This is a genomic window from Pseudomonas cichorii (genome assembly GCF_003700275.1).
Classification (GTDB): Bacteria; Pseudomonadota; Gammaproteobacteria; order Pseudomonadales; family Pseudomonadaceae; genus Aquipseudomonas; species Aquipseudomonas cichorii_B.
Genome location: NZ_RBRE01000039.1, coordinates 1 through 56,135, shown reverse-complemented (window position 1 = coordinate 56,135; position 56,135 = coordinate 1). Strand labels below are relative to the sequence as shown.

At 58.5% G+C, this 56,135-nt stretch carries 56 protein-coding genes and 1 pseudogene (1 of these 57 running past the window's edge); 32 read left to right on the top strand and 25 right to left on the bottom strand.

All coding sequences use genetic code 11. The annotated features are described in order from the left end of the window. Positions 1-312: the 3' portion of a MaoC family dehydratase gene (locus ALQ04_RS09965; RefSeq protein WP_122315592.1), read on the top strand. The gene continues 159 nt to the left of window position 1, outside the view; only the last 312 of its 471 coding nucleotides appear in the window; its start codon lies beyond the left edge, outside the window; the stop codon is at positions 310-312. Positions 313-494: 182 nt separating this feature from the next. Here the strand turns inward: ALQ04_RS09965 and ccoM are convergent, their stop codons facing one another. The 3 genes from ccoM to ALQ04_RS09960 form a co-directional block, all read right to left on the bottom strand. Then, positions 495-605, bottom strand: a complete 111-nt coding sequence (gene ccoM, locus ALQ04_RS27485) for a cytochrome c oxidase subunit CcoM (RefSeq protein ID WP_025261439.1) — start codon at positions 603-605, stop codon at positions 495-497. 143 nt (positions 606-748) lie between these two features. Beyond that, on the bottom strand, positions 749-910 hold the full coding sequence (locus tag ALQ04_RS26925) for a hypothetical protein (RefSeq protein ID WP_183142148.1): 162 nt from the start codon (positions 908-910) through the stop codon (positions 749-751). Positions 911-993: 83 nt separating this feature from the next. Then, a complete protein-coding gene (locus ALQ04_RS09960; protein WP_122315591.1) occupies positions 994-1,329 on the bottom strand; it encodes an aspartate-semialdehyde dehydrogenase in 336 nt (111 codons plus the stop codon). A 216-nt stretch (positions 1,330-1,545) separates the two neighbouring features. Here ALQ04_RS09960 and rapA point away from each other — a divergent pair, with 216 nt between their 5' ends. Then, on the top strand, positions 1,546-4,392 hold the full coding sequence (gene rapA / locus ALQ04_RS09955) for an RNA polymerase-associated protein RapA (protein WP_122315590.1): 2,847 nt from the start codon (positions 1,546-1,548) through the stop codon (positions 4,390-4,392). Positions 4,393-4,419: 27 nt separating this feature from the next. On the opposite strand, the gene ALQ04_RS09950 is transcribed toward rapA, so the two are convergent. Then, on the bottom strand, positions 4,420-5,805 hold the full coding sequence (locus ALQ04_RS09950) for an MFS transporter (RefSeq protein WP_122315589.1): 1,386 nt from the start codon (positions 5,803-5,805) through the stop codon (positions 4,420-4,422). 390 nt (positions 5,806-6,195) lie between these two features. Here ALQ04_RS09950 and ALQ04_RS09945 point away from each other — a divergent pair, with 390 nt between their 5' ends. Beyond that, positions 6,196-8,508: a bifunctional diguanylate cyclase/phosphodiesterase gene (locus ALQ04_RS09945; RefSeq protein WP_183142147.1), complete on the top strand. Its 2,313-nt coding sequence runs from the start codon at positions 6,196-6,198 to the stop codon at positions 8,506-8,508. A gap of 104 nt (positions 8,509-8,612) precedes the next feature. On the opposite strand, the gene ALQ04_RS09940 is transcribed toward ALQ04_RS09945, so the two are convergent. Then, positions 8,613-8,918: a DUF2288 domain-containing protein gene (locus ALQ04_RS09940; protein ID WP_122315587.1), complete on the bottom strand. Its 306-nt coding sequence runs from the start codon at positions 8,916-8,918 to the stop codon at positions 8,613-8,615. 331 nt (positions 8,919-9,249) lie between these two features. On the opposite strand from ALQ04_RS09940, the gene ALQ04_RS09930 reads away from it, so the two are divergent. The 7 genes from ALQ04_RS09930 (at position 9,250) to ALQ04_RS09900 (ending at position 16,868) form a co-directional block, all read left to right on the top strand. Further along, positions 9,250-10,377 carry a branched-chain amino acid ABC transporter substrate-binding protein gene (locus tag ALQ04_RS09930; RefSeq protein ID WP_122315586.1) on the top strand — a complete coding sequence of 376 codons (1,128 nt, stop codon included), beginning with the start codon at positions 9,250-9,252 and terminating at the stop codon, positions 10,375-10,377. A gap of 265 nt (positions 10,378-10,642) precedes the next feature. Continuing rightward, complete coding sequence (gene livH, locus ALQ04_RS09925; protein WP_122315585.1) at positions 10,643-11,572, top strand: high-affinity branched-chain amino acid ABC transporter permease LivH; 930 nt, start codon at positions 10,643-10,645, stop codon at positions 11,570-11,572. Next, complete coding sequence (locus ALQ04_RS09920; RefSeq protein ID WP_122315584.1) at positions 11,569-12,825, top strand: high-affinity branched-chain amino acid ABC transporter permease LivM; 1,257 nt, start codon at positions 11,569-11,571, stop codon at positions 12,823-12,825. Before livH ends, ALQ04_RS09920 begins: the two co-directional genes overlap by 4 nt. Then, entirely contained in the window at positions 12,822-13,589 is a 768-nt protein-coding gene (gene livG / locus ALQ04_RS09915) for a high-affinity branched-chain amino acid ABC transporter ATP-binding protein LivG (RefSeq protein WP_122315583.1), read from the top strand. Before ALQ04_RS09920 ends, livG begins: the two co-directional genes overlap by 4 nt. After that, complete coding sequence (locus ALQ04_RS09910) at positions 13,590-14,291, top strand: ABC transporter ATP-binding protein (RefSeq protein WP_122315582.1); 702 nt, start codon at positions 13,590-13,592, stop codon at positions 14,289-14,291. It abuts the gene before it with no gap. Positions 14,292-14,449: 158 nt separating this feature from the next. Continuing rightward, on the top strand, positions 14,450-15,142 hold the full coding sequence (locus tag ALQ04_RS09905) for a COG3650 family protein (protein WP_122315581.1): 693 nt from the start codon (positions 14,450-14,452) through the stop codon (positions 15,140-15,142). Positions 15,143-15,251: 109 nt separating this feature from the next. Next, complete coding sequence (locus ALQ04_RS09900) at positions 15,252-16,868, top strand: NAD(P)/FAD-dependent oxidoreductase (RefSeq protein WP_122315580.1); 1,617 nt, start codon at positions 15,252-15,254, stop codon at positions 16,866-16,868. A gap of 68 nt (positions 16,869-16,936) precedes the next feature. Here ALQ04_RS09900 and ALQ04_RS09895 read toward each other — a convergent pair whose 3' ends face one another. After that, positions 16,937-18,031, bottom strand: coding sequence for a PLP-dependent cysteine synthase family protein (locus ALQ04_RS09895; protein WP_122315579.1), 1,095 nt, complete (start codon positions 18,029-18,031; stop codon positions 16,937-16,939). A gap of 244 nt (positions 18,032-18,275) precedes the next feature. Between ALQ04_RS09895 and nhaA the strand changes: the two genes are divergently transcribed. Further along, a complete protein-coding gene (gene nhaA, locus ALQ04_RS09890) occupies positions 18,276-19,448 on the top strand; it encodes a Na+/H+ antiporter NhaA (RefSeq protein WP_122315578.1) in 1,173 nt (390 codons plus the stop codon). Between the two features lie 61 nt (positions 19,449-19,509). Here the strand turns inward: nhaA and ALQ04_RS09885 are convergent, their stop codons facing one another. The 5 genes from ALQ04_RS09885 to dinG all read right to left on the bottom strand — a co-directional run bounded on the left by ALQ04_RS09885 (position 19,510) and on the right by dinG (position 25,439). Next, a complete protein-coding gene (locus ALQ04_RS09885) occupies positions 19,510-19,974 on the bottom strand; it encodes a glycine zipper 2TM domain-containing protein (RefSeq protein WP_122315577.1) in 465 nt (154 codons plus the stop codon). Positions 19,975-20,126: 152 nt separating this feature from the next. Further along, positions 20,127-20,774 carry a pyridoxamine 5'-phosphate oxidase gene (pdxH, locus tag ALQ04_RS09880; RefSeq protein ID WP_122315576.1) on the bottom strand — a complete coding sequence of 216 codons (648 nt, stop codon included), beginning with the start codon at positions 20,772-20,774 and terminating at the stop codon, positions 20,127-20,129. Positions 20,775-20,853: 79 nt separating this feature from the next. Next, the gene (locus tag ALQ04_RS09875) at positions 20,854-21,897 is read right to left on the bottom strand and encodes an OmpA family protein (protein WP_122315575.1); all 1,044 of its coding nucleotides are present in this window, start codon (positions 21,895-21,897) and stop codon (positions 20,854-20,856) included. Positions 21,898-22,055: 158 nt separating this feature from the next. Further along, entirely contained in the window at positions 22,056-23,204 is a 1,149-nt protein-coding gene (locus tag ALQ04_RS09870; RefSeq protein ID WP_122315574.1) for a serine hydrolase domain-containing protein, read from the bottom strand. 90 nt (positions 23,205-23,294) lie between these two features. Further along, a complete protein-coding gene (gene dinG / locus ALQ04_RS09865) occupies positions 23,295-25,439 on the bottom strand; it encodes an ATP-dependent DNA helicase DinG (RefSeq protein ID WP_122315573.1) in 2,145 nt (714 codons plus the stop codon). 107 nt (positions 25,440-25,546) lie between these two features. Between dinG and ALQ04_RS09860 the strand changes: the two genes are divergently transcribed. Beyond that, positions 25,547-26,011 carry a CopD family protein gene (locus tag ALQ04_RS09860; protein ID WP_122315572.1) on the top strand — a complete coding sequence of 155 codons (465 nt, stop codon included), beginning with the start codon at positions 25,547-25,549 and terminating at the stop codon, positions 26,009-26,011. Between the two features lie 68 nt (positions 26,012-26,079). Here the strand turns inward: ALQ04_RS09860 and ALQ04_RS09855 are convergent, their stop codons facing one another. From ALQ04_RS09855 to ALQ04_RS27230, 9 genes are all read right to left on the bottom strand, one after another. After that, positions 26,080-26,838 carry a collagen-like protein gene (locus ALQ04_RS09855; RefSeq protein ID WP_122315571.1) on the bottom strand — a complete coding sequence of 253 codons (759 nt, stop codon included), beginning with the start codon at positions 26,836-26,838 and terminating at the stop codon, positions 26,080-26,082. Beyond that, entirely contained in the window at positions 26,831-27,103 is a 273-nt protein-coding gene (locus tag ALQ04_RS09850) for a DUF1145 domain-containing protein (protein WP_122315570.1), read from the bottom strand. The genes ALQ04_RS09855 and ALQ04_RS09850 overlap by 8 nt, the downstream gene beginning before the upstream one ends. Positions 27,104-27,242: 139 nt before the next feature. Beyond that, positions 27,243-28,202: a DMT family transporter gene (locus tag ALQ04_RS09845; protein ID WP_122315569.1), complete on the bottom strand. Its 960-nt coding sequence runs from the start codon at positions 28,200-28,202 to the stop codon at positions 27,243-27,245. A 16-nt stretch (positions 28,203-28,218) separates the two neighbouring features. Continuing rightward, positions 28,219-29,316, bottom strand: coding sequence for an arginine deiminase family protein (locus tag ALQ04_RS09840; protein WP_122315568.1), 1,098 nt, complete (start codon positions 29,314-29,316; stop codon positions 28,219-28,221). Further along, a complete protein-coding gene (locus ALQ04_RS09835) occupies positions 29,316-30,497 on the bottom strand; it encodes an acetyl-CoA carboxylase biotin carboxylase subunit family protein (RefSeq protein WP_122315567.1) in 1,182 nt (393 codons plus the stop codon). The genes ALQ04_RS09840 and ALQ04_RS09835 overlap by 1 nt, the downstream gene beginning before the upstream one ends. Continuing rightward, the gene (locus ALQ04_RS09830; protein WP_122315566.1) at positions 30,494-31,705 is read right to left on the bottom strand and encodes an acetyl-CoA carboxylase biotin carboxylase subunit family protein; all 1,212 of its coding nucleotides are present in this window, start codon (positions 31,703-31,705) and stop codon (positions 30,494-30,496) included. Before ALQ04_RS09830 ends, ALQ04_RS09835 begins: the two co-directional genes overlap by 4 nt. 15 nt (positions 31,706-31,720) lie before the next feature. Then, positions 31,721-32,608: a 2Fe-2S iron-sulfur cluster-binding protein gene (locus tag ALQ04_RS09825; RefSeq protein WP_122315565.1), complete on the bottom strand. Its 888-nt coding sequence runs from the start codon at positions 32,606-32,608 to the stop codon at positions 31,721-31,723. Positions 32,609-32,632: 24 nt separating this feature from the next. After that, positions 32,633-33,310: a hypothetical protein gene (locus ALQ04_RS09820; protein ID WP_122315564.1), complete on the bottom strand. Its 678-nt coding sequence runs from the start codon at positions 33,308-33,310 to the stop codon at positions 32,633-32,635. Positions 33,311-33,717: 407 nt separating this feature from the next. Then, complete coding sequence (locus ALQ04_RS27230; protein ID WP_259644982.1) at positions 33,718-33,849, bottom strand: hypothetical protein; 132 nt, start codon at positions 33,847-33,849, stop codon at positions 33,718-33,720. Positions 33,850-34,059: 210 nt separating this feature from the next. Between ALQ04_RS27230 and ALQ04_RS09815 the strand changes: the two genes are divergently transcribed. Beyond that, a complete protein-coding gene (locus ALQ04_RS09815; RefSeq protein WP_122315563.1) occupies positions 34,060-34,557 on the top strand; it encodes a DUF6231 family protein in 498 nt (165 codons plus the stop codon). 3 nt (positions 34,558-34,560) lie between these two features. Then, positions 34,561-35,031, top strand: a complete 471-nt coding sequence (locus ALQ04_RS09810; RefSeq protein ID WP_122315562.1) for a YchJ family protein — start codon at positions 34,561-34,563, stop codon at positions 35,029-35,031. Positions 35,032-35,159: 128 nt separating this feature from the next. Here the strand turns inward: ALQ04_RS09810 and ALQ04_RS09805 are convergent, their stop codons facing one another. Continuing rightward, positions 35,160-35,690 carry a hypothetical protein gene (locus ALQ04_RS09805; protein WP_122315561.1) on the bottom strand — a complete coding sequence of 177 codons (531 nt, stop codon included), beginning with the start codon at positions 35,688-35,690 and terminating at the stop codon, positions 35,160-35,162. Positions 35,691-35,806: 116 nt separating this feature from the next. On the opposite strand from ALQ04_RS09805, the gene ALQ04_RS09800 reads away from it, so the two are divergent. From ALQ04_RS09800 to ALQ04_RS09760, 9 genes are all read left to right on the top strand, one after another. Further along, positions 35,807-36,304 carry an LEA type 2 family protein gene (locus ALQ04_RS09800; protein WP_122315560.1) on the top strand — a complete coding sequence of 166 codons (498 nt, stop codon included), beginning with the start codon at positions 35,807-35,809 and terminating at the stop codon, positions 36,302-36,304. Between the two features lie 63 nt (positions 36,305-36,367). Further along, complete coding sequence (locus ALQ04_RS09795; RefSeq protein ID WP_122315559.1) at positions 36,368-36,568, top strand: SEC-C metal-binding domain-containing protein; 201 nt, start codon at positions 36,368-36,370, stop codon at positions 36,566-36,568. A 108-nt stretch (positions 36,569-36,676) separates the two neighbouring features. After that, positions 36,677-37,321, top strand: coding sequence for a glutathione binding-like protein (locus ALQ04_RS09790; RefSeq protein ID WP_122315558.1), 645 nt, complete (start codon positions 36,677-36,679; stop codon positions 37,319-37,321). A gap of 165 nt (positions 37,322-37,486) precedes the next feature. Beyond that, the gene (locus ALQ04_RS09785) at positions 37,487-39,964 is read left to right on the top strand and encodes a penicillin acylase family protein (RefSeq protein ID WP_122315557.1); all 2,478 of its coding nucleotides are present in this window, start codon (positions 37,487-37,489) and stop codon (positions 39,962-39,964) included. Between the two features lie 298 nt (positions 39,965-40,262). Continuing rightward, positions 40,263-41,045 (top strand): transporter substrate-binding domain-containing protein, encoded by a 783-nt coding sequence (locus ALQ04_RS09780; protein WP_122315556.1) that lies wholly within the window; start codon positions 40,263-40,265, stop codon positions 41,043-41,045. 85 nt (positions 41,046-41,130) lie between these two features. Further along, on the top strand, positions 41,131-41,859 hold the full coding sequence (locus ALQ04_RS09775) for an ABC transporter permease (protein ID WP_122315555.1): 729 nt from the start codon (positions 41,131-41,133) through the stop codon (positions 41,857-41,859). Then, a complete protein-coding gene (locus tag ALQ04_RS09770; RefSeq protein WP_122315554.1) occupies positions 41,856-42,566 on the top strand; it encodes an ABC transporter permease in 711 nt (236 codons plus the stop codon). The genes ALQ04_RS09775 and ALQ04_RS09770 overlap by 4 nt, the downstream gene beginning before the upstream one ends. Positions 42,567-42,581: 15 nt before the next feature. Beyond that, entirely contained in the window at positions 42,582-43,700 is a 1,119-nt protein-coding gene (locus ALQ04_RS09765; protein ID WP_122315553.1) for a succinylglutamate desuccinylase/aspartoacylase family protein, read from the top strand. 9 nt (positions 43,701-43,709) lie between these two features. Further along, a complete protein-coding gene (locus ALQ04_RS09760) occupies positions 43,710-44,474 on the top strand; it encodes an ABC transporter ATP-binding protein (RefSeq protein WP_122315552.1) in 765 nt (254 codons plus the stop codon). Between the two features lie 47 nt (positions 44,475-44,521). Here ALQ04_RS09760 and ALQ04_RS09755 read toward each other — a convergent pair whose 3' ends face one another. Beyond that, entirely contained in the window at positions 44,522-44,737 is a 216-nt protein-coding gene (locus ALQ04_RS09755; protein ID WP_122315551.1) for a hypothetical protein, read from the bottom strand. 113 nt (positions 44,738-44,850) lie between these two features. Further along, the gene (gene dcd / locus ALQ04_RS09750; protein WP_025261480.1) at positions 44,851-45,417 is read right to left on the bottom strand and encodes a dCTP deaminase; all 567 of its coding nucleotides are present in this window, start codon (positions 45,415-45,417) and stop codon (positions 44,851-44,853) included. 319 nt (positions 45,418-45,736) lie between these two features. On the opposite strand from dcd, the gene ALQ04_RS09745 reads away from it, so the two are divergent. Then, a complete protein-coding gene (locus ALQ04_RS09745) occupies positions 45,737-45,946 on the top strand; it encodes a cold-shock protein (protein WP_002554837.1) in 210 nt (69 codons plus the stop codon). 108 nt (positions 45,947-46,054) lie between these two features. Here the strand turns inward: ALQ04_RS09745 and apbC are convergent, their stop codons facing one another. Then, positions 46,055-47,149 (bottom strand): iron-sulfur cluster carrier protein ApbC, encoded by a 1,095-nt coding sequence (apbC, locus tag ALQ04_RS09740; protein WP_122315550.1) that lies wholly within the window; start codon positions 47,147-47,149, stop codon positions 46,055-46,057. 164 nt (positions 47,150-47,313) lie between these two features. Between apbC and metG the strand changes: the two genes are divergently transcribed. From metG to ALQ04_RS09705, 8 genes and pseudogenes are all read left to right on the top strand, one after another. Beyond that, positions 47,314-49,356 (top strand): methionine--tRNA ligase, encoded by a 2,043-nt coding sequence (metG, locus tag ALQ04_RS09735; protein ID WP_122315549.1) that lies wholly within the window; start codon positions 47,314-47,316, stop codon positions 49,354-49,356. Positions 49,357-49,488: 132 nt separating this feature from the next. Beyond that, positions 49,489-50,070: an Rnf-Nqr domain containing protein gene (locus ALQ04_RS09730; protein ID WP_122315548.1), complete on the top strand. Its 582-nt coding sequence runs from the start codon at positions 49,489-49,491 to the stop codon at positions 50,068-50,070. Continuing rightward, positions 50,067-50,438 (top strand): annotated as a pseudogene (locus tag ALQ04_RS27650) (RnfABCDGE type electron transport complex subunit B); the annotation flags it as partial. The gene ALQ04_RS09730 and the pseudogene ALQ04_RS27650, both read left to right, overlap by 4 nt. Positions 50,439-51,038: 600 nt before the next feature. Beyond that, a complete protein-coding gene (locus ALQ04_RS27220; protein WP_259644985.1) occupies positions 51,039-52,025 on the top strand; it encodes an RnfABCDGE type electron transport complex subunit D in 987 nt (328 codons plus the stop codon). Next, positions 52,022-52,621, top strand: a complete 600-nt coding sequence (locus tag ALQ04_RS09720; protein ID WP_122315546.1) for an RnfABCDGE type electron transport complex subunit G — start codon at positions 52,022-52,024, stop codon at positions 52,619-52,621. Before ALQ04_RS27220 ends, ALQ04_RS09720 begins: the two co-directional genes overlap by 4 nt. Continuing rightward, on the top strand, positions 52,618-53,199 hold the full coding sequence (locus ALQ04_RS09715; protein ID WP_122315545.1) for an Rnf-Nqr domain containing protein: 582 nt from the start codon (positions 52,618-52,620) through the stop codon (positions 53,197-53,199). The genes ALQ04_RS09720 and ALQ04_RS09715 overlap by 4 nt, the downstream gene beginning before the upstream one ends. Next, positions 53,196-53,834, top strand: coding sequence for an endonuclease III (gene nth / locus ALQ04_RS09710; protein WP_122315544.1), 639 nt, complete (start codon positions 53,196-53,198; stop codon positions 53,832-53,834). Before ALQ04_RS09715 ends, nth begins: the two co-directional genes overlap by 4 nt. Positions 53,835-53,941: 107 nt before the next feature. Continuing rightward, entirely contained in the window at positions 53,942-54,124 is a 183-nt protein-coding gene (locus ALQ04_RS09705) for a PA3496 family putative envelope integrity protein (RefSeq protein WP_122315543.1), read from the top strand. A gap of 111 nt (positions 54,125-54,235) precedes the next feature. Here ALQ04_RS09705 and ALQ04_RS09700 read toward each other — a convergent pair whose 3' ends face one another. Then, complete coding sequence (locus tag ALQ04_RS09700) at positions 54,236-54,862, bottom strand: response regulator transcription factor (protein WP_025261490.1); 627 nt, start codon at positions 54,860-54,862, stop codon at positions 54,236-54,238. Positions 54,863-56,135: the final 1,273 nt, after the last annotated feature.

Below are 56,135 nucleotides of genomic sequence, written 5' to 3'. Positions count from 1 at the left end.
TTCAAGGAGCGTATCGCCCATGGCATGTTCAGCGGCGCGTTGATCAGTGCTGCCGTGGCCTGCGAGCTGCCTGGGCCGGGCACTATCTATATCGGTCAGCAGATGAGCTTCCAGAAGCCGGTGAAACTGGGCGACACCCTGACCGTACGCCTGGAAATCCTGGAAAAAATGCCGAAATTCCGCGTGCGCATCGCGACCCGCGTGTTCAACCAGAACGATGAACTGGTAGTCGATGGCGAAGCGGAAATCCTGGCACCTCGCAAGCAACAGACCGTTGACCTGACGGTGTTGCCGGAAATCACCTTCGGCTGATGCCGTTCGCTCCATTGATTTGTCGCTTGAATTGAAGTGCGGGCAAGCCCCCTCTCACAGATTGTATTTAGCTTGCGGGAAGGGGCTTGGCCGCGACTGAGGTATTCCAGCCAGGCAAAAAAAATGGGCGACCGAAGTCGCCCAAAATGCCTTGCGTGCTCTTGTTATGGAAGGCCTGAGCCTCACTTTCGCTTTTGCGAGTCCTTCCAGATAAATAGTCCGAAGCCTGCGAAGAAGACGAGCATCAGGCCAACGGTGACGACACCTGCGACCACAACATTGTCCAGAAACATAACCTCGCCTCCTGCTTCGCTCTGTTCAATGGAGCTAGATTAACCACAACGGCACAGAAAAAAATTGACCCAGATCAGTTGTCCATACGCTCGGCGAACGAGCGCATCGACAACTGATCCGGGTCAACTATTTTTTTGGGGTATCAGCGTTTCTTCGGTTTCTTGGCGGGCTTTTTCTTCTTGCCACCCAGTGGCATTGCCTGTTCAAAGGCATTGCGCACCTCATTGAGGCGTTTGTCGTTCAGGTCGTGAACGCGCCTGGCGCGCTCGGCGCTCAGATCGATCAGCTTTTCATCTTCGCTCATGACTCACTGCTCTCGGCCACTCGGTATCCGGGTCAATAATGCTCAATCGCAGCGGCGATGACCAGCGAGGAACGGGATCAGTTTCAAACCTCGACGTCGACCCACAACCCCTGGCGCGGCTCGTTGTCGATCAGCGGCACGACCGGCACGGTGTTGTCGGCATTCAGGGAAGTCCCCGGCACGGCAAGGTGCTCGATGTGCTCACCCTCTTCTTCATGATGCTGGCGTTGTTGCTGGCGCTGCTGGTCTTCACGCAACAGCAGGGCACTTCTCTCGTTATCTTCGTTGCGAAGATCGATAGTCGTTTCGCTGGAGCCCGGTTGCACAGGCGCGACCGGCGGTATGTCTGGCATACGCCTGGCCGGGTCGAGTTGCGACGTCACGGGTACCACACTCAGTGGAAGCGTCGGTTGCAGCATGATTTTTCATCTCCTGTTATCGGGCTGTCGGCTGCCGCTCCGTCGACTTGAACGCCTTTTTGCAAAACTTTTCGACTATGTTTCAGGCAATAAGTGCCGTCAGCGGCGCATTTGTCATGATTACGGCCAATAACAGGTGTTTTTTCACTACCGCCTTTGGCTTCAGGGCGTGTTCCGTTAACATAGTCGCCTTTTCAAAAGCGGGAGTCAGGCAGCATGGCGCAGCAGTATCAACCGGGGCAACGCTGGATTAGCGACAGCGAAGCCGAGCTGGGTTTAGGCACCGTTCTGGCACAGGATGGCCGCTTATTGACCGTGCTCTATCCGGCCACTGGCGACACACGCCAGTACGCACTGCGTAATGCCCCATTGACCCGGGTACGCTTTTCGCCGGGCGATGTGATCACGCACTTCGAGAACTGGAAGATGACCGTGCGCGAAGTCGACGACGTCGACGGGCTGCTGGTCTATCACGGTCTCAACGCGCAGAACGAAGCAGTTACCCTGCCGGAAACCCAGCTGTCGAACTTCATCCAGTTCCGTCTGGCCACCGACCGCCTGTTCGCCGGGCAAATCGACCCGCTGGCGTGGTTCTCGCTGCGTTACAACACCCTTGAGCACACCAGCCGCCAGTTGCAGTCGTCGCTGTGGGGCCTGGGTGGCGTACGTGCCCAGCCTATCGCGCACCAGTTGCACATTGCCCGTGAAGTCGCAGACCGCATCGCACCGCGGGTCTTGCTGGCTGACGAAGTGGGCCTGGGGAAAACCATCGAAGCCGGTCTGGTGATCCATCGCCAGTTGCTTTCCGGCCGTGCCAACCGTGTACTGATCCTGGTTCCGGAAAACCTTCAGCACCAGTGGCTGGTGGAAATGCGCCGCCGCTTCAACCTGCAGGTTGCGCTGTTCGACGCCGAGCGTTTCATCGAGAGCGATGCCGGCAACCCCTTCGAGGACACCCAGTTGGCGCTGGTCGCCCTGGAATGGCTGGTCGAGGATGAAAAGGCCCAGGACGCGCTGTTCGCCGCTGGCTGGGACCTGATGGTAGTCGACGAGGCTCACCATCTGGTCTGGCATGAGGAAAAGGCCAGTGCCGAATACTCGCTGGTCGAACAACTGGCCGAAGTCATTCCCGGCGTACTGCTGCTGACTGCGACCCCGGAACAACTGGGCCAGGACAGCCACTTCGCCCGTCTGCGCCTGCTGGACCCGAATCGTTTCCACGACCTGCAAGCCTTCCGCGCCGAAAGCGAGAACTATCGCCCGGTCGCCGAAGCCGTGCAGCAACTGCTGGACAAGGGCAAGCTGTCAGCCGACGCGCACAAGACCATTCATGGTTTCCTCGGTGCCGAAGGCGAAACCCTGCTGAGCGCAGTAAACGCTGGCGATGAAGAAGCCAAGGCGCGCCTGATCCGCGAACTGCTGGACCGTCATGGCACCGGCCGTGTCCTGTTCCGTAATACCCGCGCTGCCGTCCAGGGGTTTCCTGAGCGTCAGTTGCACCAGTATCCGCTGCCCTGCCCGGCCGAATACCTGGAATTGCCGCTGGGTGAACATGCCGACCTGTACCCGGAAGTCAGCTTCCAGGCGCAACCGGAAATCACCGAGGAAGAACGCTGGTGGCGTTTCGACCCACGGGTCGACTGGCTGATAGACACACTGAAGATGCTCAAGCGCGTCAAGGTGCTGGTCATCTGCGCCCATGCCGAAACCGCCATGGACCTGGAAGACGCCCTGCGCGTACGTTCCGGCATCCCGGCCACCGTCTTCCACGAAGGCATGAACATTCTGGAGCGCGACCGCGCCGCGGCCTATTTTGCCGATGAAGAGTTCGGTGCACAGGTGCTGATCTGTTCGGAAATCGGCAGTGAAGGCCGCAACTTCCAGTTCTCGCACCATCTGGTGCTGTTCGATCTGCCGTCGCACCCGGATCTGCTGGAACAGCGGATCGGTCGTCTGGACCGGATCGGCCAGAAGCACACTATCGAGCTGCATGTGCCGTTCCTGGAAACCAGCCCGCAGGCGCGCCTGTTCCAGTGGTATCACGAGGCGCTCAATGCCTTCCTCAATACCTGCCCGACCGGCAACGCCCTGCAGCACCAGTTCGGCCCGCGCCTGCTGCCGCTGCTGGAAAGTGGTGACGACGATGAATGGCAGAGCCTGATCGACGAAGCCCGCACCGAGCGCGAGCGCCTGGAAAGCGAGCTGCACACCGGCCGCGACCGCCTGCTGGAACTCAACTCCGGCGGCGCAGGCGAAGGCGAAGCGCTGGTGGAAGCGATTCTGGAGCAGGATGACCAGTTCTCGCTGCCGATCTACATGGAAACCCTGTTCGACGCTTTCGGCATCGACAGCGAAGACCATTCGGAAAACGCCCTGATCCTCAAGCCGAGCGAAAAAATGCTCGACGCCAGCTTCCCGCTGGGCGACGACGAAGGCGTGACCATCACTTACGACCGCAACCAGGCGCTGTCTCGCGAAGACATGCAGTTCATCACCTGGGAACACCCGATGGTTCAGGGCGGCATGGATCTGGTGCTGTCGGGCTCGATGGGCAACACCTCGGTGGCGCTGATCAAGAACAAGGCACTCAAGCCGGGCACCGTGCTGCTGGAACTGATCTACGTCAGTGAAGTGGTTGCGCCGCGCTCGCTGCAACTGGGCCGCTACCTGCCGCCTGCGGCATTGCGTTGCCTGCTGGATGCCAATGGCAACGATCTGTCCAGCCGGGTCTCGTTCAATACCCTGAACGACCAACTGGAAAGCGTGCCACGCGCCAGCGCCAACAAGTTCATCCAGGCGCAGCGCGATGTGCTGACGCCGAAGATCAATGCCGGTGAAGAAAAGATCGCCCCGAAACACGCCGAGCGCGTGGCCGAGGCACAACGTCGCCTGGCAGCCGATACCGAGGAAGAACTCGCACGCCTGACCGCACTGCAAGCGGTCAACCCGACCGTGCGCGACAGCGAACTGGTCGCCCTGCGCAGCCAGCGCGAGCAAGGCCTGGCCATGCTTGAAAAGGCTGCACTGCGCCTGGAAGCGATCCGGGTTCTGGTGGCTGGCTGACCTGTTCGCGGATGAACTCGCTCCTGCCTACCGCGCAGGAGCGGATTCATCCGCGAAGGCTGCACTCGATGCGCGCTCAGCAGTTCCCGCCATCCTCTCCATCATCCGCCTGGCATCCTTGCTGAAGCAGCGCGATGCCTGGAACAGAAACACCAGCGTCATACCCAGCGCCACCGGAATCAGGTACATGGCATCGTGCAAACCGATGGCCTTGAAGCTTTCATCCATCTGCAGCGCTCCCGCTGCCGTCATCGCCGCATGGGCGAAATGATCGGACAACAAGCCGACCACCACCGGGCCAAGCCCGCCACCCAACAGATATAGCCCGGCAAAGAACAATGCCATGGCCGTCGCCCGCAGACGCGGCTCCACCACGTCCTGAATGGCGGTGTAGACGCAGGTATAGAAGTTGTAGGAGAACAGCCAGCCAATGCTGAAGACCGCGACGAACACCCCGATCTCGATTCTCCCTGCATGCAAGGCATAGCCGGTAGCCAACGCGGCGACCAGCATGCTGAACGCCGCAAACCACAGGCGACCGTTAGGTGAACGCTGATGCAGTTTGTCAGCGATCAGGCCACCCAGGGTCAGGCCGATCAAGCCGGTAACGCCGACAATGATTCCGGTCGCCACAGCCGCTTCCTGCAAGGGCAGCAGAAAATAGCGCTGCAGCATCGGCACCATAAAGGCGTTGCAGGCATAGGTCGCGAAGTTGAAGGTCAGCCCGGCCAGCACCAGCCAGCGGAAGGTCGGGATCGACAGCACCCGGCGAATCGGCTTCTCGATCTTTTCTTCGGACATGCGCACGCTTTCGGCAGCGCCACGCTTGGGCTCACGAATCAGAAAAATGAACACGGCCAGCAACAGGCCGGGAACGGCGGCGATAAAGAACGGCGCACGCCAGCTATCGAACGCCTGGACCATCGCACCGATGGTAAAGAACGCCAGCAACAGTCCCAGAGGCAGACCCAGCATGAAAATGCCAATGGCGCGTGAGCGCCGATTGGCCGGAAACAGGTCACCGATCAATGAGTTGGCCGCAGGCGCATAGCTGGCTTCACCGATGCCGACGCCCATACGCACCAGCAGAAATGTCCAGAAGCTGGTCACCATGCCGTTGACCGCCGTCAGCCCGCTCCAGACCACCAGCCCCCAGCCCATCAGCTTCTTGCGTGAACCGTTATCGGCCATGCGCCCCAGAGGCAGACCGGCAATCGCATAGACCAGGGTAAAGGCGGTGCCCAGCAAGCCGAGCTGGAAATCGCTCAAATGCCATTCCTTGCGGATGGGCTCGGTAATGATCGCCGGAATCGTTCGGTCGAAGAAATTGAACAGATTGGCCAGAAACAGCAGAAACAGCACGCGCCAGGCATTGGAAGCCTGAATGGCGTTGTCGGTCGGGGAGTTATTCATGAGGCATCCATCCCTTTTTTCTGCTTACTCTAGAGCCCCTCCGCCAAACCCACTGTAAACATTCGTAAACGGACACAAATGAAGGAATGAGCTTTTTATAACGATTGGTTATTGAGGCGATTCCATTTTTTTGAGTGTTGACACTGGCAGGTTTTATTCAGCTTCTATACTCATCCCTATTCGCCAGGCTTGATGGGCTCTGTACGAAATGTTTCGAGCGAAGGTGAGGCAAGGCGAAAACAGGCCAGGAACGGTCGGAGTCGTGTTCGACTTTACGAACTGTAAATGAGCATTCCGAGCCTGTTTTCAACGCAGCATCACCGATTGCGCAGATGCATTTGCTACAGAGCCTAGCCTTGGTGACCCTGGCAGTGAACTATAGGGCTCGCTATGGAATGGCTCGGTTTGAATATGTTTGTCGGTTTCCCGGCAAATGGGCAATTACTGATCAACTGCAGTCATAACCTGTTTCTGGTAGCGCTGGCTTATGGAGTGGCCTGCGCAGCCTGTTTTGCCACGCTGGATATCACCGATCGGGTCATTCAGGTGGAGGCAACCAAGAGCCGTCGAGTGTGGAAGGCTCTGGCTGCGCTGTGCCTGGCGGGCGGCATCTGGGCGATGCACTTCATCAGCATGCTGGCTTTCCAGGCGCCGCTGAAAATCAGCTACGACCTGCCGATCACCGTTTCTTCCCTGTTGATCGTGCTGGCTGCTGCCCTGATTGCCATCAGGGCAATGAGCATGGCGACCCTGAGTCTGAAGCGCTGCCTGATCACGTCGCTGATCATGGGGCTGGCGATCAGCATCATGCATTACGTCGGCATGGCCGCCATGCGCTCCGATGCCATCCAGTATTACAAGCCGGGCATGTTCGCGCTGTCGATTCTGGTCGCCATCCTGGCGAGCGTGGCGTTGCTGACCCTGTCCAGGCATCTGCGCCAGCACAGCGGAATGTTCCATCAGATGTTCAGGTACGGTGTCAGCCTGCTGCTTGGAGCGGGCCTGCTGACCATGCATTTGATGGGGATGGAGGCGCTGCAACTGCTGCTGCCCACCGATACGCAATTGCAGATCCCCAACACCGAAAACAGCCAGCAACTGGGCCTGACAATCGCAATCATCACCTTGCTGATCATCGCTGGCAGCATCAGCGCGGCGATGGCCGACAAGAAGCTGCAAAGCAAGGAGCATGACCTGCAGCGGGTCAACGCCCTGCTCAGCCAGCTTGATCAGGCCCGGGTGTCCTTGCAGCAAGTGGCGCACTACGACCCGCTGACCAATCTGATCAACCGCCGCGGTTTCAACCAGATCTTCGCGGAAAAGCTGATGGAGCACAGCGTCAACAACGGCATGCTGGCGGTAATGTTCCTGGACATCGACCATTTCAAGCGAATCAACGATAGCCTGGGTCATGACGCCGGCGATGAACTGCTCAAGGTGATTGCCGAGCGTATCCGCAGCGCGACCCGAATCCAGGATGTGGTCGCGCGTTTCGGCGGCGACGAATTCTGCATCCTGCTCAGCATTCCCGACTACGAAGAGGCCCGGCATCTGGCTTATCGGGTCATGCAGAAGATGAAGGAAACCATCGCACTGTCTGGCCGCAGGATGGTGATGACCACCAGTATCGGGATTGCGGTCTTTCCACGCGACGGTTCAACCTGCGATGAACTGCTCAAGCATGCGGATCTGGCGCTTTATCAGTCCAAGGGCAATGGCCGTAACCGGGTCAATTTCTTTAGCCCGGCCTTGAAAACCAAAGCCAGCCTGGAACTGCATCTTGAGGAAGAGTTGCGCAATGCCCTGCGGGAAGAAACCGGCCTGCAGGTTTATTACCAACCCATCGTCGACCTGCGCACCGGGCATGTCGCCAAACTCGAAGCGCTGGTGCGCTGGCACCATCCTCAGCATGGGCTGCTGATTCCCGACCGTTTCATCGGAATTGCCGAAGCCAATGGCCTGATCGCCGAGCTGGACAACTGGGTGTTGCGCCGGGCCTGCAAGGACCTGGGCGCCCTGCGCCTGGACGGTTTCGACAAGATGATCATTGCCGTGAACTGTTCGGCACTCAATCTGGCCAGGGATGAACTGGCAGAGGAAGTCGAACAGGCATTGAGCGAGGCGAATGTCTCTCCCGGCCGCCTGGAGCTGGAAGTCACCGAAAACGCTCTAATGGGCAACATCAGCAACACAATCTTGATGCTCAAGCACATTCGCAGCCTGGGCGTATCGCTTTCCATCGACGACTTCGGCACCGGCTATTCTTCACTGGCCTATCTCAAGCGCCTGCCACTGGATACCTTGAAGATCGACCGCTCGTTCATCATGGACATCCCCAAATCGCCTCAGGACATGGAAATTGTCCAGGCGATCATCGTCATGGCCCATACCTTGCGCCTGAAAGTCGTTACCGAAGGGGTGGAAACGCCGGCGCAACTGGAATTTCTCAGTCAATACGGCTGCGACTATGTGCAAGGTTACCTGTTCAGCAAGCCGCAACCGCTGGAGCGCTTGCTGCCGCTGGTCAAACAGATGAACCAGCGCGAGCCCAGCAGCCTGTTGCCGACAGCACTCATGCTGGATAGACGGGACAGGGATAACGATACGCCCCGCTCACTCGACCTGTTCAGCGAACTGCCCGGCAGCGAAAACCTGTCGGTTCGCAACGACAGCCGAACCAAAAGGACCCGTTGGTCGGATTAAACCGCTTCAGGGCCAGATATCAGGGAAAAGGCCTTCCCGGATGAATCCGGTCCCAGCAGGGCTATGGTCACCGTATCGGCAAAGGCACCATTTCGGTGCGCGGATTAATCCTGCGCCTTGTTCTGGATCAGCACCCAAGGGGCAACCACTACCGCCCAGAGTAGCGGATCGGTCTCCACCAGTTCCATTGCCCTTGACTCAGACACCTTGCCGACCTGTCCGCTGGCCAGCCAGGCAGAAACCCTGCCAGCGTCATTTTCGGCCACGGCTTGGGCAACTTCGATCAGATCCAGAGGCTCCTCGACCCACAACAGGGCACCCTTGGCAAAGAATGGTTGCAATTCTTTCCAGGTAATCGAAGCGGTTTCGCCAAGCAGTTTGGCATAGAGGGTGCTAGGTTCTTGCGTCATGGGTTTCACCAAAAGAAAAATCGGCGCAATGATAGCGTCGGCTTTTCCGCAGGCAAGCCCGGATGCGCGTAGTCGTTGGTTACGAAGTTAATCGTGAGTCCATGATATGGGGGGCGAAATCATGGGCTCAAACGGTTGGATTCTATAACTTTCTTTCGATTAAGCGACATACACCGATTTCCTTCCCTGCACCCAGCTTTTCAAGCCATCGACCGGCACTCTAAACTGTTCCGGTACAGTTGGCGGAGTGGGGAGGCGATCGGCTATCGAGTCCGATCCTGCAGCTTCAGCCATCAGGATTATAAAAACTACAACGCAAGAGTGGAGCATCATGACTAAGGGTACCAAGAAGCTTTCCAAGCTGTTTGCCGCATTGGTTATGGCGGGAGTTGCCAGCCATTCGTTCGCAGCCGACACCATCAAGATCGGCATCGCGGGTCCCAAGACCGGCGCAGTCGCTCAGTACGGCGACATGCAGTTCAGCGGCGCGAAAATGGCCATTGAACAGATCAACGCCAAGGGCGGCGTTGATGGCAAGAAGCTTGAAGCCGTCGAATACGACGACGCATGCGACCCGAAACAAGCGGTTGCGGTGGCCAACAAGATCGTCAACGACGGCGTGAAGTTCGTCATCGGCCACCTGTGCTCCAGCTCCGCCCAACCGGCTTCGGACGTTTACGAAGACGAAGGCATCATCATGATGACTCCGGCAGCGACCAGCCCGGATATCACTTCCCGTGGCTACAAGCTGGTGTTCCGCACCATCGGCCTGGACAGCGCCCAGGGCCCGGCTGCTGGCAACTACATTGCCAAGCAGATCAAGCCGAAAGTCGTTGCCGTCATCCACGACAAGCAGCAGTACGGTGAAGGCATCGCCACTGCCGTCAAGCAGACCCTGGAAACAGACGGCGTGAAAGTCGCCCTGTTTGAAGGTATCAATGCTGGCGACAAGGACTTCTCCTCGCTGATCGCCAAGATGAAGCAAGCCAACGTCGACTTCGTCTACTACGGCGGCTACCACCCGGAACTGGGTCTGATCCTGCGTCAGGCACAGGAAAAAGGCCTGAAAGCCGGCTTCATGGGTCCTGAAGGCGTGGGCAACGCATCGATCTCGCAGATCGCCCAGGATGCATCCGAAGGCCTGCTGGTCACCTTGCCGGCTTCGTTCGACCAGGACCCGGCCAACAAGGCGCTGGTTGATGCATTCAAGGCCAAGAAGGAAGACCCGAGCGGCCCGTTCGTGTTCCCGTCCTATGCCGCGGTTGAAGTGATTGCCGAAGCAATCAAGATCGCCAAGAGCGAAGACACCGACAAGGTTGCTGCAGCCCTGCGTGCCAACACCTTCAAGACTCCGACCGGCAACCTGGCATTCGATGCCAAGGGTGACCTGAAAGACTTCAAGTTCGTGGTCTACACCTGGCACAAAGACGGCACCAAGACCGAAGCGCCTGTGAAGTAAACACGCGCCTTTGATCGACACCAGAGCCCACTGCTACCTCAGTGGGCTTTGTTTTGCGAGGCGCATGGCCCCACAGGGTCCTGACGTCCCCTGAATATCTTGAAACCGATACCCGTGATTCACGAGGGTCTGTTGCCGTTTCCGCACGACCCGTGCGGAAACGGCAACAGATCCAGCTGTAACAAACGTGGACTCAGAGCACGACGTGCAGCCGGTAAAGACTTCACCAGTGAAACACAGAGCAGGTTTTTAGGAGCGCGCTGTAATGCCCGAGATAGATCTCTATCACTTTTTCCAACAGCTGGTTAATGGCATGACCATTGGCAGCACTTATGCCTTGATTGCCATCGGTTACACCATGGTCTACGGCATCATCGGCATGATCAACTTCGCCCACGGCGAGGTGTACATGATCGGTTCCTACGTGGCGTTCATCGCCATCGCAGGTCTGACGATGATGGGCCTGGGCAGCTTGCCACTGCTGATTACCGCGGCTTTTGCCGCGAGTATCGTGGTGACCAGTGCCTACGGCTATGCCATCGAACGTGTGGCCTACCGGCCATTGCGCGGCAGCAACCGGCTGATCCCTCTCATTTCTGCCATCGGCATGTCGCTTTTCCTGCAAAACACCGTATTGCTTTCGCAGGACTCCAAGGACAAGTCGATCCCCAACCTGATTCCCGGCAACTTTGTGTTCGGCTCTGCCAGCACCCATGAAGTCGTGATCTCGTACATGCAGGTGCTGATTTTCATCGTGACCGTGGTCGCGATGCTCGGCCTGACCTGGTTCATCTCGCGTTCTCGTCTGGGTCGCGCCTGCCGCGCCTGTGCCGAAGACATCAAGATGGCCAACCTGCTGGGTATCAACACCAACAACATCATTGCCCTGACCTTTGTCATCGGTGCAGCCCTGGCGGCCATCGCGGCCGTGCTGCTGAGCATGCAATACGGCGTGATCAACCCCAACGCGGGCTTCCTGGTCGGCATCAAGGCTTTTACCGCTGCAGTGCTTGGCGGTATCGGCAGTATTCCGGGCGCCATGCTCGGTGGCCTGGTGCTCGGCATAGCCGAAGCCTTTGGTGCTGACGTCTTTGGCGATCAGTACAAGGATGTCGTGGCGTTCAGCCTTCTCGTATTGGTGCTGTTGTTCCGGCCGACCGGCCTGCTTGGCCGTCCGGAGGTTGAAAAAGTATGACCAAGAATCTCAAGTCGGCGTTTTTCAGCGCCTTGCTGGTGCTGGCCGTCGCCTATCCGGTGCTGGGCCTGAAACTGGAAATCGTCGGGGTCAACCTGTCGGTCATCGGCGCCAGCAGCACCACTGTGGCAATCATCCTGGGCTGTGCCGCGCTGATGTTCGTGCGCGTGCTGTTCCATGAGCAGATATCCGCAGCCTGGCGCTCATCGCCAAGCCTGCCGGGCGTACCGGCCAAGGCCAGTAACTTCCTGACCCTGCCGAGCACCCAGCGCTGGTTCATTCTGGCTCTGGTGATGCTCGCTCTGGTCTGGCCGTTCTTCGGCTCTCGTGGCGCGGTGGACATTGCAACCCTGATCCTGATCTACGTGATGCTGGGCCTGGGCCTGAACATCGTGGTCGGTCTGGCCGGTCTGCTGGACCTGGGCTACGTCGGCTTCTACGCCGTCGGCGCCTACAGCTATGCCATGCTCTCGCACTACTTCGGCCTGGGTTTCTGGATCTGCCTGCCGATTGCCGGACTCATGGCAGCACTGTTCGGCTTCCTGCTGGGCTTCCCGGTACTGCGATTGCGCGGTGACTATCTGGCCATCGTGACCCTGGGCTTCGGTGAAATCATCCGTCTGCTGCTGCGCAACATGACCGAGTTCACCGGCGGCCCGAACGGTATCAGCAACATCGAGAAGCCAACCCTGTTCGGCCTGACCTTCGAGCGCAAGGCAGCGGAAGGCATGCAGACCTTCCACGAGTTCTTCGGCCTGCCGTACAACTCGATTAACAAGGTGATCTTCCTGTATCTGGTCGCCCTGCTGCTGGCCCTGGTCGCCCTGTTCGTCATCAACCGCCTGCTGCGCATGCCGATCGGCCGTGCCTGGGAAGCGCTGCGCGAAGACGAAATCGCCTGCCGGGCACTGGGCCTGAATCCGACCGTCATCAAGTTGTCGGCCTTCACCCTCGGTGCTGCGTTCGCCGGTTTCGCCGGTAGTTTCTTTGCCGCACGCCAGGGTCTGGTGACACCGGAGTCCTTCACCTTCATCGAGTCGGCGATCATTCTGGCGATTGTCGTGCTTGGCGGCATGGGGTCGCAATTGGGCGTGATTCTCGCGGCCATCGTCATGATCCTGCTGCCCGAATTGATGCGTGAGTTCAGCGAATACCGCATGTTGATGTTCGGCGCCATGATGGTGCTGATGATGATCTGGCGTCCTCAAGGTTTCCTGCCTATGCAGCGCCCTCACATGGAGCTGCGTAAATGAGCCGTCCAATACTGCAAGCATCGGGTCTGAGCATGCGCTTTGGTGGCCTGCTGGCCGTCAACGGCGTTGGCCTGACCGTCAACGAAAAGCAGGTCGTGTCGATGATCGGCCCCAACGGCGCCGGCAAGACCACGGTTTTCAACTGCCTGACCGGTTTCTACAAACCGACGGCGGGCACCATCCTGCTCGACGGCGAGCCGATCCAGGGCCTTGCCGGTCACCAGATCGCCCGCAAGGGCGTGGTCCGGACCTTCCAGAACGTGCGTCTGTTCAAGGAAATGACCGCCGTGGAAAACCTGCTGGTCGCCCAGCATCGCCACTTGAATACCAACTTCCTGTCCGGCCTGTTCAAGACCCCGGCGTTCCGCAGAAGCGAGCGCGAGGCCATGGACTATGCCGAACACTGGCTGGAAGCGGTCAATCTCAAGGAGTTCGCCAACCGGGCAGCAGGCACTCTGGCCTACGGTCAGCAGCGTCGCCTGGAAATCGCCCGCTGCATGATGACCCGTCCGCGCATCCTGATGCTCGACGAGCCGGCAGCCGGCCTGAACCCCAAGGAAACCGAAGACCTCAAGGCTCTGATCGGGGTGCTGCGTAACGAGCACAACGCCACGGTCCTGCTGATCGAACATGACATGAAACTGGTCATGAGCATTTCCGACCATATCGTGGTGATCAACCAGGGCACGCCTCTGGCCGATGGCACACCACAAGAGATCCGCGACAATCCTGAAGTGATCAAAGCCTACCTGGGGGAAGCGTAAATGCTGCAGTTTGAAAACGTTTCCACCTTCTACGGCAAGATCCAGGCGCTGCACAGCATCAACGTCGAAGTCCGCAAGGGCGAGATCGTTACCCTGATCGGGGCCAACGGCGCGGGCAAGTCCACGCTGTTGATGACGCTGTGCGGATCACCCCGCGCCCACAGCGGCAGCATCCGCTACATGGGCGAGGAGCTGGTAGGCCTGGAGTCTTCGGTAATCATGCGCAAGAGCATCGCGGTAGTGCCGGAAGGCCGTCGCGTGTTCGCCCGCCTGACGGTCGAGGAAAACCTGGCCATGGGCGGCTTCTTCACCGAGAAGGGCGATTATCAGGAGCAGATGGATAAAGTCCTGCACCTGTTCCCGCGCCTCAAGGAGCGCTTCACCCAGCGCGGCGGCACCATGTCCGGTGGCGAACAGCAGATGCTCGCCATCGGCCGTGCGCTGATGAGCAAGCCCAAGCTGCTGTTGCTGGACGAGCCATCGCTGGGACTGGCGCCGATCATCATTCAGCAGATTTTCGAGATCGTCGAACAACTGCGTCGTGATGGCGTGACCGTCTTCCTGGTCGAGCAGAACGCCAACCAGGCCCTGAAAATTGCCGACCGCGCCTACGTTCTGGAAAACGGCCGTGTGGTGATGCAAGGCACCGGGGAAGAGTTGCTGGTCGATCCGAAAGTTCGGGATGCCTACCTGGGCGGCTGATCTTTCACCGTGTGGGAGCGGATTCATCCGCGAAGCTTGTTCGCGAATGAATTCACTCCTGCCGATGCCATAAGGAACACCGTCGTCGCGAGCAGACGGTATCTATCAGCGATATCCCCCTTGTAGTAACGTGGCGGCACTTATCTGGAGGCCGCCCCATGTCCGCTGTTCGTTCCACCCTTGTATTCGCTTTCTTGCCGCTGTTCGCCGGGTGCCAGATGCTTGGTCTGCCACTGGGCAGTTCACAGGACGCGCCCAAGGTATCTACTGTCGGCATGATCCGCATGCAGGGCGAACTGACCGGTGAAGGCGGACAATTGATGTTCAAGCCCTGCCATGAACAGCGTCGCTATGCGGTCAAGGATCGCGGCAATACCGGGATCCTTCAGGAAGCTGCCTCGCTGGCTGACAGCCAGGGCAAGGTGTTTGCCGACCTGCGCGGCAACTTCGCTGCCAGCAAGGCCGCCAACAGTGACGGTCAACTGGACCTGTATCAGTTCTACCGTGTCGAACGTCCCGACCAGTCCTGCGAAGACCTCAACTTCAAACGCCTGACCCTGCACGCCAACGGCAACAAGCCCGCCTGGAACGTCAATGTCAGCGGCAAGGGCATGGTGCTGGAGCGCGAAGGTCAGGAACCTCTGGCCGTTCCCTACCTTGAAGAGCAACTGCCCGATGGCAGCTTCAGCGTCAGTACCGAAGCCAACAATCAACGCATCGAACTCTGGGTAGCGCCGCAGCGCTGTGTCGACAGCGTCAATGGCTCGGTGCAGCACCTGACCGCAGAGCTGCGCGTCAATGGCCAGAGCCAGCGCGGCTGCGGCTATTACGGCGGTTCGCGTAACGATTGATGCGACATCGGTCTTGACCGACTCGCCGTAACAGGGGTTCAGCGCTTATAATCGCCGGTTCTTGTAGTGCTGTCGGGCTGAACCTGCGGCCCGAAAACTGGACCCCTTAATGTTACGAATCACCGAACTCAAGCTGCCGATCGATCACCCGGAAGAAGACCTGCGTCCTGCCCTGTTGCAGCACCTGGGGATCGACAGCAGCGAACTGCTGGACTTCACCCTGTTCAAGCGCAGCTACGATGCGCGCAAGAAGTCCACCGAGCTGTTCTTCATCTACACCATCGACTTTCAGGTCCGCGACGAACAGGCCCTGCTGCGCAAGCTGGCCAACGACCGCCATGTCGGCCCGGCGCCGGATGTCAGCTACAAGGTCGTCGGCCATGCCCCTGAAGATCTGCGCGAACGCCCGGTGGTCGTGGGCTTTGGCCCCTGCGGGATTTTCGCCGGGCTGCTGCTGGCGCAGATGGGTTTCAAGCCGATCATTCTCGAACGCGGCAAGGAAGTACGCCAGCGCACCAAGGACACCTGGGGCCTGTGGCGCAAGAAAATTCTCAACCCGGAATCCAATGTCCAGTTTGGCGAGGGCGGTGCCGGGACCTTTTCCGACGGCAAGCTCTACAGCCAGATCAAGGACCCCAAATTCCATGGTCGCAAAGTCCTGCACGAGTTCGTCAAGGCCGGCGCGCCGGCAGAAATCCTTTACGTCAGCAAGCCGCACATCGGTACTTTCCGCCTGACCGGCGTAGTGGAAAACATGCGCCAGCAGATCGAAGCGCTGGGCGGTGAAGTACGCTTTCAACAGCGGGTCACCGACCTGCTGATCGAAGACGGCCAGTTGCAGGGTGTCGAGCTGGACGGCGGCGAACGTATCGAATCACGGCACGTGATCCTGGCCCTGGGCCACAGCGCCCGCGACACATTCCGCATGTTGCACAGCCGTGGCGTGTACATGGAAGCCAAGCCGTTCTCGGTGGGTTTCCGTATCGAGCATCCGCAATCACTGATCGACCGCGCCCGCCTGGGCAAATACGCCGGCCACCCGAAACTGGGCGCAGCCGACTACAAGCTGGTGCACCACGCCAGCAACGGTCGTTCGGTCTACAGTTTCTGCATGTGCCCTGGCGGAACGGTAGTCGCCGCGACTTCCGAGCCGAACCGGGTGGTCACCAACGGCATGAGCCAGTATTCGCGTAACGAGCGCAATGCCAACTCGGGCATCGTGGTCGGCATCACTCCGGAAGATTATCCAGGCAGTCCGCTGGCCGGCATCGAGCTGCAGGAGCGCCTGGAGTCTCATGCTTACGTGATGGGCGGCAGCAATTACGAAGCCCCGGCGCAACTGGTGGGTGACTTCATTGCGGGCAAGGCTTCTACCGAACTGGGCAGCGTCGAGCCGTCCTACAAGCCGGGCGTCAAACTGATGGACCTGGCCGACGCCCTGCCCGCCTATGCCATCGAAGCCATTCGTGAAGCCTTGCCGGCCTTCGACAAGCAGATCAAGGGCTTTGCCCAGCATGACGCGATCCTGACCGGTATCGAAACCCGCACCTCTGCGCCGCTGCGCATCACCCGCGGCGCAGACATGCAGAGCCTGAACGTCAAGGGCCTGTTCCCGGCAGGCGAAGGCGCCGGTTATGCCGGAGGCATTCTGTCGGCAGGCGTGGACGGTATCCGTATCGCCGAAGCGCTGGCGCGCAGCATGCTGGGGATTGATTCAGCCGTGTAGGCACGCCCATGGTGCAGGAGCGGATTTATCGCGAAGAGTCGTTCGCGAATGAATTCGCTCCCACGCGGTTATATTCCTTCGCGCAACACACCACCAGGCAGGGGTTTACCTTGCTCGGCGCAGGCCGCAACGGCTTCAATCAAGTCGGCCAGTTCATAGCCCTGTGCCTTGAGCCAGGCGTCATCGTAATAGGTGCTGGCATAGCGTTCGCCGCCATCGCAGAGAATCGCCACAATCGAGCCCTGCTCGCCCGCCTCGACCATCTGCCTCGCTGCCATCAATGAGCCGATCAGGTTGGTTCCGCTGGAACCACCGACCTTGCGCCCCAGACGTTGCGCGAGGTAATGCATGGCCGCCAGCGACAGCGCATCCGGCACCTTGACCATGGCATCGATTACCTTGGGCAGAAACGAAGCCTCGACCCGCGGCCTGCCAATACCTTCGATGCGTGAGCCGCACTCCAGGCGCAGGCTGGCATCGCCGCTGCAGTAATAATCGAAGAACACCGACCGCTCGGCATCCGCACACAACACTCGCGTAGGGTGCTGCCGATAACGAACATAACGCCCCAGAGTTGCCGTGGTTCCGCCAGTACCAGGACTGGAAATCAGCCAGCTCGGTTCCGGATGTCTTTCAAAGCGAAGTTGCTGAAAGATCGACTCGGCGATGTTGTTATTGGCGCGCCAGTCGGTGGCCCGTTCGGCATAGGTGAACTGGTCCATGAAGTGTCCACCGGTTTCACGCGCCAGTCTTTCGGACTCGGCATAGATCTGCGTCGGGTCCTGAACCAGATGGCTCTTGCCACCATAAAACGCAATCTGTTCGATCTTGGCCTGAGAGGTCGTTGCCGGCATCACCGCCACAAATGGCAGGCCCAGCAGGCGGGCGAAGTAAGCTTCGGAAATGGCCGTGGAACCGCTGGAAGCCTCGATCACCGGAGCACCGGCCTTGAGCCAGCCATTGCACAGCGCATACAGAAACAGCGAGCGTGCCAGCCGGTGCTTGAGGCTGCCGGTGGGATGGCTGGACTCATCCTTGAAATACAGCTCCACGCCGGGCAAACCGGGCAGAGGCAGCGGGATCAAGTGGGTATCGGCGCTACGCTGGAAGTCTGCTTCGATGATGCGAATGGCTTCACGGGACCAGGGACGGTTATCGATCATTGCTTGACTGCTCTTCGATTCCAAAATATTCGGAAGTTACATAAAGACACTGAGAGTAAGATTCTAGGAAATAACCTACAACCAGAACAGGCACAGTTGGGATTTAATAAGTTACATAATTGTTATAATTTTCAGACTGCAAACACCCCCTCCCCTTTAAAATACAAACATAACTTTTCTTTTACCTACTCCAGTTAATGGAGGGGTAGCGGGCTTGTCTTGAATATGGAGAATAATCACGTCGATGCGAAATACGATCATACGCTTCTTTCAACTTGAGGCAGCCGGCGGCCTGCTGCTCATAGCGGCCGCCGCCCTGGCCCTGATCATCAACAACTCGCCGTTGTCCTGGCTGTACAACGACTTTCTCAACGTTCCGGTAGCTGCCCGGATTGGCGCGCTGGAGATCGCCAAGCCGCTGTTGCTGTGGATCAACGACGGCCTGATGGCGCTGTTCTTTCTGATCATCGGCCTGGAGGTCAAGCGCGAGATACTAGAAGGCCATCTGTCCAGACCTTCGCAAATCGTACTGCCCGGCGCAGCGGCCATTGGCGGCATGGTAGTTCCGGCGCTCATCTATTACGCCCTCAACAAGGACAATCCTGCCGCACTGGGCGGCTGGGCCATTCCCATGGCCACCGATATCGCCTTTGCCCTCGGCGTACTCGCGCTGCTCGGCAAGCGCGTACCGGTGTCGCTCAAGCTGTTCCTGATGACACTCGCCATCATCGACGACCTGGGCGCGATCATTGTCATTGCCCTGTTCTATTCGGGCGAACTGTCGAACCTGGCACTGATCCTGGCCGCGGCTGCCATTCTGGCGCTGATCGTCATGAACCGGCTGGGCGTGGCAAAGCTGGCGCCTTACCTGCTGGTCGGCCTGGTGCTCTGGGTATGCGTGCTCAAAAGCGGCGTGCATGCGACGCTGGCGGGCGTGGTACTGGCCTTCTGCATACCGCTACGCGGCAAAGCCAGGGAGCACTCACCGCTGCTGAGCCTGGAGCATGCCCTGCATCCATGGGTCGCCTACGGCATCCTGCCTCTCTTCGCCTTTGCCAATGCCGGCGTCTCACTGGCTGGCGTCACTCTGGAGAGCTTCACCCATCCGGTGCCCATGGGCATCGCGGCGGGCCTGCTGGCGGGCAAGACGCTGGGGATATTCGGATTGACCTGGCTGGCCATAAAAACCGGTATGGCGAAACTGCCGCACGAAGCGAACTGGGGCCAGGTACTGGGCATATCGACCTTGTGCGGCATCGGCTTCACCATGAGCCTGTTCGTCGGCTCACTGGCCTTCGAGGCCGGCACAAGCGATTACGCGGGTATGGATCGCATGGGGATTCTGACCGGCTCGATACTTTCCGCGCTGATCGGCTACGCGCTCATGCTGATGTGCAGCAGGAAGCAACAGAAGTAGCTCGCCCTAAACGAGAAAACCCGAGCCAGGCTCGGGTTTTCTGTCACTGCTCCAGAGCGGATCAGTGCGTTACACGGCTCGTGCCGTTGACAGTCATGATACGTACACGCTCGCCCACCCGGAAAACTTCGTTTTCCTGAACTTGCTGCACATAGGCACGCATGCTGCCGTCATCTTCACGTACGGTGATTTCGACACCCTGAGTGCGGGTAAGGCCTTCTTCGGTCATGGAGCCGAGCAAACCACCGGCAACCGCACCGATGACCGCAGCAACAACGCTGCCGCGTCCGCCACCGATGGCGCTACCGCCGACGCCACCAACAACTGCACCGGCACCTGCGCCGATTGGCGTTTTGGTGCCTTCGATTTTTACAGGTCGCAGAGATTCGACAGTACCCAGGCGAACGGTCTGTACAGTCCTGGCTTCGTCACGGGAGTATGAATCACCAGTGAGATTCGAGGTACAGCCGCCCAGTGTCAGCACCATCGCTGTGAACGAGGCAACCAGAAAAGCAGACTTGCGCATAAAGGTATCTCCCAAGGAACAAGTGGCCATTAGACTCCGCGTTCTCCGCGCTGTCACGAACCTGTACCCGTAATTTAAGTTCATTCAGGCGGCATACAGCGATACCGCAGGCAGTAACACTATGACGATCTGGTAACGGAATAATTCACACCTTAAGGTGCCAGACGTTCTCGCGTCCATTGCTCGTTTATCAGACGATAATTCAAACGATCATGCAAACGGCTTGGACGTCCCTGCCAGAACTCGATTCGCTCAGGCAAAAGGCGATAGCCGCCCCAGTGATCCGGACAATGCGGTTGAGTGTCGAGAAAACGCTGTTCGGTCTGCTTGATCATGCCTTCAAGCTCGGCACGATCGGCAATGACACGGCTTTGCGGCGAAGCCCAGGCCCCCAGGCGACTGCCCAGCGGCCGGACCTGGAAATACGCATCGGACTCCTGCGCACTGACCTTGACCACCCGCCCCTCAATGCGCACCTGACGCTCCAGTGTCGGCCAGAAGAACGTCATCGCGGCAAACGGACGCGCCGCCAGTTGCTGGCCCTTGGCACTGTCGTAGTTGGTGAAGAATGTAAAGCCCAGAGCATCCAGGCCTTTGAGCAGCAGAATCCGGCAATGCGGACGCCCGTCCTCGTCAACCGTCGCCAGGGTCATGGCATTGGCTTCAACCGGCGCCTGTTCGGTCTTGACCGCTTCCTCGAACCACTTGTGAAACAAGGCGAAGGGTTCATCGGGAGCCTGCGCCTCGGTCAAACCATCGCGAGCATAATCACGGCGCATATCGGCCAGGGCTTGGGTCATGACAGGTTTCCTTCACCGAAATAATGCGAAGTCTGACCCGCACATGCCCGGCCGGGCATGATACGGGTCAGGCAGACGATCAGTTGCTGGCCTGATCGCCGGTTTTCTTGGCAGCATCCTTGGCCGGTGCGGCTTTGGCTGGAGCAGCCTTGGCAGGCGTGGTTTTCTTGCTGGCAGCCGTCGTGGCCTTGGCTGGCGCAGCTTTCTTGGCGGTGCTGGCCTTGGCGGGAGCCGCCTTCTTGGCAGTATCTTTCTTGGTCGCAGCCGCTTTCTTGGCCGGTGCAGGCGCTGGAGCAGCGACAGGCTTGACGTCCTGAGTCGCGACCATGGTTGGCGCCGTCGGTGGCAGCGCATATTTGCTCATCAGCGCGACCATGGTGTCTTGCGGCGTCAGCAGGATTTCCACCCGGCGATTGAGCGAGCGGCCCTGAGCGCTGTCGTTGGCGGCACGCGGCATGACCGCGCCCATGCCACGCAGGCTCAGGCGATTACGCTCCAGGCCACTGAGGCGGAAGATCGCCGCAATGGATTGCGCACGCTCCTGGCTGATTTTCTGGTTGGCCGCCATGACACCGGAAGTATCGGCATGGCCGAGAACCAGTACCGCGGTCTTTGGATCGCCCTCGACGGCCTTGGCCAGACGGGTGATCGGGCCGAGGGTCACCGGCAACAACATCGCCGGACGGTCAGGGTTGAACGACGTATCGGCCGGCGCGGTGATAGCCAGCAGGTTGTCGCGGCGCTCCAGCTCGAACGGACTGTCCTTGATCGCAGCGCGCAGGCGTGGCTCGTACTCGTCAAGCCAGGCCTGGGTGATTTTCGGATCGGGCATTGGAACAGCTTTAGGCTCGTCTTTCTTGCTCTCGCTGCTGCCGAACGGCCAGTACCATGGATTGCTCTTTTCGGTCTTGGCAACCGGGTCCACAGCCACTGGCGCTTTTTCGGGAGCAGGTGCAGCAGGTGCCGGAGCCTTGGCGACTTCGGTATCAGCATCCTTGCCAAAACCGAACTGCCACCAATGGCCTCCAGCGGCAGCAGAATCGGCAGAATCGGTTTTCGGGGTTTGGGCACAGCCGGTAACAGCGATACACAAGGCGAGAGCAAGGCTTTTATTGAATGACATGGATGACCCACAACAGTATTGATGACAAGGGACGTATGGACTTGGCTACGTCCGTATAACACGCATAAAGACCCAGTTGGAAAAAGAAACCGTCGTACGGTTCCTGTTACACCTCTTTAACTGACAGTCGGTATGAAACAAGCACTTATGAGTGATAGTTACTGCAAACACTCACGCAGTGTCCGGACCAGTTTTTGCGCACGCGGGTCCATCAGTACGTAAGGTCCCAGCGTATGGGTGACAAAGCCGAACGCGACCTCGTAGTCAGGGTCGGCAAAGCCCACGGAACCACCCGCTCCCGGATGCCCGAACGCCTTGGGGCCAAGGCCGTAGGTGGCATTTGGCACAGCTGGCTGATCGAGCATGCATCCCAGGCCAAAGCGCGTGGAGGTCATCAGGGTCTTGTCCTGCCCGACACTGTGTTCGCGGGTCATCTCATTGAGCAGTTCAGCCTCAAGCAGGCTGCCATCGAGCAAACCGCTGTAGAACCCGGCAAGACTGCGCGCATTGCCATGCCCGTTGGCAGCCGGTTGCTGCATGCGTCGCCATTCCGGCTTGTTGGTGCTGGTCATGATCGACGGCGGATTGGTAAAGGCCTTGGTGGCGATGGCTTCGGGCTCGCGCATCAGCGCCTGCAACAGGCGCTGGGCAGCTTCATCACCGAAATTGCCCTTGCTGCGGGCAATATGCGCTACCCGGCCAAACTCCTCATCGGCCAGCCCGACATGAAAGTCGAGCCCCAGCGGCCGGGCGATTCGTGCCGCGATGGACTCGCCAGGACCACGGCCATCGGCGCGGCGCAGCATCTCGCCCACCAGCCAGCCATAGGTGATCGCCGCATAACCATGACCCTGCCCGGGTGTCCACCAGGGTTGCTCGGCCGCCAGGGCGGTCGTCATGGTGTCCCATTCGTAAAGGGCCGTTGCGGGCAGTTGCTCACGCAAGGCAGGCAAACCTGCCTGATGACACAGCAACTGGCGCAAGGTAATCGAAGCCTTGCCCGCGGCAGCAAACTCGGGCCAGAGCCGGGCGACAGGCTCATCCAGATGCAGTTTGCCTTCATCGACCAGTTGCAGGGCAGCCACGGCAGTAAATGCCTTGGTGCAGGAAAACAGGTTGGCGATGGTATCGCTGTGCCAGGCTTCGGCGCCGTCCTTGTCGGCGGTACCGGCCCACAGATCGACGACGGTTTCGCCACCGACCTGAATGCACAAGGCCGCGCCACGCTCCTGGGGATCGTCGAAAAGCGCGGCGAAGGCTTCACGCACTGCCTCAAATTTAAGCTCGAAATGGCCCTGGATCTGCACCCGCTGACTCCCGCACGACGATTGCCTGAAAAGGCCTGCATTGTTTCAGCGATTGGCCGGTTTGGGAACAGGACTCATCCGACACGCCTATCAGGAAATTTCCCTGTGGAATGGTGGCAATGCATTGAGAATCGCCTTGCCATAACGCTGTGTCACGACACGCCGGTCCAGCAACGTGATGGTGCCGCGATCCGCTTCGGTACGCAGCAAGCGACCACAGGCCTGAATCAACCGCAACGAAGCATCGGGAACGGCGATTTCCATGAACGGGTTGCCGCCGCGGGCTTCGATCCATTCAGCCAGCGCGGCTTCCACCGGATCATCCGGCACCGCGAAAGGAATCTTGGCGATGACCACGTGCTCACAGTACGCGCCGGGCAAGTCCACACCTTCGGCAAAACTGGCCAGCCCGAACAGGACGCTGGACTCGCCGCTGTCGACCCGCGCCTTGTGCTTGTTGAGGGTTTCCTGCTTGGACAGGTTGCCCTGAATGAAGACCTGCTTGCGCCAGTCGCGATCCAGGCCATCGAAGACGTCCTGCATCTGCTTGCGCGATGAAAACAGCACCAGCGTGCCACGCGAACCTTCCACCAGATCCGGAAGATCGCGAATGATTGCCGCCGTATGCGCCGCAGCATCGCGCGGGTCGGCCTTGAGGTCGGGCACCCGCAGCACGCCGGCATCGGCATGATGGAACGGGCTGGGCACCACTGCCGTCACTGCCGCCTTGGGCAGGCCGGCGCGCATCCGATAACGGTCGAACTTGCCCAGCGCGGTCAGGGTCGCCGAGGTGACCAGCGCAGCATAGGCAACATTCCAGAGATTGCGCCGCAGCATTTCGGCAGCCAGGATCGGGCTGGCATTGACCTCGATATCGAACAGCGCGCCGCTGTCGGCCAGGGTCAGCCAGCGCGCCATCGGCGGGCTGTCTTCCGGGTCCTCGGCGGTAAAGGCGGTCCACAATTCCCAGTTGCCGTGGGCACGGGCCAACAGGCTGCCGAACAGCGGATACCATTCTTCGGCCTGGTGGCTGGCGATACCGATATTCACCTCGCCATCCATGCCTTCCTTGAGCAGCTCGGTCAGGCGCGTGAACAGATCGTCGAGGCGCGCAAAACCTTTCTTGAGCTCGATGCCCATCTCACGGATATGTTCGGGAATGACGCCACCGACAAAGCGGTGACGTGGCCGCTCGCGGCCCTGCATGTCCTCGCCGGCGCGGAAATCGGCCAGTTGCTCACAGGCGCCGAACATGAACTGCTGATGGCCCTTGATCTCGCGCGCCAGTTCCGGCACTTGTTCGATCAGCTTGCCCAGGTCACCGGGCAGCGGATGCTGGGCCAGCAGCTTGGCAAGGTTCTTGGCAGTCTGCTCCAGCCAGTCGGCCGTAGAGCGCAGCCGGGTGTAGTGGGCAAAGTGGCCGATGGCCTTGTCCGGAAGGTGATGCCCTTCGTCGAACACATACATGGTGTCGCGGGGGTCGGGCAGCACGGCCCCACCGCCCAGTGCCAGGTCGGCCAGAACCATGTCGTGGTTGGTAACGATCACGTCCACCTTGCCCATGCCTTCGCGAGCCTTGTAGAAGGCGCACTGCTGGAAGTTCGGGCAATGCCGGTTGGTGCACTGGCTGTGGTCGGTGGTCAGACGCGCCCAGTCCTGGTCGGCCAGTTCCTGGGGCCAGCTGTCGCGATCGCCATCCCATTTATTGCCGGCCAGTTTCTGCAACATGCTGGTGAAGAGCTTCTGGCTGGCTTCATCGACCTCGATCTTGAAGCCCTCCTCCTCGAACAGCTGGGCAGTGGCGTTGGTCGCATCGCCTTCCTGCAGCAGCATGTCGAGCTTGGACAGGCACATGTAGCGCCCGCGGCCCTTGGCCAGGGAGAAACTGAAGTTCAAACCGCTGTTGCGCATGAGGTCCGGCAGATCCTTGTAGACGATCTGCTCCTGCAGGGCGACGGTCGCGGTGGCGATGACCAGCCGCTTGCCTGCTGCCTTGGCCGCCGGAATCGACGCGATGGCGTAGGCCACGGTTTTCCCCGTACCGGTTCCCGCTTCCACCGCCACCACGGCCGGATCGCCCGAGCGCCGCCCTTCTTCGTCGGTTTCAACATCGCCCAGCACCTTGGCGACCTCCGCGATCATCAAACGCTGGCCATAGCGTGGCTTGAGGCTCTTGGCTTCGAGGAAACGCGAGTAGGCGCCCTGTATCTGGGATTTTAATTCGGTACTGATCATTGGCTCGGGTTCGGCGGCACGGCAAAAAAGGCTGGATATATTTTCAGTGGTTCTGAGTGGACGCTATCATACAGCGCTAAATCCATCCGCGCAGAACGGAGTACCTGATGAGCGCTTTCGCCCCTGTCTACACACTGCATGTTCTGGCCGCCCTGGTTTGGGTTGGCGGGATGTTTTTCGCCTGGATGGTGTTGCGTCCAGCAATCATTTCAGCACTTGAAGGCCCGGTTCGCCTGAAATTGTGGGTCCAGGTGTTTCCACGCTTCTTCGTCTGGGTGTGGGCATCCGTGGTGGTGCTGCCCATTACCGGCGTCGGCATGATCCAGCTGAACTTCACCAGTTTCGAGACCGCGCCACGCTATGTACAGGTCATGATGGGCCTGTATGTCGTGATGGTCGCCCTGTTCCTGCGCATCCAGTCGCTACAGCTACCGGAATTGCAGCGCGCCACGGAAGCCGGGCAATGGGCTGAAGGTGCCGCTGTGCTGGGCAGGATCAGGCGTCTGGTGGGCGTCAACCTGATTGTAGGCCTGACGGTAGTTGCCATTGCGGCAGCGCGGCCGACTTTCTGAAAGGAAAAGTCTGACTGGAATATAAGCCAGGCCCGGCACAAGCGTGATCCGGGCCTGACGAAAGCGTCTTACAGGCGTTGCAGGATCAAGGCTCCGGCAGGTCCTGCGGCACCAGGCTGTCCCTTCTGACCGGGTTTACCCGGCTTGCCGCCATCGGCCTCATAGACGATGCAGCCCTTGGGTTGGCCGCCCTTGCCAGATTTGCCACCCTCGCCGCCCGGCCCGGCAGCGCCGCCCTCGACATTGACCTGAATGCGCTCGGCAGCGAAGCTCTGTGGCAACTCCAGACGCACCTGCGCGCCGGCGGCACCATCGTGGCCGTTGCCGCCATTGTCGCCGTCATAACCACGCCCGCCCTGGCCCCAGACGCAACCCGGCGCCTGACCATTGCCGCCATCCAGACCTGCGTAGCCACGTGCACCGGCACCGCCACGGGCATCGACCGACAATTGCTCGGCGTTCAGGCTTTGCAGGCGCAGGATCAGATTACGTCCTGGCGAGGCGGTTTTCTCGAAGGTTCCCGGTGCGCCGCGTGCAGTGATCTGGCTGCCGGTGGCCAATTCGCCATGCCCAACGAGCAGATTGAAAGTCTGTGTGCCGGGCACAATCGCGATCCGCGCCTCATGCCCCAGCACCAGCTCACCAACCTTGACCTCGGTAATGCCGGAAGGGATCAGCAACGTGCCGTAATCCGCAACCTCCAGCCGCTCGACCTGCAGGACACTGCTTTTGCCGGGCAGACGCATGAGGGAATGAGGCTCGACACTGATCGTCTGTGCCATGGCCAACGGGCTGAACAGGGCTGCCAACAAGACAAGGTTACGCATGAGTGGGCCTCGCTGGACGACCGATGGACAGCACATGAAAAATGCCAAAAACAAGGATTTTGCCGCGATCACGCCACGGGTGCCTGCGCCCGCGCAGGCGGCCATTGAACAGGAACAATTCCAGCACATGCGCGAGCAGTACCAGACCGCCAGCAATGCTGATCATGATCCCGAACGGCTCCGGAGCCTCGATGATCGAATTGACCACAACAACCAGCCAGAACCCCAGCGTCAATAGCTTGCCCAACCCCCAGAACAACTGCATTGCCTGCTCCCATGGTCATGATTCGTGTACGAAAGCGGATTCTTCGCACGCTTTTCGTTCGCTGCACAGTAGACGTCCTGCACAGCGAATATGCCAGCGCTCTCTTGAAAAAGATCGCGCCGGGCCCGGGAGCGGACTTTCAGACTTCACTGGATGCCTTGCCCTGCACCACGGGAGCAGCGACCACCGGCGCCACGGGTGCCGGGCGCTTGTACCACCAGATCCCCAGCAGCACGGTGACGACGCCTACCCATTGCAGCGGCGCGAGGGCTTCATCGAAAAAGAAAAAGCCGATCAGAATCGCCACCACCGGACGCGCCAATGCCGAGGCAGAAGCGAGGACCACATCGACATGTCGCAAGGCATAGGCCATCAGCCCGTGCCCCAACAATTGGCTGATCACGGCCAGCAGCGCAATCACCAGCCAGCCATTGAGCGTATTGGGCAGAATCTGCGAACTGGTGGCGAGCGCGACAGGCAGCAGCAACACTGCACAGGTGAAACTGTTCCAGATAATGATCTTGCGGGCCGAGAAGCAATCGCGCAGCGACTTGATCATGATCAGATAGATGGCGTAGAACAGCGCCGAATTGAGCGCCAGCAGATCACCGATCACGCCCTGACTGGAAAATGTCAGGTTGGCGTTGCCGTCAAACACCAGCAGGCAGGCTCCGGCGACACACACTGCCAGTGCCAGCACCTGATACACGCCGATTCTTTCCTTCATGAACAGGAAAGACAGTAACGCCACGAAGACTGGCGACAGGTTCATCAGGATCGAAGTGTTCGCCATGCTGGTCAGCTTCACCGCCCAGTGGTTCGACAGCAGATCGATGCATGAAATCACCCCGGATAGCAGCAACAGCCCGAGCATGGCCAGACGACTACGCCCCGAACCGTAGGTGTCCAGCGCCGCGCTCTTGCCGGGTGGCCAGGCGGTGATTGCAGTCGCCATGCCGCCAGCGATGAACATGCGCAGCATCAATGTTGAAGTGGCATCCACCTCGCTGAGCTTGACGAATGCAATCGCCGACGCCACACCGATGGTGCTTACGATCAGTGCCAGTACCGGCAGCAAAGACTTGTTACCCACCTTCATGATGAAGCCTCGAAAGTTATAGGAGTTGGGTTGAGCAATGGATACCGCCAAATTGCTTGCGGTGTTCCGAGCAGGCAATCAGGTGAATTTCATAGCCACGCCCCGACAGCCGGTCCAGCAGGCTGGAGGGTGCGTTTTCATCGATCCACACATGCTTGCCTGACGAGAACGCATTGGCGCACCAGGCGGACATCATCGATTCATCGAGCAACAGCGGTTCCAGGTCCGCAGCCAGCGCGGCCTGGCGCAAGGTCAGGTTTTCTTCGCTGATCTGCCAGCCCGAGGGAGTGCGGCGATAGACACTGACCCGCGACCGCTCGACGGCGTCCGCCCTTGCCGCATCGATCAGCAAGGTATCGCGCAGCAGGCACACGTAGTGGTCGAGGTGGAATTGCTCGGGATTGCCCCACAGATCCTCAACGGCCAGTACCACGTCGCCCTTGAGCAGACCGGATTCCAGCAGAAAATGCAGCGTCTGGACCTCGGTCCGAAAACCGGTGTTGATCATGCTGACGCGAGGGGTTTCCTGATAGTCGCCACCTTCGAGCACCTGATCGAGCTCTACGAGTGCGTGACCGTGAGCCGCGACGACACTTTTCACCACGTCCACTTCCCGCGCCCGATCCTGACGTTTCACCCGACCGAAAACCGGCTGGCCGCCGACGTTCATGAAATGATCCCGAGGAAACAGCAAGCCGTACAGCGGGTTGATCTCATAGCTCTCGTAGCTGGCGTCAGGACTGATCCGGCCAAGCTCATCATCGTGATGCAGGCGAAGTTTCGGCTGGTTGATGATGACCTCTGCCAGCTCCCGACGGCTGCAGCGCGTCAACTGCTCATAAGCCAGTTGGCGGCGTGCTTGCGCAATGTCATCGGCAAAGCGTAGCGAGCGCTGGGCCAACTGCCGCATATCGGCCATCGAGACATGCGGACCGTCTTCGCTGAACAGGGCATCGGACAGGAAAACGGTCTGGATATCCGCAGCTTCAAGCGAAGCGGCCAACGCCAGTACATCGGCATCGGCCTGAGAGAGCGAGTAAGGCTGCTGCGCTTCCATGAATACCGACATGCTCACCGGCTGGGCAATCGAGGGCAGTTGTAGAAGGACTTTCATCAAGGGTTTTCTTGAAGTGAATGGGCGCGAATGGATGACTGCAGAATGTCCATGCACTGCAGAATGGCGTTCTCCACCTCTAACTGAGTCTCACCCGTGAAGTGCAACCGGGCAGGAATCTCTTCGTAACTGAACTCACTGGTTTCACCCTGCAGTTGCACACTGCTGTAGCTCAGCAACGGGTGGGACAGCGGCATCGCCGGGTCAAAGGCAAACCCACCGGAGAACGGATTGGGCATCATCAGAAAACCGGTGATCAGGGTTTTGACTGCAGGCACCGGGTCCTTGAGTGCGGCACGGGTCCACAGGTCAAACAGATCGATGCCTTCGCTGCGCATGGCGACAAACGGAATCTCGCCGCCACCGACCCGGCCGCCGATCTCCAGGAACACCAGTTCGCCGCGGCATTCGATCAGTTCCAGATGGATCGCCTGATTTTTCAGGTTCAGCCGTGTACATACTTCCTCGGTGAAGGCCAGTGCGGCTTCGATAAACCGGGGGTTATCGACGGTGACCGAACCCAGCGGCTGACCATTGCGAAAATCCAGGCAGGTATTCAGATACTTTGAAACCTTGAAGTACGGCATGCTGCCGGCAGCCAGGATGGCGTCGACGTGATAGATATCGCCTTCTATATATTCTTCAACTTCATAGCCGCTGAAATCTGCCAGGTCCGGTATGTCCGCGTGGCTCTCTATCTTTACGACCCCGTCCGAAGCCGCACCGACCTGCGGTTTCAGGATGGCCGGGTAACCGTGCTCGCGGCAGAACGCTTCCACGTCCTGGCGTGATGCCACGTTCCGGTATTGCGGGTAGCGTACGTTCGACCCCTTCAGCGCCGCCTTCATACTGGCCTTGTTGCGACACAGCAGGTTGTCGGCAATTTTCGCCCCACTGATATCAAGTTCGGTGCGCACCTGCGCTGCGGCATCCAGATCGTACTCCGAGAAAGCGATCACGAAATCGATGGGCTGGCGGTGATGAATGGTGCACGCTTCCTGCAGTATGGCGTCCGCATCCAGGGCCTCGAGTTCTACCACACTGGCGCTGACCTGCGGGTCGATCAGGCGCGTACGCCCGGCCAGGGAGATATAGGAAACGTCGACCTGCGAATGGTCGATATATTTGCGGTAATCGGAAAGTTCGTCGTCGTAGCGATTAATGACCAGAACGTGTTTCATGCGATTCCAACCTCCGTGTGCACTCGCCCGACCAGGCTTCTTACCGCAGCCTCATCAATGCCGCCGAACATTACGTAGCCCACCCGCGAGGTCCAGTCCTGATCCGAGCCCAGCGCATCGCCGGTCCGGTAGTAGACTTGATGCGAGAGGTAGTAAGGACTGTCGATGAGTTCACCGAGGCCGTTCAGGCTGGTGAATTCGCTTTTCTCACCGCGCGGGATAAAGGCGATGGCGCTGATGCCATTCGCTCGGGGCGCGGCCGGACTGTCGATATCCAGATATTCACACAGCGTCTCAAGAGCCAGATCGATTCCGCTGGCACGCTTGATCAGCTCAACAATACTGTCGCCCGGAAGACGGGCCGCCAACTCCACCGCTACCGGCCGCCCTTGTGGCGTGACGCGAAGCTCCAGGTGGAAGGGACCGACGTTCAGGCCCGAGGCCTCGATCACGGCCAGCGCATACTCGGTCAAGGTGTTGCGAAACGCCTCGTCGTAACCCTGACCGACGATATGGCCGATCTCGACGAAGTAAGGCTCGGAACCCAGCAGCTTTTCGGTGATGGATGCGATGGTGACGCCTGCGTCCTTACCCACCACGCCCTCGATGCTGTATTCGTTGCCAGGAATGTACTGCTCAACGATCAGGTGACCGCTGGCGGTAAACCCGGTGTCGTTCGGCAGTGCCTGGCGAAAGGCCTCGACGGCCTCGAGCAACTCGGCGTGGTTATACAGCTTGCGTACGCCGATACTCCCCGCCATGTCTACCGGCTTGACCACCGCCGGAAAACTGAAGCCCGCAGGAACCGAAACCGGCTCCCGGGTATCGATCAGGAAGAAGCCGATATCGCTGAGCCCCGCCTCGCTCAGGCGGCTGCGGAAGTTGAACTTGTTGCGAACCTGCTCCACCGCGCTGTCGCCAAGATGGGTCAGGCCCTGTGCCGCGCCCAGACTGGCGGCCATCGGTACCGCGTACTCCACGCCAGGCAGGATGGCGCGGATGTTACCCAGTTGATTGATCATCGCCATCTGGGCGGCGAAATCAGAGGTGTCGATCTTGATGACCTGACGCGCTCTGGCGCGCAGCTCGGGGCTTAGTTCGGTCTCTCCGCCATCGACGGAAAACACGTACAGATCAACGCCCAGTTGCTGCGCTGCATTGAAATAATTTATGCCGGATGAAACAGGATCGATGACAACTATGGACATGGCTCATATCTCCGACTATCCAAAACTTTCGAGTTCACATAAAGGAAGGTTTTTCAGCTTGCCGATCACCAGATCCGACCCGACACCTATCGCTAACACATCCGCCGCCAAGTGCTCGCCAATATCGAAGCCTGCATGGGTCCAGTCATGAAACGGGATATTGATGACATCAACCTTACATTCAGAAAAACTGCGAAATCTTTCTATACAGCCCACGTGGTAGTCAGAGAGATTTGCACGGTTGACCGCATAAACCGCAACTTCACCGATATTGTATTTTGCCACCAGTTCCTGACCACGACTCAGCGCCGCCCCCATACCGCTGCCACCGCTGATTATATTCAAGCGGGTCATCGGTGTTTCATAATGGGGCAATGAAGGACTCACCATGGAGTACTCCAGTCGCTCGCCGACCGACAGCGTTGCAAACAGGCTGGAAAACAATCCGCCGGGGCGTAACTTCACATGAAAGGTAATACTGTCATAAGCCTTTTTACCCAGGGTGACAACGGAGTAACTGCGTACGGCTGAAAGCTCTGGATGTTTCAGGGTCACCACGGATTTGGCGTTGTAAAAAACCCTTTTGACCTCTAGTACGACTTCCATAACCTGATCGGACAGCCAGGTTTTACTTTTGAGTCTGGCGGCATGAAAAGTACTGATTGCGGGGACAATATCAATATCCGTTTCTACCCGGCTGATACAGGGCAGAAACTCGCCTTGCAGTGCAACTTCAGCACCGTCTTCCAGAACACGTCCTGACACCAGGCGGCATCGGCACACTCTGCACACACCTTTAAGGCAACCTTTTATGAGCTCTCCTGAAGGAATGGCATCAATAAGAGGCTGCCTGCTGTCGGCGGTGTAAGTCTGCTCTCCAATACGAACACTATAGATTGCCATTACACCGGCCTTGAGTGATATGTATTAAAGCGTTGTGGCGCGCAATGCCTGGAAGTATTCGCCGACCATCGGGATGAAAGCCTTGATGTGGACCACGGCCTTGGCCAGGTCTTTTTCATCCTTGATGACCGAGGCCAGCATGTTGTTCATCATGGTGCTGTGGTCTTCCGCCTCGTCGAAGGCTACGTGGGAAGCCGCGCCGCTGACCGCTGGCTGGCCCATGCTGGCGCTCGCCTTCTGGGTGATGAACGAGCTGTATTTATCACCGTAGTACTCCAGGAACCAGTCCCAGGTGATAGCAGGCAGCGGGCCGAACTTGCTGACGCAGAGGTTGAGGTAACCCATCAGCTTCCAGGTTTCCGGGAAGGCAAATTCAGCCTGGACATCGGATTTGGAATAACCGTAAGTGACGAGATCCTGGCCGAACATTTCGTCATGGCCGAACTCGTCGTACAGGTAGTAGGAGAGTTGCTTGGCAGCGGAGATATTATCAATGGCTGCGACCTGCACGGCGCGAGCATCCAGCTCATTGTTCATGTGAATGCGAATCACGCACTCCAGAATATGACGCTTGTAGTATTCCTCATTGAACCAGTCACCCTGGTGAAACTCGCCCATGACGGTGTCTTTCTTGAATTCTGCTTCCAGGCAGGCATCAACGGTGGATTCAAGCTTCTTCAACACAACTTCAGTGGAAATCATCGGTTACCGCTCTCCATTATGATCATTGACGAATCAATGACTCTTTATTTTCAGCAAAAAATGCTGATCCATATCACGCATTACCACAGCAAAAGAAACAACCACCGTCATACGGGGTTAATAAAAGCGACACGCTCTTTTCCTGGTCAAAGAAAAGGCATATAGCCATTATTTTGTAGGGATCTGATTCAAGGCAGCGGCAGTATTAGCCCTGCACTCCGTCAAATACAAGCCCTGAGTTAAATTAACTTTTATTCTTCATTTGAAGACATCAAAAAAACCAAGACGCATGAAATGAGTGTGCGCCCCAGCACAACTTTCTGATGACTATCCAGTCTCCGGATACTTTATTTATCGCCCACGACATGACGACACCACCTGAATAGTGGCCTTTTAGGTAGATACACTCATGAATGCAATTTTTCAGACACTGAGCCGACAGCTATATCAGCCAGCGGGTATTCAATAGTGCCAGAGCGCAGAGAGCGCGAAACAATGCTGATAGAGCCGCTTGCCGGGCTCGAATTGATGACTTCCATTATCTGCTTCCATGCCCAATATCCTTTGGATCCAATTTATTTGTAACATCCTAATGCGCCAGACAAGCACCTGCAAGTAACTTTATGATCTATGCAGCATAGAGCTGGTTTGGTTGGGCAGATCGAGCCCTTGCACAACAGCGCATGGCATCGGCGCTTTTCAGAGTCCGCCCGGCAAGCTAGTCTTGCAAGTCATACAGAGGACTTTCGATGACCGTCGGTTATTCCACCCGCACACCTCAGCAAGCACTGGCCGCCCTGCTCGACCGCTACACCCCGGAACGCCTGTTGCTGATCGGTGCCCAGTCGTTTCCTGCGCTGCAAGCCTTTCAGGAGGCACACCCGCAGACCGAAGTGGCACAGGCCGAACCGGGACTTCTGCCCGCGCATCTGGCAGCACAGCGTTTCGATCTGGCGCTGGTGGTCGATTGCCTGGAGCACATCCCCAAGCGCACCGGGCTGGAACTGCTGGGTGGCATTCGCAACCTTAATGCCAGCCGCATTGCGGTGCTGGCCGACCTGCAGGCCTGTGGCTGGCAGGAGACAGACTTTTTCTCGCTGGCCCTGCAAGCGAGCGAACGCTTTGCCCGCGACGAGCAGGTCCTGAACCTGTTCACCTACGATTTGCGGGAATACAAACAAGTGCCTGACTGGCTGAATGCGAAGTTCTGGGCCAACCCGGAAAACTTCGGCAAATACTGGTGGTGAATCATGAGTAGTGCCATTTGCCCCTGCGGCAGCGGAGACCTGCTGCTGGCCTGCTGCGGTCATTTTCATGCAGGGCAACCGGCGCCTTGCGCCGAAAAACTGATGCGTTCGCGCTACAGCGCCTATGTGCTGGGGCTGATCGACTATCTGGTCGACACGACGCTGCCCGCCCAACGCAGCGGGCTGGACCGCGCAGCCATCGCGCAGTGGAGTGCACAAAGCACCTGGCTGGGCCTTGAGGTGGAGAACTCGGAAGTCTTCGGCGGCAAACCCGAACATGCATTCGTCACCTTCACGGCTCGCTGGCATGACGGCAACGGCGAGCACAGCCATCGGGAGCGTTCTTCATTCGTCCAGAATCAGGGCCGCTGGTACTTCATCGACCCCACTGCCCAGCTCAAGGCCGGACGCAATGACGCCTGCCCTTGTGGCAGCGAGCAGAAGTTCAAGAAGTGTTGTGCGAGTTATCTGTGACCCGTCTTCATTCGCGAATGAATTGGCTCTGTCCTCGTTAAGTGGTGTGGTGTCTCTGGTACAGCACATCTCCCACGGTCCTCTGACAGACTTGCCACTCTTGATGCAGACAGATCCAATGAGTTCGCTTACACCAGCTTCAGGTGGGAAATATCCGGATTAACGACCTCTAGCACCGGTTTATCCTGCCCCATATCGCTGCCGGCAGGTGCCAGGCTCAATCCGGACAAGTCAAGTTGTGGCGCAGTCTGCTCGGGCCTTGCGTCCTGCATGTCGCTGCCGACCTCAGCGACCGAGAAGTCCGGGGCGTCGACATCCACGAAGGCCGCCATGTAGACATCCCGAGGTTCGATCTGCAAGCGCGCCGTGCGCGGCTGTGAAGCGCCTGATTCGGCAGGCGGCGGCGCAAGCTCCACCTCTTCGACCGGCAGGTTCATGTCCAGCACTTCGACCACGGCTCCGGCACGCTCCAGGGTCGAGCGGTATTTCTCTGCAGCTTCGGCGTCGAGGTTGCTCTTGAGCACCAGCCTTCGCCCTGAGAACAACAGCGCCAGACGCTGCTCGTCAGCCTGGAACAACTTGCCCAGATTGGCCAGTACCTTGTCGGGCTGGGCGCCAGGAACCAACTGGCCACAAAAGACGATTTCATAGAAGTTCATGCAAGGGCACTCATGCTGCGTATGGCGGAAAGTATGGCGTAGCGTCGGCTCATGCAACAAGCCGGTTGTTCCCCGTGGGCCAGTTGCTAAACTCAGGCCTCAAACGGAGCAAAACCATGTTCATTCAGGCGCCAATTACAAGAACGATAAGCCTTGCGCTGTTATTGCTGGGACTGAGCGGATGCTCGACATGGAGCAGCATCACCGCCTTCGAGGATCCGGATGTTCACTTGCTGAAAGTCCAGGTCGTCAAGGCCAGGCTGACCCAGCAGGATTTCAACCTGCACTTTATGGTCGACAACCCCAACGACTCACGCCTGCTGGTTCGCGGCTTTCGCTACAAGGTCATGCTCAACGATGTGTTGTTGGCAGACGAAAGGTCCAATGACTGGTTTTTCGTTGCAGCCCACAGCCAGAAGACTTTTATAGTGCCGGTACGGACCAACCTCTGGCGCCACTTGAAGTACATTGGCCAGTTGCTGAAAAACCCCGACGAAGCGGTTCGCTACCGGCTTGAAGGCCGACTCAAGACCGGATTGCTTTTGCGCCACAGCACCACCATCGAACGCGACGAGACGATAAAGCCGCGCGCACTGTTGCTCAAGAGTGGCTAAAAGTACTGCTGCCCGCGCATTTGCGAGATAATGCGCGCCGATTTAATTTGTGGAGTACCTCCGATGAACCAGCAAGCCCATGTCCATGGCCCTGATTGCAACCACGATCACGACCATCACGATCACCAGCATGGCCACGTCCATGGCCCGAACTGCGGTCACGCTCACCAGGAGCCAGTGCGCAACGCCCTCAAGGATGTGGGTCGCAACGATCCTTGCCCGTGCGGCAGCGACAAGAAATTCAAGAAATGCCACGGCGCATGAAGCGCTGAGCATTTTGCCAACGGCCTGCCTTGCAGGCCGTTTTCATTTGTATGATGGCTTGAAGGGAGAGTAAAACAGTCGGTTCTGGTAAATCACATGGAGCCTTCAATGATCGACCTTCATTACTGGACCACTCCCAACGGCCACAAGATCACCCTGTTCCTTGAGGAATCGGGCCTGCCTTACAAGATTTTCCCGGTGAACATTGGCAAGGATGAACAGTTCCAGCCCGGTTTTCTGAAAATTGCCCCCAACAACCGGATTCCGGCCATCGTCGATCATGAGCCGTCCGATGGCGGCGAACCGCTGAGCCTGTTCGAGTCCGGCGCAATCCTGCTGTATCTGGCGGACAAGACCGGCCAATTCATCGCGCAGGATTTCCGTGGCCGCCAGGAAACGCTGCAATGGCTGTTCTGGCAGATGGGCGGCCTGGGGCCGATGGCTGGCCAGAATCACCATTTCAATCGTTTCGCCAAGGAAAAGATCCCTTACGCAATCAAGCGCTATGTAGATGAAACAGCCCGTTTGTATGGCGTCCTGAACAAACGCCTGGCAGATCGTGCCTTTGTGGCTGGCAGCGCGTACAGCATTGCGGACATGGCGATCTATCCGTGGATCGTGCCGCATACCTTCCAGGAACAAGACCTGGATGACTTCCCGCACCTCAAGCGCTGGTTCGAGAGCATCGCCAGTCGTGAGGCCACGCAACGAGCTTATGCGCTGGTTGAACAGATTAATCCGCCGAAGCCTTAACCCTTGCACGAATGAATTCGCCCCAGCCAAACGAGAGCGAATTCATTCGCGAACAACATCCTCTTGTAAAATCCTGAAATAAACTCCGCTTTCTGTCTTGCATGGCGACTGTCCGCTCTCTAACGTAGCGACCTTTACATACGCCACCCCCGCGGGAGTTTCGCCATGGCCTCGCCAGCCCCTTCATATTTCCTGAGCCGATTCAGTGCTGCCGCCCTTGCGGCAAGTTTCCTGGGCCTTGCGGGCTGCCAGTTGGGCGGTGGTGACAGCGACACATTGCTGCCCGGTTCCGGGGTATTCCCGGTCAAGGGGCTGGCCCAGAACGTATCGGTACGCCGCAACAATCTGGGCATGCCACTGATAGAAAGCAGCACGTATCACGATGCGCTGTTCACGCTGGGTTATGTGCATGCCGGCGACCGCATCAGCCAGATGCTCGGTATGCGCCTGCTGGCACAAGGACGTCTGGCGGAAATGGCCGGCGCCGATGCGCTGGAAGTCGATCGCCTGATGCGCTCGGCCAATCTCAAGCAACGCGCCAGCGAGCTTTACAACGCCTCATCGCCGCGCCTCAAGCGCTTCTTCGAGGTGTATGCCCGCGGGGTCAACGCCTATCTATTCCGCTACCGCGACAAACTGCCGGCAGATCTGGCCAGCTCCGGCTATCGCCCGGAATACTGGAAACCCGAGGATTCGGCGCTGATTTTCAGCCTGCTGAGCTTCAATATGTCGGTGAACCTGCAGGAAGAACTCTCGGCACTGGTGCTGGCGCAGAAAGTCGGTGCCGACAAACTGGCCTGGCTGCTGCCGACCTATCCCGACGAAGCCTTGCCATTCGCTGAAGCCGACAAGCTCAAGGGCCTGAGCCTCAACAACCAGCTCCCCGAACTGAACGACCTGAACAAGGTTGCCTTGCAACTCGCCGACCTGAACATGCTCGGCGTGGCTGCTGCCAGCAACTGGGCCATCGCCCCGCAACGCAGCCGCAACGGCAAGAGCCTGCTGGCCAGCGAGATACAATTGCCTGCGGGCATCACGTCGGCCTGGAGTTTCGTGCAGTTGCGCGCACCGAAGTATCAGGCCTCGGGCGCGTCGATTGCCGGTCTGCCACTGGTCTTGAGCGGTTTCAACGGCAAGCTGGCGTGGAGCATGAGCAACGTGAAGGGCGACAACCAGGACCTGTTCCTGGAAAAGCTCAAGCGCGAAAACAACCGCCTGTTCTATATGGCTGACGGCAAATGGCTGCCTGCCATCGCCCACGAAGAAACCTTCCTGGTCAAAGGTGGCCGCCCGGTTCGTGAAACCGTGTATGCCACCCGCCACGGCGCACTGCTGAATACCGGCGCAACAGCGCTGGGCAACGGTCTGGGCCTGGCCCTGCAAACCCCGGACGTCAAGGACGACAAGAGCCTCGATGCGTTCTTCGATCTGTCCCGCGCACCCAACGTAGAAAAAGCCTTCGACACCACTCGCGAAATTCGTGCAATCACCCTGAACATGGTGTTTGCCGATGCCTCGAACATCGGCTGGCAGGTGACCGGTCGCTTCCCGAACCGCCGTGAAGGCCAGGGCCTGCTGCCTTCGCCGGGCTGGGATGGCAAGTACGACTGGGACGGCTTTGCCGACGCGATGCTGCATCCTTACGATCAGGACCCGCGCCAGGGCTGGATCGCCACCGCCAATCAACGCACGGTGCCCAAGGGTTATGGCATGCAACTGTCCAATTCCTGGGGCTATCCGGAACGGGCCGAGCGTATTGCCGAACTGGCCAATGCTGGCAAGCAGGACACCCGTAGCACCATCGCCATGCAGTACGACCAGACCACGACCTTTGCCGCCAAGCTCAAGAACATGTTCGAGGCGCCGGGCATGGCCAAGCCGCTCAAGCAGGCCATCGACGCACTGCCCGAGGCCGAGCGCGGCAAGGCTCGGGAAGCCTATACCCGCCTGATGGCTTTCGATGGCAGACTCACCGCCAGTTCCGCCGATGCAGCGCTCTATGAGCTGTTCCTGCAGGAAAGCGCCAAACAGACTTTCCTCGACGAACTGGGTCCGGAAAGCAGCCTGGCCTGGAAAGCCTTGAGCGCCAATGCCAGCTCGTCCTACTCGCCGCAGGCCGATCACCTGCTGGGCCGCGAAGACAGCCCTTACTGGGACGACCTGAAAACCCCGCAAAAAGAAGACAAGCCAGCGATTCTGGCGCGCAGTCTGGCGGCCGCCATCAGCGCAGGCGACAGCCTGTTGGGCAGCGACCACAAGGCCTGGCAATGGGGCAAGCTGCATCGCGAAAACTGGTCTGCGCCAGCCAACCCTCTGGCCAGGGCCCTGGGCGGCAACCATTTCAATCGCAGCCCGAGCGCGGCCGGTGGTGACCACAGCACTCTGAATGTCTCGGGTTATGAGTGGGGCCAGAATCTGGATGCCCATCCGGCTCCAGCCATGCGCATGATCGTCGACTTCAGTCAGGTCGAGCCGATGATGGGCATGGTCAGTACCGGTCAGTCGGACAATCCGGCCAGCCCGCACTACGCCAATAGCATAGAGCCGTGGCTCAAGGCGCAATATCAGTCGATCCCGCTGCAACAGCAGAATTATGAAAAGGGCTATGGCAAGCAGCGCCTTACCCTGACTCCCGGCAAGTAACACTCTAAAAGCACCAAAATGGAGCGCCGCGTTTGCGGCGCCCCATTCTGGACGCATCGATTGAGCAATAATCGCTCCTGCAGTGCGGGCATGGAACCGCGCGCCAAATCCGCCCGCTCCGGGGGCCGGAAGCAAAATCGCCAATGATGGCAAGCTAATTCACCATTGCGACAAGTGCTTACATTTAAAACGCACGTTCGTCTCGTTGGTTCGGAAATTGCTACTTCTTGCCGGTCTGGCATCCGCCGGTAGCAAGCCTGGCGTGTTCTCTACGCTCAATTTGGTTAAGGACTGAACAATGAAAAAAGCATGGCTGACCCTTTCCGCACTGGCTCTGTGCCTGGCCGCCGGTAACACAATGGCCAAGGAGTACAAGGAGCTGCGTTTTGGCGTCGATCCTTCCTACGCTCCTTTTGAATCGAAAGCCGCAGACGGCAGCCTCCAGGGCTTCGATATCGACCTGGGCAATGCAATCTGTAAAGAACTGAACGTGACCTGCAAGTGGGTCGAAAGCGATTTCGACGGCATGATTCCGGGCCTGAAAGCCAAGAAATTCGACGGTGTGATCTCGTCGATGACCGTGACCCCGGCCCGCGAGAAAGTCATCGACTTCTCCAACGAACTGTTCTCCGGCCCGACATCGCTGGTGTTCAAAAAAGGTGCAGGCTTCACCGCAGACCCGGCCAGCCTGAAAGGCAAAAGCGTCGGCTACGAGCAAGGCACCATCCAGGAAGCCTATGCCAAGGCCGTGCTGGACAAGGCTGGCGTGAGCACCAAGGCCTACGCCAACCAGGATCAGGTTTATGCGGACCTGACTTCCGGCCGCCTCGATGCCTCCATCCAGGACATGCTGCAAGCCGAACTGGGCTTCCTGAAGTCCCCGGCAGGCGCTGGCTATGAAGTCAGCGAGCCGGTCGACAGCCCTCTGTTGCCAGCCAAGACCGCTATCGGTATCGCAAAAGGTAACAAAGAGCTCAAGGCTCTTCTGGATAAAGGTATCAAAGCGTTACACGATGATGGCACTTACGCCGAAATCCAGAAAAAACACTTTGGCGACCTGAATCTGTACAGCGGTAAATAACACCCCGACGCCCATCGATTTCGGCGATGATCCGCCGCCGCTCTCGATGGGCGTTTCTGTTTGTTGCCCGCTCAAGGCTTGACCCATGCTCGATGCACTCATGCAAAACCTGGGACTCTCGGCATTCAGCTTGAAAGGCTTCGGCCCGCTGCTGTTGCAGGGTACCTGGATGACCATCAAATTATCGGTACTGTCGCTGTTGCTGAGCATCGTGCTCGGCCTGATCGGCGCCAGTGCCAAGCTGTCCAGCTCGGCGCTGCTGCGCGTGCCGGCCCAGATCTACACCACCCTGATCCGCGGGGTTCCGGATCTGGTGCTGATGCTGCTGATTTTCTACAGCCTGCAAACCTGGCTCACCAGCCTCACCGATGCCATGGAATGGGAATACATCGAAATCAACCCGTTCGGTGCCGGCGTCATCACTCTGGGCTTCATTTATGGTGCCTATTTCACGGAAACCTTCCGCGGTGCCATTCTGTCGGTTCCACGCGGCCAGGTCGAAGCCGCCATTGCCTATGGCCTCAAACGCGGCCAGCGTTTTCGCTATGTGGTGTTCCCGCAAATGATGCGCTACGCGCTGCCGGGTATCGGCAATAACTGGCAAGTACTGCTCAAGGCCACTGCACTGGTGTCGATCATCGGTCTGGCCGATCTGGTCAAGGCTTCCCAGGATGCCGGCAAAAGCACTTATCAACTGTTCTACTTCCTGGTGCTGGCAGCGCTGATCTATCTGCTGATCACCAGCGCCTCGAACATCGCCCTGCGCTGGGCCGAACGGCATTACGCCGCAGGCAGCCGGGAGGCAAAACGATGATCGAGTTGCTTCAGGAGTACTGGCAGGCCTTTCTCTATACCGACGGCGTCAACGTGACCGGCCTGGCGATGACCATGTGGCTGCTCAGCGCCTCCATCGCCATCGGCTTCTGCCTGTCGATCCCGCTGTCCATCGCCCGGGTTTCGGAAAAGCGCTGGGTACGCTGGCCGGTGCAGTTCTATACCTACCTGTTCCGCGGCACGCCGCTCTATATACAGTTGCTGATCTGCTACACCGGCATCTACAGCATCGCGGCGGTGCGTGAACAACCGTTGCTGGATGCGTTCTTTCGCGACGCGATGAACTGCACCATCCTGGCCTTCACCCTCAATACCTGCGCCTACACCACCGAGATTTTCGCCGGTGCGATACGCAGCATGGCCCACGGCGAAGTCGAAGCGGCCAAGGCCTATGGCCTGACCGGCTGGAAGCTGTATGCCTACGTGATCATGCCGTCGGCGCTGCGTCGTTCGCTGCCGTACTACAGCAACGAAGTGATCCTGATGCTGCACTCGACCACCGTTGCCTTCACCGCCACGGTGCCGGACATTCTCAAGGTGGCACGCGATGCCAACTCGGCAACCTTCATGACCTTCCAGTCCTTCGGGATTGCCGCGGTCATGTACCTGACCGTCACTTTTATTCTTGTCGGGTTGTTCCGTCTTGCCGAACGTCGCTGGCTGGCCTTTCTCGGCCCGGCTCACTAGACAGGTTTTCCGCCCATGGATCATCAGACCCACGACTTGCTGTCGCCGGTGCCCGGCACTGCGCGGCAAGTCCACAGTTTCCATTACGGCCCGCAGGATGCAGGCCGCAAGATCTATATCCAGGCGTCGCTGCATGCCGACGAACTGCCGGGCATGCTGGTGGCCTGGTATCTGAAACAGCGTCTGGCAGAACTGGAAAACGCAGGCCTGCTGCGTGCGCAAATCATTGTCGTCCCGGTGGCCAACCCGATTGGCCTGGAACAGATTCTGATGGACACCCCGCTGGGGCGTTACGAGCTGGAGAGCGGGCAGAATTTCAATCGCTGGTTTACCGACCTCGGCGAACAGATCGGCGATCGGATCGAAAGCCAGCTCAATGGCAATGCCGAGCACAACCTGGCGCTGATCCGCGCCAACCTGCGCATGGCCCTCGATGCGCAGGTCGCCACGACGCAATTGCAGTCACTGCGTCTGACCCTGCAAAAACTTGCCTGCACTGCCGATATGGTGCTCGATCTGCATTGCGACTTCGAGTCGGTGGAACACCTCTACACCACGCCCGAAGCCTGGCCAAAAGTCGAACCGCTCTCGCGCTATCTGGGCGCACAGGCCAGCCTGCTGGCGACCGATTCGGGCGGGCAATCGTTCGATGAATGCTTCACGCTGGTCTGGTGGCAATTGCAGCAACGCTTCGGTGAGCGCTTCCCGATCCCGATGGGCAGTTTCTCGGTGACGCTCGAATTACGTGGCCAGGGCGACGTCAATCACGCTCTGGGCAGCCGCGATTGCCAGGCGATCATCAATTACCTGATCGACTTTGGCGCGATTGCCGGCGAAGCACCCGAACCACCCGAGCTGCTTTACCCGGCGACTCCGCTGGCAGCGGTCGAGCCGGTCTTCACTCCGGCTGGCGGGTTGCTGGTGTTCTGTGCCCTGCCCGGCGAGTACATCGAGGCCGGGCAACTGATCGCCGAAGTCATCGACCCGATCAGCGACGCCGTCACCTCCATTCACGCGCAAAACGCTGGCCTGCTGTATGCCCGCTCATTACGACGCATGGCAACCGCAGGCATGATCATCGCTCATGTCGCTGGCACTCAGGCCTATCGCAGCGGCTATCTACTTTCTCCTTGAGGACCCGACATGTACAAACTGACCATCGATGGCCTGCACAAAAGCTATGGCGACAACGAGGTACTCAAGGGCGTATCGCTCAAGGCACAAAGCGGTGATGTGATCTGCCTGATCGGCGCCAGCGGTTCAGGCAAGAGCACCTTTCTGCGCTGCATCAACTTTCTGGAACAACCCAACGACGGCGCCATGAGTCTGGATGGCGAACAGATCCGCATGGTCAGCGACAAGGACGGTATGCGGGTCGCCGATGCCGATGAGCTACAGCGCATCCGCACACGGCTGGCGATGGTCTTCCAGCATTTCAACCTGTGGGCGCACATGACCGTGCTGGAAAACGTCACCATGGCTCCGCGCCGGGTGCTCGGTGTGCCCAAGGCCGAAGCGGAACAGCGTGCCCGCAAGTATCTGGAAAAGGTCGGCCTGCCCGAGCGGGTCGCCGATCAATATCCTGCCTTTCTTTCCGGCGGCCAGCAGCAGCGAGTGGCAATTGCCCGCGCACTGGCGATGGAACCGGAAATCATGCTGTTCGACGAACCCACCTCGGCCCTCGACCCGGAGCTGGTCGGTGAGGTGCTCAAGGTAATCCAGGGCCTGGCTGAAGAAGGCCGGACCATGATTCTGGTCACCCACGAAATGGGCTTCGCCCGCAAGGTCGCCACACAAGTGGTGTTTCTGCACAAGGGCCAGATCGAAGAGTCGGGGCATCCGGACGAAGTGCTCAACAATCCCAAGAGCGAGCGCCTGCAGCAGTTCCTGAGCGGCAACCTGAAGTAAGCAGAAAAGCGCCAGGACAGACTGGCGCCTTTCTACCACAAGGGTATTCAGGCGACAGGAACGGGCGGCGGCTCGTCCGGCAAGGTCGGCTCACCGGGCTCCGGCGGCTGCGGCGGATAGGGCGTGTCCGGGCCTGGATCACCCGGAATGCCGCCGCCCACCATATTGAACTGCGAATCAGCCATCAACGACCAGGCAAGCAGTCCGATCTCATTGAGTTGAGGGGGCTTTTCCCGGTCAGTGGGTTTGAAATCTGTCTTCATAGGGCACTCCCGATCATCAGTCCCCACATACGCTATGTGTGAGGGGAGACAGTCAGGGAATAGAGTGCACAAACGGGCATTAATTCAATCACCCAGGCCCGGCACCCGAAAAATCATGTGCGAGGCAGGGTTACGCCACGCTGGCCCTGATACTTGCCGCCACGATCCTTGTAGGAGACTTCACACTCCTCATCGGATTCCAGGAACAGCATCTGCGCCACGCCTTCATTGGCGTAGATCTTGGCCGGCAGTGTGGTGGTGTTGGAGAACTCCAGCGTCACGTGGCCTTCCCATTCCGGCTCCAGCGGCGTGACGTTGACGATGATCCCGCAGCGCGCATAAGTGCTCTTGCCCAGGCAGATGGTCAGGACGTTGCGCGGAATACGGAAGTATTCGACGGTACGCGCCAGCGCAAAGGAGTTGGGCGGAATGATGCAGACATCGCTCTTGATATCGACGAAGCTTTTTTCATCGAAATTTTTCGGATCGACGGTCGCCGAATTGATGTTGGTGAAAACCTTGAATTCATCGGCACAACGCACGTCGTAGCCGTAGCTGGAAACGCCGAAGGAAATCAGACGGTCGGCGCCCTCGCCACGCATCTGGCGCTCGACGAAGGGCTCGATCATGCCTTGCTCTTGCGCCATGCGGCGAATCCACTTGTCCGATTTGATGCTCATGGCGATGTCCTGAATAGCGAGGTGAAAAAAGATGTCCGGCATCTTACCGGGCCAAGGCGTCCGGTTCAAAGGCAACAGATCCTGACTTTAGGGGTCTTGTACCCGCTTGGGCCGCTAATGGAAATAATCCTCATCAGACCATTGGCACGTCTCTTAAAAAGGGTTAAGGTGGCGCCACTGTGTTGCTTGTGTCACTGAGAATCTCTACACGATGTTGAATTTCGATCCAACCATCTCCATGAATTTTCCAGCTCTTTGCACTCAGTCTCGGCCAGGGCTCTTCCTGAGTCGCAGTTAACTTTGTCCAAGGAGATATATTATGTCCAATCGCCAAACTGGTACCGTTAAGTGGTTCAACGATGAAAAAGGCTTCGGCTTCATCACTCCACAATCCGGTGACGACCTGTTCGTACACTTCAAAGCTATCCAATCCGACGGCTTCAAAAGCCTGAAAGAAGGCCAACAGGTTTCTTTCATCGCTACCCGCGGTCAGAAAGGCATGCAAGCTGAAGAAGTTCAAGTTATCTAACTTGTCCTGATTCGCTTAAAAAACCCCGCCCTCAAAAGCGGGGTTTTTTTGTGCTTGTGCTTGCTACAGGAGCGAATTCATTCACGAATGAATTCGCTCCTGTAGCCCTCAATCGTCGCTGATTGAAATCGTCGGCATCGCCGGGCTTGCAGCTTCCTGCAAGACAATTCGCGCCCCGACATGCCGCGCCAGTTCCTGATAGACCATCGCAATCTGGCTTTCAGGCTCGGCAATTGCCGTCGGCTTGCCGCCATCGGCCTGCTCGCGTATCAACATCGACAGCGGCAGCGAAGCCAGCAGTTCAACGTCATATTGCGAAGCGAGCTTCTCGCCGCCGCCCTCACCGAACAGATGCTCGGCATGCCCGCAGTTCGAGCAGATATGCACCGCCATGTTTTCCACGACACCCAATACCGGAATATTGACCTTGCGGAACATTTCGACGCCCTTTTTCGCATCCAGCAAGGCCAGATCCTGAGGCGTGGTGACAATCACCGAGCCTGCCACCGGCACCTTCTGCGCCAGGGTCAACTGGATATCGCCGGTGCCGGGCGGCATGTCGATGACCAGGTAATCCAGATCGTTCCAGGCAGTCTGGGTAACCAGTTGCAGCAAGGCACCGGACACCATCGGCCCGCGCCAGACCATCGGTGTGTTGTCATCGGTCAGAAACGCCATGGACATGACTTCAACACCATGCGCCTCGACCGGCACGAACCATTTCTGGTCCTTGATGCGCGGGCGCGTGCCCTCAGGAATACCGAACATCACGCCCTGGCTAGGACCATAGATGTCAGCATCCAGAATACCGACCCGGGCGCCTTCACGAGAAAGGGCCAGCGCCAGATTGGCTGCGGTCGTGGATTTGCCGACGCCCCCCTTGCCCGAAGCCACGGCAACGATGTTTTTCACATTGGCCAGGCCCGGAATCTGGCTCTGGGCCTTGTGAGGATTGATGACACTGCGGATATCGACCTTGGCCGAGGCAACGCCATCGAGGCCTTCGATTGCCGTTTTCAACACCTGCGCCCAGCCATTTTTGAACAGATCGGCGGCATAACCCAGCTCAAGCTGCACGCTGACTTGTGCGCCGTCGATATCGATGGCTCGAACGCAACCGGCAGTGACCGGATCGAGGTTCATATAGGGGTCGGTGTACTGGCGAAGAATCGTCTCCACCGCTGCGCGATTAACAGCGCTCATGGGCTTACTCCGAAAAGAGACTGACTGAAACAGGCGGCTATCCTACCCGTTATGTCGAATCCCGACATGGTTTCACTGCATTTGCAGGGTCGCTGCAAGGTGAAAAAAATTGCTCAGACCTTTATAGTGGCCGACCTCCGTTTCACTTCAAGTAGCCGAGCCCCATGTCCGAGCCACGCAAGATTCTCGTTACCAGCGCCCTGCCCTATGCCAATGGTTCCATTCACCTTGGCCACATGCTCGAGTACATCCAGACCGACATGTGGGTACGTTTCCAGAAGCACCGCGGCAACCAGTGCACTTATGTCTGCGCAGACGATGCCCACGGCTCGGCAATCATGCTGCGTGCAGAAAAGGAAGGCATCACCCCGGAACAACTGATCGACAACGTCAAGGCCGAGCACAGCGCCGACTTTGCCGACTTCCTGGTGGACTTCGACAACTTCCACTCGACGCACTCGGAAGAAAACCGCGAGCTGTCGAGCATGATCTACACGCGCCTGCGCGATGCCGGGCATATCGCCACTCGCTCGATCACGCAGTATTTCGACCCAGAAAAGAAAATGTTCCTGGCCGACCGCTTTATCAAGGGCACCTGTCCGAAATGCGGCACCGAGGACCAGTACGGCGACAACTGCGAAAAATGCGGCGCGACCTATGCCCCGACCGATCTGAAAGATCCGAAATCGGCGATTTCCGGTGCCACGCCGGTCCTGAAGGATTCCAAGCACTTCTTCTTCGACCTGCCCGCATTCGACGCCATGCTCAAGAGCTGGACCCGCAGCGGCACGCTGCAGGATGCGGTCGCCAACAAGATCGCCGAATGGCTGGATAGCGGCCTGCAGCAGTGGGACATCTCCCGCGACGCGCCGTATTTTGGCTTCGAGATTCCGGACGAGCCGGGCAAATACTTCTATGTCTGGCTGGATGCGCCTATCGGCTACATGGCCAGCTTCAAGAACCTCTGCGAGCGCCGCCCGGACCTGGACTTCGATGCCTACTGGGCCAAGGATTCCAGCACCGAGCTGTACCACTTCATCGGCAAGGACATCGTCAACTTCCACGCCCTGTTCTGGCCTGCCATGCTCGAAGGCGCCGGCCTGCGCAAGCCTACCGGCATCAACGTACACGGTTACCTGACCGTGAACGGGCAGAAAATGTCCAAGTCGCGCGGCACCTTCATCAAGGCCCGCACCTACCTGGAACACCTGCCGCCCGAGTACCTGCGTTACTACTACGCCTCGAAGCTGGGCCGCGGCGTCGACGACCTCGACCTGAACCTTGAAGACTTCGTGCAAAAGGTCAACTCCGACCTGATCGGCAAGGTGGTCAATATCGCCAGCCGCTGTGCCGGCTTCATTCACAAAGGCAACGCCGGCGTTCTGGTCGAAAGCAATGCCGCACCGGAACTGACCGACGCTTTCCTGGCTGCCGCACCGAGCATCGCCGAAGCCTACGAGGCACGCGACTTTGCCCGCGCCATGCGTGAAACCATGGCCCTGGCCGACCGCGCCAACGCTTTCATTGCCGACAAGGCGCCATGGGCGCTGGCCAAACAGGAAGGCAAGCAGGATGAAGTCCAGGCCGTTTGCGCCCTGGGCATCAACCTGTTCCGCCAACTGGTGATCTTCCTCAAGCCGGTGCTGCCACTGCTGGCCGCTGACGCCGAGAAGTTCCTCAATGTCGCGCCGCTGACCTGGAACGACCACAAGACCCTGCTGGGCAATCATCAGCTCAATCCGTTCTCGGCGCTGATGACCCGCATCGATCCGTTGAAAGTGGAAGCCATGACCGCAGCCTCCAAGGAAGACCTCGCCGCCAGCGCAACCGACACTGCGCCCAAAGGCAACGGCGAACTGGCCAAGGATCCGCTGTCGGCGGAAATCGATTTCGATACCTTCGCCGCCGTCGACCTGCGGGTTGCACTGATCCTCAAAGCCGAACACGTGGAAGGCGCCGACAAACTGTTGCGCCTGACTCTGGATATCGGCGACGAGCAGCGCAACGTGTTCTCCGGAATCAAGAGCGCCTACCCGAACCCGAGCGAACTGGAAGGTCGCCTGACCATGATGATCGCCAACCTCAAACCACGTAAGATGCGCTTCGGCATGTCAGAAGGCATGGTGATGGCTGCCGGCCCTGGCGGTGAAGAAATCTACCTGCTGAGCCCCGACAGCGGCGCCAAGCCAGGCCAACGCATCAAGTGATGCACGCGAAGGCCCGATAGCAGTTGCAACCTGGCTGCTATCGGGCCTTCGCATGTCCGCAAGCCGCTTCCTTGCCGGATACTGTCTACCCTTGAAAGAGGCTCGCCAGCCTGTTCGCCACCCGGCAAGATCATGACCGACTTCATCTACACACTCCTGAGTGCCGCGCTGATCAACAACTTCGTGTTGCAGCAGCCGCTGGGCGCCGATCCGCTGACTCGAACCACTTCCCTGCACCGCCATCGCCTGCATGCGCTGGGGATCGCGACCTGCTGGCTGATGCTGGCAAGCAGCATCGTCAGCTATCTGATCCTGCACTACTTGCTTCCAGTGCCTTACCTGCGGCTGTTCGTATTCCTGCCGGTACTGGTGCTGTTGACCATGCCCAGCCTGACGGCACTGAAAAGACTGTTCCCACGTCTGGACTTCGACGGACTGCGGCCGTTGTTGCTGGGCAATGCAGGCGTAACTGGTGTATTGCTGCTCGGCATAGGGCCTGAACAGCTGCCTGAACAGGGGCTTGGCCATCTGCTGGCCTTAAGCCTGGGTGCAGGCCTCGGTTTCTGGCTGGTCTTGAGCCTGCTGGATGATCTTGGACAACGGGTGCGGACCGAAGACATTCCACAACCGTTTCGCGGGATGCCGATTCAACTGATCGGTGTCGGCCTCATGGGGCTGGCTTTTCTGGGCTTCAACGGGCTGGTCAAGGCATGAACCTGATACACAGCATCGACGCCCTGCTGCCGCAGACCCAGTGCGGCAAATGCGGCCATCCCGGCTGCAAGCCCTACGCCGAAGGCATTGCCAGTGGTGAAGCCATCAATAAATGCCCACCGGGAGGTGAGGAAACCATTGGTCAACTGGCGCAACTGCTGCGCGTGCCAGTGCTGCCACTGGATACCAAGCGCGGCCTGGCACCGGCGCAGGTCGCGTTCATTCGTGAGGCCGAGTGCATCGGCTGCACCAAGTGTATTCAGGCCTGCCCGGTGGATGCGATTGTCGGGGCGGCCAAGCAGATGCATACGGTCATCGTCGACGAATGCACCGGCTGCGACCTGTGCGTGGCGCCCTGTCCGGTAGATTGCATCGATATGCTTCCACTGAAACCGACAAACGTCACGCCGATGGTCGGCGATCCCAGCCTGTCTGCCGAACAGCAACAGGCCCGCACCCACAAGCGCAACCATGCGCGCCATCGTTTCGAGTCGCGCAATGCCCGGTTGCGTCGTGAGCAGGAACAACGTGCGGCAGAACGCCAGGCGCGCGCGCAAAAACCGTCACCGGTCAGCAGTGCCCAACCAGCCTCGGCAATTGATCGGGCGCGTAGCGACAAGACAAACGTGGAAGACGAAGCGCTGAAAAAAGCCCGTATCAACGTAGCCATGAGCCGGGCACAACTGAACAAGTCGCTCAAGGCTTTCGGTCATCCTCCCATCGCCGAGCAGGCTGCACGGCTGGTGGAACTGCAACGTGAATTCGAGGCTGCCGAACAGGCTCTGGAAACACTGCTGCGCGATGCGCCTGAACAACCCCGGGCACCCGTCGCCAAAGTCGACAACGGCGGCGTAAAGCGCGCCAAGATCCAGTTGGCCATGGCCCGCGCTGCCCTGAAAAAAGCCCAGGCAGCAGAGGCATCGGCCGAACAGCTCGCCGCCCTGAGCACAGAGCTGCAACACGCCGAGATGAAGATGCAAACGCCTGAACGCCTGCAAAAATCCATGGGCACGGTGCTGCTTGCCCTGCTGCCTGGCGCATTGGCGCTGCTGTGGCTGTATGGCTGGGGCGTGCTGCTGACCTGGCTGCTGGCCGCCAGTACTGCCCTGCTGACCGAGTGCGCCTGCCTGCGCTTGCGTAACCAGCCCGTGCGCCCAGGCCTGCTGGACGGCAGCGCACTGGTCAGCGCAACCCTGCTCGCCTTCGCCTTGCCGCCTTACTCGCCCTGGTGGCTGACCTGTGCGGCCAGCGCCTTCGCCATGCTATTTGGCAAACACTTGTATGGCGGTGTCGGCAAGAATCCTTTCAATCCGGCCATGCTCGGCTATGCCTTTGCACTGGCCTGCTTTGCCCAACAGATGAATCACTGGCCTGCCAGTCATGGCTTGAGTCTGACAGGCAGCCTGCAGCAGATTTTCGGCTTCAGTGTTGCTCAGCAGCCGGATGCCTGGGCCCAGGCCACGGTTCTGGATGTACTGCGCATCAACACTCATCTGACCATCGATGAACTGTTCACGGGCAACCCCGCTTTCGGGAGCATGGGCGGTCGTGGCAGCGAATGGGTCAATCTGGCCTTTCTGGCCGGCGGCACACTGTTGCTGCAACAGCGGATCATCAGTTGGCAGGCTCCGCTGGGCATGCTGGCCAGCCTGTTCGTGGTCAGCCTGTTGTTCTGGAACGGCTCGGGATCGGACTCCCATGGTTCACCGCTGTTTCACCTGCTGACCGGCGCCACGATGCTCGGGGCGTTCTTTATCGCCACCGAACCGGTATCCGGCCCCGCCAGCCCGCGTGCACGCCTGCTGTTCGGGGTCGGCATCGGCCTGCTGACCTACGTGATACGCACCTGGGGCGCCTACCCGGACGGCGTGGCCTTTGCCGTGCTGCTGATGAATCTTGCCGTACCGGCCCTGGAGCGGCTGGCAATGCGAGCATCTGCGGAAACGACCTCATGAAAGCGTCCGGGCTGCTGACCCTGCTGGTCATCGCCGGACTGGGCATCGGCATTACCGTTGCCCTGCAACACGCAGCCAGCCCGCGCATTCAAGCCGCCCAGGAACAGGCACGCGATCAGGAATGGTCAAGCGTGCTGCCACGCGCCAGCTACGACAATCAGCCACTGCGCCAGCCATTGACCCTGCCCGTCAGCGATTCATCAGTGCTGAGCGCCTATCTCGCCACCCGTGCCGGCCGGCCCTGCGCCGTGATCTTTCATAGCCGCGGCCAGGGTTATGCCGGCCCGGTGGAATTGCTGGTCGGCGTGTCGGCTGAAGGCCGGTTGCTGGGTATCAAGCTGCTTGAACAGCACGAGACACCCGGCATCGGTGCCCGTATCGCCAGCGAACCGCAGTGGCTGAACGGTTTTTCAGGGAAATCGCTGGACGGCCCCGGCGAAGCGAACTGGGCAGTGAAAACGGATAACGGCGCTTTCGATCAGATCGCCGGCGCCACAATCACCTCCAGAGCCGTGGTCGACACACTGCGCGATACCTTGCGCTACTTCGACAATCACCAGGCACAGCTTCTGCCTCAAGTCGGGGGACAGCCATGAGCCTGCGGACGTCAGCAATCATGATCGGCAGCCTGAGCCTGGTCCCGCTGCTGGGCGTCACGGACACGCTGATCAAGGCGCTGGCTTTCCTGCTGATCTTCGCGATGGTCGCGACCTTGCACAGAGCCTTGTTGCAGGCGCTATCTGCGCTACTGGATGCAGCTCAGAGATGGCTCGCCAGCGCCCTGATTGCCGCCACACTGGTCACAGGTACAGAAACGGCTCTGCAACTTCTGGCACCTGCACTGCATCAGGCGCTGGGCGTCTATCTGCCCTTGATCGCGATCCACTGCATGCAGATCCGGGTGGCGAACATCAGCGCAAAACTTCTGGGCGGATACGCCGCGTTGATACTGATGCTGGGTTTTCTACGCGAACTGCTGGGCAACGCGACGATTCTTGCCAATGCCCATTGGCTGTTTGGCAATCAGGCCATCCAGTGGCAAATTAACCTTCCGAACCCGGCCTTGCACATGGCAATTCTGGCGCCGGGTGGCTTCATACTTCTGGGCCTTCTGCTTGCCGGCTACAACGCCTTGAGCAGGCCGACACCTTCCAAGGAAATACCCTCTTCATGAATGCCGCAAAACGTCTGGAAATCTTCCGCAGGCTCCACGAAGACAATCCTGATCCAAAAACCGAACTGGCCTACACCACGCCGTTCGAGTTGCTGATATCGGTGATCCTGTCTGCACAGGCTACCGATGTCAGCGTCAACAAGGCCACGGCAAGGCTGTACCCGGTGGCCAACACGCCGCAGGCGATCCATGCGCTGGGTGTGGAAGGTTTGTCCGAGTACATCAAGACCATCGGGCTTTATAACAGCAAGGCCAGAAACGTCATTGAAACCTGTCGGCTACTGATGGAACTGCACAACGGTGAAGTGCCACAAACTCGTGAGGCCCTGGAGGCCTTGCCTGGTGTTGGCCGCAAAACCGCCAATGTCGTGCTCAACACCGCTTTTCGCCAGATGGCGATGGCAGTCGACACGCACATTTTTCGGGTCAGCAACCGTACCGGTATCGCACCCGGCAAAAACGTGGTGGAAGTGGAAAAGCAGTTGATGAAATTTGTACCCAAAAACTACCTGCTGGACGCCCACCACTGGCTGATCCTGCATGGGCGTTATGTATGCCAGGCACGCAAGCCGCGCTGCGGCAGTTGCCGAATCGAAGACCTGTGCGACTACAAGGAAAAGACCTCTGACGATTGAGCAATAGCAGTTCTATTACTCAATCGATTGAAAAAATCTTTTTTACCGGCATCAGGATTATCGATATAAGGTGCGCCAACGACAGCCAAAGCCTGGAGTCAACTTTCATGAGTACTGGCAAAGAGCAATTGGACGTAGACGACGATTTTATCGCTGTCGATTCAGACGAAAGCGAGCAAGCACCGGTCGAACCCGCCAAGACCAATCTGAACAAGCGACGCACCATCGATAATCTGCTTGAAGAACGGCGCCTGCAGAAACAACTGGCCGACTACGACTTCGACCTCTAGGCGCGCCCTTGCATAACCCCGTTTTCAAAGCCTCTCATCAGGAGAGGCTTTCGCACGGGTTTGCCGGAGCGAAACTGCGCCGACCCACGGGGACCTTTGCGGGCTTGAGCATCAGACCAGCCCGTTACGCTGGGCGAGCTCGATCAGATCGACCAGTGAGTGCGCATTGAGCTTGAGCAGCAGGCGTGTCTTGTAGGTGCTGACGGTTTTGTTGCTGAGAAACATGCCGTCTGCAATTTCCTTGTTGGTTTTTCCTCTGGCCAGTTGCTGCAGCACCATCATCTCGCGCCCCGAGAGACGGTCGACCATATCGGCCTCACTGGCATTGCCCATGCTTGAGCGCACGGTATGCAAGGCCTGGTTGGGAAAGTAGCTGTAGCCCGACAGCACAGCCTTGATGGCACTCAGCAGCTCGGTCAGGTCCTGTTGCTTGCAGACATATCCCGCCGCACCGGCCTGCATGCAACGCATGGAAAAGTGGCCAGGAGCCTGGGAAGTAAGAATCAGAACCTTGAATGGCAATGTCATGGCAGACAGGCGCGCGATAACTTCAAGGCCATCCAGTTTGGGAATCCCTATATCCAGAATGACAATATCCGGCAAATGTTCGCGAGCCAGTTGCAACGCATCCACTCCATTGTCCGTCTCCGCAATGACCTCATAGCCATGGCGCTCCATCAGCATGCGTACAGCAAGGCGAATGACAGGATGATCATCCACGATCAGCACTTTATTCATGGGCAGTCCACTTTTCGCTATTCGAATTTTCAGAGTCAGCACAATAGCTTAGTCGTTTAGTGCTTTGCATGACGCTCACCCTCGCGGACCAACAGCCAAAGACCATTCCCACATACACAACAGAAAATTCCTACAATTTTCGCTATTAACGAACTATTTTTTATGTTTTTCATAGAGCCTCCCCTTCGGAATTTTATGAAATTATTACCGTCTGGAGTGCTGAGATAGAGCATCGCAACTCAGGTAAAACAATTATTGCCGCAAGGTCAAGCATTAGTCTTTAAACCTCTGAACTCTGACCGACAATAGCCGATGAACATGCCATCACCTTCATGATTACGCAGGTAACGGCAATGATCCGGATAGATGCCATCCCCATAGCTTCTTGCCACTACTTTCAATACTGCATGCAGCAACCCCGAGCACTACTGGCAGGTACTTCCCGGGACAGACTCAGTGACCTCGGGGATCATGACCAGAACATCTATAAGGTGCCCTTCCTCATAACCAACAAGCCACACATCGCGTACAGGTGATCAAGAGAGCATCATATTCTATGGGTGAATCCATGCATTTCGCTTCAAGCCATATACCAACAGAATGTTGAAAAAATACACATATAAATATACCTTTCTTATACATCGACATGCGAAAAGACCAAAACCACAAAAAGATCAGATCTTTCCTACAAAGCATGACTCCGGGACTTCACCACCTCCAGCCAGTCAGCACAGAAGCCTTCAGGATGCTGACTCTACGCTATCACCACAATAAAAGTGATACATAAATACTCCCCGCATCCAAGTTCAGGCCTTTCCTTGCTTCACCTTACACACTTCAACTCTGCGAATGGCTCATTCGACAAGTAGCTAATACTATATTTCATTTTACTTCCATACCCGTCGCACCAAAGAGGAAACGTACTACACGACTAGCAGACGGTAGATAGCAACATGTAAGACCACTTCAAGTTTAATAAGTGAATTCATGTAGTGCGCCATTTTTTTACTTGCAAATTCTATTACCAGTCGTTACTTTTTTAACAACGAACTCATTACTTTCTGCCAACAACTATGTGCAGTTAGATTGGAGCGCCCCAACAACCGACGTCATTTTAATGACGCCACGAATAACACTGCTTTATATGGACTCTGCTTATCAAGAGAGTCGAAAGGATTCGGGCAACATGAACATGGCCGATCAGGAACACCCTCCCTTTGACAAGCCCGGACCGGGCCTGACAATTCTTTTGAATTGGCCATGCGTATAACCA

Bases quoted from the DNA above. Each gene is read 5' to 3' on its own strand.
- ccoM (WP_025261439.1), bottom strand. From the start codon at position 605: ATGTTTCTGGACAATGTTGTGGTCGCAGGTGTCGTCACCGTTGGCCTG.
- ALQ04_RS26925 (WP_183142148.1), bottom strand. From the start codon at position 910: ATGAGCGAAGATGAAAAGCTGATCGATCTGAGCGCCGAGCGCGCCAGG.
- ALQ04_RS09960 (WP_122315591.1), bottom strand. From the start codon at position 1,329: ATGCTGCAACCGACGCTTCCACTGAGTGTGGTACCCGTGACGTCGCAA.
- rapA (WP_122315590.1), top strand. From the start codon at position 1,546: ATGGCGCAGCAGTATCAACCGGGGCAACGCTGGATTAGCGACAGCGAA.
- ALQ04_RS09950 (WP_122315589.1), bottom strand. From the start codon at position 5,805: ATGAATAACTCCCCGACCGACAACGCCATTCAGGCTTCCAATGCCTGG.
- ALQ04_RS09945 (WP_183142147.1), top strand. From the start codon at position 6,196: ATGGAATGGCTCGGTTTGAATATGTTTGTCGGTTTCCCGGCAAATGGG.
- ALQ04_RS09940 (WP_122315587.1), bottom strand. From the start codon at position 8,918: ATGACGCAAGAACCTAGCACCCTCTATGCCAAACTGCTTGGCGAAACC.
- ALQ04_RS09930 (WP_122315586.1), top strand. From the start codon at position 9,250: ATGACTAAGGGTACCAAGAAGCTTTCCAAGCTGTTTGCCGCATTGGTT.
- livH (WP_122315585.1), top strand. From the start codon at position 10,643: ATGCCCGAGATAGATCTCTATCACTTTTTCCAACAGCTGGTTAATGGC.
- ALQ04_RS09920 (WP_122315584.1), top strand. From the start codon at position 11,569: ATGACCAAGAATCTCAAGTCGGCGTTTTTCAGCGCCTTGCTGGTGCTG.
- livG (WP_122315583.1), top strand. From the start codon at position 12,822: ATGAGCCGTCCAATACTGCAAGCATCGGGTCTGAGCATGCGCTTTGGT.
- ALQ04_RS09910 (WP_122315582.1), top strand. From the start codon at position 13,590: ATGCTGCAGTTTGAAAACGTTTCCACCTTCTACGGCAAGATCCAGGCG.
- ALQ04_RS09905 (WP_122315581.1), top strand. From the start codon at position 14,450: ATGTCCGCTGTTCGTTCCACCCTTGTATTCGCTTTCTTGCCGCTGTTC.
- ALQ04_RS09900 (WP_122315580.1), top strand. From the start codon at position 15,252: ATGTTACGAATCACCGAACTCAAGCTGCCGATCGATCACCCGGAAGAA.
- ALQ04_RS09895 (WP_122315579.1), bottom strand. From the start codon at position 18,031: ATGATCGATAACCGTCCCTGGTCCCGTGAAGCCATTCGCATCATCGAA.
- nhaA (WP_122315578.1), top strand. From the start codon at position 18,276: ATGCGAAATACGATCATACGCTTCTTTCAACTTGAGGCAGCCGGCGGC.
- ALQ04_RS09885 (WP_122315577.1), bottom strand. From the start codon at position 19,974: ATGCGCAAGTCTGCTTTTCTGGTTGCCTCGTTCACAGCGATGGTGCTG.
- pdxH (WP_122315576.1), bottom strand. From the start codon at position 20,774: ATGACCCAAGCCCTGGCCGATATGCGCCGTGATTATGCTCGCGATGGT.
- ALQ04_RS09875 (WP_122315575.1), bottom strand. From the start codon at position 21,897: ATGTCATTCAATAAAAGCCTTGCTCTCGCCTTGTGTATCGCTGTTACC.
- dinG (WP_122315573.1), bottom strand. From the start codon at position 25,439: ATGATCAGTACCGAATTAAAATCCCAGATACAGGGCGCCTACTCGCGT.
- ALQ04_RS09860 (WP_122315572.1), top strand. From the start codon at position 25,547: ATGAGCGCTTTCGCCCCTGTCTACACACTGCATGTTCTGGCCGCCCTG.
- ALQ04_RS09855 (WP_122315571.1), bottom strand. From the start codon at position 26,838: ATGCGTAACCTTGTCTTGTTGGCAGCCCTGTTCAGCCCGTTGGCCATG.
- ALQ04_RS09850 (WP_122315570.1), bottom strand. From the start codon at position 27,103: ATGCAGTTGTTCTGGGGGTTGGGCAAGCTATTGACGCTGGGGTTCTGG.
- ALQ04_RS09845 (WP_122315569.1), bottom strand. From the start codon at position 28,202: ATGAAGGTGGGTAACAAGTCTTTGCTGCCGGTACTGGCACTGATCGTA.
- ALQ04_RS09840 (WP_122315568.1), bottom strand. From the start codon at position 29,316: ATGAAAGTCCTTCTACAACTGCCCTCGATTGCCCAGCCGGTGAGCATG.
- ALQ04_RS09835 (WP_122315567.1), bottom strand. From the start codon at position 30,497: ATGAAACACGTTCTGGTCATTAATCGCTACGACGACGAACTTTCCGAT.
- ALQ04_RS09830 (WP_122315566.1), bottom strand. From the start codon at position 31,705: ATGTCCATAGTTGTCATCGATCCTGTTTCATCCGGCATAAATTATTTC.
- ALQ04_RS09825 (WP_122315565.1), bottom strand. From the start codon at position 32,608: ATGGCAATCTATAGTGTTCGTATTGGAGAGCAGACTTACACCGCCGAC.
- ALQ04_RS09820 (WP_122315564.1), bottom strand. From the start codon at position 33,310: ATGATTTCCACTGAAGTTGTGTTGAAGAAGCTTGAATCCACCGTTGAT.
- ALQ04_RS27230 (WP_259644982.1), bottom strand. From the start codon at position 33,849: ATGGAAGTCATCAATTCGAGCCCGGCAAGCGGCTCTATCAGCATTGTT.
- ALQ04_RS09815 (WP_122315563.1), top strand. From the start codon at position 34,060: ATGACCGTCGGTTATTCCACCCGCACACCTCAGCAAGCACTGGCCGCC.
- ALQ04_RS09810 (WP_122315562.1), top strand. From the start codon at position 34,561: ATGAGTAGTGCCATTTGCCCCTGCGGCAGCGGAGACCTGCTGCTGGCC.
- ALQ04_RS09805 (WP_122315561.1), bottom strand. From the start codon at position 35,690: ATGAACTTCTATGAAATCGTCTTTTGTGGCCAGTTGGTTCCTGGCGCC.
- ALQ04_RS09800 (WP_122315560.1), top strand. From the start codon at position 35,807: ATGTTCATTCAGGCGCCAATTACAAGAACGATAAGCCTTGCGCTGTTA.
- ALQ04_RS09795 (WP_122315559.1), top strand. From the start codon at position 36,368: ATGAACCAGCAAGCCCATGTCCATGGCCCTGATTGCAACCACGATCAC.
- ALQ04_RS09790 (WP_122315558.1), top strand. From the start codon at position 36,677: ATGATCGACCTTCATTACTGGACCACTCCCAACGGCCACAAGATCACC.
- ALQ04_RS09785 (WP_122315557.1), top strand. From the start codon at position 37,487: ATGGCCTCGCCAGCCCCTTCATATTTCCTGAGCCGATTCAGTGCTGCC.
- ALQ04_RS09780 (WP_122315556.1), top strand. From the start codon at position 40,263: ATGAAAAAAGCATGGCTGACCCTTTCCGCACTGGCTCTGTGCCTGGCC.
- ALQ04_RS09775 (WP_122315555.1), top strand. From the start codon at position 41,131: ATGCTCGATGCACTCATGCAAAACCTGGGACTCTCGGCATTCAGCTTG.
- ALQ04_RS09770 (WP_122315554.1), top strand. From the start codon at position 41,856: ATGATCGAGTTGCTTCAGGAGTACTGGCAGGCCTTTCTCTATACCGAC.
- ALQ04_RS09765 (WP_122315553.1), top strand. From the start codon at position 42,582: ATGGATCATCAGACCCACGACTTGCTGTCGCCGGTGCCCGGCACTGCG.
- ALQ04_RS09760 (WP_122315552.1), top strand. From the start codon at position 43,710: ATGTACAAACTGACCATCGATGGCCTGCACAAAAGCTATGGCGACAAC.
- ALQ04_RS09755 (WP_122315551.1), bottom strand. From the start codon at position 44,737: ATGAAGACAGATTTCAAACCCACTGACCGGGAAAAGCCCCCTCAACTC.
- dcd (WP_025261480.1), bottom strand. From the start codon at position 45,417: ATGAGCATCAAATCGGACAAGTGGATTCGCCGCATGGCGCAAGAGCAA.
- ALQ04_RS09745 (WP_002554837.1), top strand. From the start codon at position 45,737: ATGTCCAATCGCCAAACTGGTACCGTTAAGTGGTTCAACGATGAAAAA.
- apbC (WP_122315550.1), bottom strand. From the start codon at position 47,149: ATGAGCGCTGTTAATCGCGCAGCGGTGGAGACGATTCTTCGCCAGTAC.
- metG (WP_122315549.1), top strand. From the start codon at position 47,314: ATGTCCGAGCCACGCAAGATTCTCGTTACCAGCGCCCTGCCCTATGCC.
- ALQ04_RS09730 (WP_122315548.1), top strand. From the start codon at position 49,489: ATGACCGACTTCATCTACACACTCCTGAGTGCCGCGCTGATCAACAAC.
- ALQ04_RS27220 (WP_259644985.1), top strand. From the start codon at position 51,039: ATGAAGATGCAAACGCCTGAACGCCTGCAAAAATCCATGGGCACGGTG.
- ALQ04_RS09720 (WP_122315546.1), top strand. From the start codon at position 52,022: ATGAAAGCGTCCGGGCTGCTGACCCTGCTGGTCATCGCCGGACTGGGC.
- ALQ04_RS09715 (WP_122315545.1), top strand. From the start codon at position 52,618: ATGAGCCTGCGGACGTCAGCAATCATGATCGGCAGCCTGAGCCTGGTC.
- nth (WP_122315544.1), top strand. From the start codon at position 53,196: ATGAATGCCGCAAAACGTCTGGAAATCTTCCGCAGGCTCCACGAAGAC.
- ALQ04_RS09705 (WP_122315543.1), top strand. From the start codon at position 53,942: ATGAGTACTGGCAAAGAGCAATTGGACGTAGACGACGATTTTATCGCT.
- ALQ04_RS09700 (WP_025261490.1), bottom strand. From the start codon at position 54,862: ATGAATAAAGTGCTGATCGTGGATGATCATCCTGTCATTCGCCTTGCT.